A 57,671-nucleotide genomic window follows, 5' to 3' on the forward strand; every position below is an offset into this window, starting at 1 on the left:
TAGACCACCTGGAACAGCAGGTCGCCCAGCTCGCCCGGCAGGTGCTCGAAGTCGCCTTGCTCGATGGCATCGGCGACCTCATAGGCCTCCTCCAGGGTATAGGGCACGATGCTCGCGTAGGTCTGCTTGAGATCCCACGGACAGCCATGCTGCGGATCGCGCAAACGCGCCATCAAATGCAACAGATCGTCGAGTTGGTACATAAGAGCTCCTGGGCTGCAAGCGGCAAGCATCAAGCTGCAAGTTAAAAGCTCATGCACTTTCTTGCAGCTTGCGGCTTGAAGCTTGCCGCTCAATTGGCACGCTGGCGGCGCGCCTCGATGATGTTGGGGAGCTGACTGATCCGCGCGAGCAGCCGCCCAAGTGCATCCAGGCCTGGTATCTCCACGGTGATGGACATGCTCGCGGTGTTGTCGTTCTTGTCCGAACGGGTGTTGACCGCCAGCACGTTGAGCCGCTCGTTGAGCAACACCTGGGTGACATCGCGCAGCAGACCGGAGCGGTCGTAGGCCTTGATGGCGATTTCCACCGGGTAGGTCTGTACCGGCACCGGCCCCCAGCTCACTTGAATCATCCGTTCCGGCTCGCGACCGGCCTGCTGCAGCACCGTCGGGCAATCCTGACGGTGAATGGTGACGCCACGTCCCAGGGTGATGTAACCGACGATGGGATCGCCCGGCAGCGGCTGGCAGCAGCCAGCCATCTGCGTCAACAGATTGCCCACGCCCTGGATCTGAATATCGCCACGCTTGCCCGGTCGATAACCCTGAGCTTTACGCGGAATCAGCTCCATTTGCTCGTTGCTGCGATCCGGCTCGCTCAACTGCTGCGCCAGGTTGACCGCATGGGCCAGGCGCACGTCGCCAGCGCCGAGCGCGGCGAATAGATCTTCAGCAGTCTTCAGGTTGGCCTTCTCAGCCAGCTTGTCGAAGTCCACGCTGGGCAGGGCCAGGCGCGCCAGCTCGCGTTCAAGCAACTGCTTGCCAGCGGCGACGTTCTGGTCGCGATCCTGCAGCTTGAACCAGTGGACGATCTTCGCCCGCGCACGGCTGGTGGTGACGTAACCCAGGTTGGGGTTGAGCCAGTCGCGGCTCGGCGAGCCCTGCTTGTTGGTGATGATCTCGACCTGCTCGCCGGTCTGCAGGCTGTAGGTCAGCGGCACGATGCGCCCGTTGATCTTGGCGCCGCGGCAGCCGTGACCGATCTCGGTGTGCACACGGTAGGCGAAGTCCAGCGGCGTCGCGCCCTTGGGCAGGTCGATGGCATGACCGTCCGGGGTGAACACGTAAACCCGGTCGGGCTCGATGTCGACACGCAGTTGCTCGGCCAGGCCGCCGATGTCCCCCAGCTCCTCGTGCCACTCGATGACCTGACGCAGCCAGGAAATCTTCTCTTCGTAGTGGTTGGAGCCGGATTTGACGTCAGTGCCCTTGTAGCGCCAGTGCGCGCAAACGCCCAGCTCGGCCTCTTCGTGCATGGCGGTGGTGCGGATCTGCACCTCCAGCACCTTGCCTTCCGGGCCGAGCACGGCGGTATGCAGCGAGCGGTAGCCGTTCTCCTTGGGGTTGGCGATGTAGTCGTCGAACTCCTTGGGAATGTGCCGCCACAGGGTGTGCACGATACCCAGCGTGGTGTAGCAGTCGCGCACTTCCGGCACCAGCACGCGCACCGCACGCACGTCGTAGATCTGGCTGAACTGCAGGCCCTTGCGCTGCATCTTGCGCCAAATCGAATAGATATGTTTGGCCCGGCCGCTGATGTCAGCCTTGATGCCGGTAGCTTCCAGCTCCTGACGCAAGTGCGCCATGGCGTCGTTGATGTACTGCTCGCGATCCAGACGGCGCTCATGCAGCAGCTTGGCAATCTGCTTGTACTGATCCGGCTCCAGATAGCGGAAGGACAGATCCTCCAGCTCCCACTTGATATGACCGATACCCAGGCGGTGAGCCAGCGGCGCATATATATCGAAGACTTCGCGCGCCACGCGCTGGCGCTTGTCCTCGTCGGCTTCCTTGACCGCGCGAATGGCACAGGTACGCTCGGCCAGTTTGATCAGCGCCACGCGCACGTCATCGACCATGGCCACCAGCATCTTGCGCAGGTTCTCTACCTGAGTCTGCGAGCCCAGCACCACCGACTCGCGCGGATTGATACTGGCACTGATCGCCGCCATGCGCAGCACACCTTCGATCAGCTTGGCCACCACCGTGCCAAAACGCTGCTGTACCACAGCCAACGGAATGCGCTCCTCACGCACGCCACGGTAGATGACCGCCGCGACCAGCGAATCCTGATCGAGTTTGAGGTCGGCGAGGATCTCCGCAATATCCAGGCCCGCTCCGAAGATCGACGCCCCCTCACTCCAATGATGCGAACCGGCATTGGCTTGCTGCTCGGCCTCGCGGACAAATTCGCAAGCCTCCTTCAGCGCCTGGGCATCGAGCGCCGGGTCGATACGAACCACATTCGCCACCCAGGCATCGAGGTTGATACTGCCGTCATCGTTGATCGGCTGGTGCGCTCTGACCTGAACCATCTTTCTACCTTCCCTACGGTGCGCCTACACAACACCGAATAATCGCCAGCCTTCTCCGAGCGGGTCGTTTTGACTGAAAGAATGCGCCTCCTGCGCACTCCCCCGAGGCAGCAGCGCTGCCCCTATAGCTTTTCGAACAACGCCATGGCTTCGACATGCGCCGTCTGCGCAAACATGTCGAGAATGCCGGCGCGACGCAGGCCATACCCCTGCCTAACCAACTCCGCAGCGTCACGCGCCAAAGTGGTCGGGTTACAGGATACATAGACCAGGCGTCTGGCCGCCAAAGCCGAAATACCTCGCACCACTTCAAACGCACCATCTCGTGGCGGGTCAAGCAGGATGGCGTCGAACCCGCCACGCGCCCAAATAGCCTCATCCAAAGGACGGGCCAGATCGGCACGAAAAAAACGCACCTGCTCAAGACCTTGCCGCACGGCATTGGTTGCAGCGCGTTCGACCATTGCATCGACACCTTCCACAGCCACCACCTGCGCACCCTCGCGGGCCAGCGGTAGAGCGAAGTTACCCAAACCGCAGAACAGATCCAGCACCCGCTCGCCAGGCTGCACACTCAACCAGTCTAGCGCCTGCGCCACCATCGCCTCGTTGACTGCGGCATTGACCTGCACGAAATCGCCCGGTCGGTAGGCCAACTCCAGATTCCAGCGCGGCAGTGCGAACCCCAGGCCGGGCACATCACCATCGGCCTGTGGCTCACCCTCGCCCTGCAGCCAGAGCTGAGCCTGATGGGCCGCGCAAAATTCGCGCAGCAACGCCAGGTCGCCCTCGCCCAGTGCAGCCGTATGGCGCAAAAGCAACGCCACAGCCGTGCCACTGAACAGCTCGACGTGGCCCAACGCCTGGGGCTTGCTCAGGCGCCGCAACAGCGCAGGCAACGCCTGCAACACAGGTTGCAAGGGCTGTACCAGCACCGGGCAATGCTCGATGGCAACGATGTCCTGGCTGGCCTCGGCACGAAACCCCACATGCAGGTGACGCGCCTTGGCATCCCAGCGCACAGCGATACGCGCGCGGCGACGGTATGCCAGCTCCGGCCCGACCAGCGGCGCCATCCACTCGTCGGGCTCTAGATTGCCCAGTCGGCTCAGTTGCTCAGCCAACGTACGCTGCTTCAGCGCGAGCTGATCGGCATGCGTCATATGCTGCAGATTGCAGCCGCCACAGCGCTCGGCATGCGCGCAAGGCGGCGTGCGGCGCTCACTGCTGGCAGCGATGATGTGCTCGACGCGCGCCTCGACGGTCTGACTCCGGGCGCTGAGCACGCGCGCCTCGACCTGCTCGCCCGCCAGCGCGCCGCTGACGAACCAGGTGCGCCCCGCCTCGAAAGCAATACCACGACCGTCACCGGCCTGGCGCTCGATGGTCAATCGCTGCTTCTTGCCAACCGGTACGGCCTGCGCACGACTGCCGCCGCTGGGCTGAAAGCGTAGGCTTGGGGTACGTCTGGCCATCAGTGCGCCGGATCTTCGTAAACGCCGGTGGACAGGTAGCGGTCGCCGCGATCACAGATGATCGCCACCATCACCGCATTTTCCACCTGCTGCGACAAACGCAGCATGGCTGCCACCGAACCACCGGAAGACACTCCGCAGAAGATGCCCTCCTCGCGTGCCAGACGACGCATGACGTGCTCGGCCTCGGCCTGGCTCATGTCCACCACCTGATCGACACGCTCGGCCTGGTAGATCCTGGGCAGGTACTCCTGCGGCCAGCGACGGATACCGGGAATGGCCGAGCCTTCCTGCGGTTGCAGACCGACAATCTGGATCGCCGGATTCTGCTCCTTGAGGTAGCGCGAAGTGCCCATGATGGTGCCGGTGGTGCCCATCGAGCTGATGAAGTGAGTGACGGTGCCGCCAGTCTGCTGCCAGATTTCCGGGCCGGTGCCGCTATAGTGCGCCTCGGGGTTGTCGCCATTGGCGAACTGATCCAGCACCTTGCCACGGCCTTCGGCCTGCAGGCGCTCGGCCAGATCACGCGCCCCTTCCATGCCCTCTTCCTTGCTGACCAGAATCAGCTCGGCACCATAGGCGGTCATCGCCCACTTGCGCTCAGCGGTGGAGTTGTCCGGCATAATCAGGATCATCTTGTAACCCTTGATCGCCGCCGCCATGGCCAGGGCGATACCGGTATTGCCGCTGGTGGCCTCGATCAGGGTGTCACCAGGCTGGATATCACCGCGCATTTCGGCGCGGTTGATCATCGACAGCGCCGGACGATCCTTGACCGAGCCGGCCGGGTTGTTGCCCTCCAGCTTGACCAGCAGGGTATTGCTGGTTTCACCGGCAAGGCGTTGCAGGCGCACCAGAGGCGTGTTGCCGATGCACTCGGCGATGGTGGGAAATTGCAGGCTCATGAGGTGTGCGAATCCAGACTAACGCAAAGGGGCGCAATGATACGCCGAACCCGCTACGGCATCACGTCATGATCGAACTCATGGGGCGATGTCTGCATGCCCGAAAACGACAAGGCCACCGCAGCAAACGCTGAGGTGGCCTAGGTGCTTGGTCTGACCTTAGAAACTCTGTGTCAGGCCCAGCACGTAACGCCGACCATCGAGGTTGTAGGCATAGTCATCCTCTGTGGTGACCTCTTTGTTGGTGACGTTGTAAACACCGAATTTCAGACTCAGATCGCGGCTTGGCTTGTACACCAGGCCGACATCGGCAAAGGTGTAGGACGGATAGGTCACGCCATTGCTGGCCGCACCACTGGTACCGGTCTGCCAGCGCCCGGAGGTCTCGCCACGGTAGTTGAGCTGCGTCCACAGATTCAGTTTCTCCATCACCTGCCAGTCCAGTGACAGGTTGAACATGTGCTTGGCCATGTCGTTGAGCGGCTCGCCCTTGTACTGACCGGACTTCTGCTCAGTGTTGGTGTAGGTGTAGCTGTGGCGGTACATCAGGTTGTCGAGAATCTGATAATCCAGCGTGAACTCGACACCGCGTAGCTGCGCCTCATCCACATTCTCATAGGCGGTGTAACCGAACTGGTGCGCCGGGTAGCTGACACCGTTGTATTCGCAGGGCACGTTCTGCGCACAGATGCGTCCGGTGCGGTTGATCTTGTCCTTGAAGTCGGTCTGGTAGAGGGTCAGGGTACTGTTGATGCCCAGATCGAAGTTCTCGTAGCCAATGCCGATCTCGCGATTGAGGCTGGTCTCCGGCGTCAGCTCGGGGTTACCGATGACCACGCCGCCCCTGGAGGTGGCACCGAAGTCGGTGGCAGCCTGGCGCAGGCTCGGCGCCTTGTAGCCGGAGGTCACTCCGCCCTTGACAGTGAAACTCTCGTTCAGGTGATAAACCGCATAGACCTTGGGACTGACCTGACTGCCAAACGCCTCGTTATCGTCATAACGGGCACTGAAAGTCAGCGCCAGGTCGTCGGTCAGGCTCCAGTTATCTTCGAGAAAGAGCGAGTTCTGGTAACGCTCCATCTCCACAACTGCATCGGCAACCGGCACCACCGGCGGACGCAGGCCGCTGCTGGCGCCATCCGTCAGCTCTTCATACTTGTGGGTCAGGCCAGCGGTCAGCGCATGGGCGCCAAGGAAGTAGGTCGCCTGCGTATTGACGGTCAGCACCTTGAACTCAATGCCATTACCGGTATTGGCGTTCACCCGAGTGGGGTTTTCCGAAGTGTCATAGTTGACGTAGCTGTCCAGCAGCACGTCGTCATAACGCCCTTCATGGGTGATGGCGTAAGTCTTGAGGATCGACTCGTTGAAGCTGGGCTCTTCGCTAATGGCGAGGCTCTTGCCTGGATGGGCCCAACGACGCTGCTGCGCTTCGTTGTAGTTAAAGGAGATCAGATTCTGTTCGTCGAGGCTCCAACCCAGCTTGCCGCCCAAGTTGCTTCTTCTATAGCGCGGATCGGAGGCGGCACTGTCGTCATTGCCCTGAAAGTGGCTTTCATCCTGATGCAAAAACGAGCCATTGAGTTGCAAGGCCAGCACGTCATCGATCAGCGGAGCATTCAGATAGGCGCTGGTCTGGTAACCGTCTTCGTTCACCTTGTTAGCGCTATCGGCCATGCTGTATTCGGTGGTCATGCTGCCCGCAAATTCATTGCGAATCTTCTTGGTGATGATATTGACCACACCGCCCATGGCATCAGAGCCGTAGAGGGATGAAGCCGGGCCACGAATAACCTCGATCCGCTCGATCGCCTCGATCGGCGGCAGGAAATTGATCGGTGTGCCTTCCTGCGTGCCATTGAGGCCGAAGGCATCGTTGCCCTGCAGCGGCCGCCCGTCGACCAGGAACAAGGTGTACCCCGAAGTCATGCCACGAATCTGTACCGAGCGCTCCACACCGCCACCTGCAACCTGAACCCCGGCCACGTTCTTCAGCGCATCGGTAACATCGGTGTACGAACGCTTCTGCAACTCCTCGGCGGAGATGACGGTAATAGTCGCCGGCGCATCCTTGACGCTCTGTTCGAAACCCGTGGCGCTGACCACCACCGTGCCAAGCTCCAACTGCTCAGCGCTCTCGCTGGCCCCCGCCGAGCAGACCAAAGATGCCAGTGCGACAGCCAATGCGCTTTGCTTGAATCGAGGCCCTGACGCTACAGCTAAGCTTCGCGTGGTGAGTGACATGTATGGCTCCCTGTGATCGAGATAGATGGTCGGCTTGTATCCAGCGACCGTCCTGCACAGGCACCGCTGCACTCCACAAGACCTTGATTACGCTGGCTGACCCATCTCGCACCTTTCACGCGCCGCGCTACACCGCGCGCACATTGCAATGGCTCGCAGACGAGGGCTAATGCCGCCATGGTCAGAAGCACCACCGACAGCGAACGCACCGGCAATCAAAGGAGCACCAGAACTCGGCAGCCCTGCTGGGTCAGGGCGCAAATAGTATTTATTGTCATTTGAGAGTAAATCGAATTTACGATTTATACACTTTGCAAACGCAGCACGAGCCGCAATCCGGGCAAGGCGTTTTCCGCCCAGAGTTCCCCGCCCTGATTGGCGATCATGCTGCGAGCAATAGCCAGCCCCAGGCCGAAGCCATCCCCCCCCGGACGCGCCGCGCTGAGTCGAGTAAAGGGACGGAAGATAGTTTCCAACTCGCCCTCCGCAACCCCCGGCCCCTGATCCTCAATCCACAACAGCCAGTACCCGCCCTCACGGCGCCCACCCAAGCGTACGACAGCCTCACGCGGCGAATGACGAATGGCATTACGCAAGATGTTCTCCAGCGCCTGCGCCAGACCGTTGAGATTACCTAGCACCCGACAGTCGTTCGGCAGCTCGCAGGGCATGCGCTCGACAGGCCAGCCAGTCTCGAAACCGGCATTTTCCCGCAGCACGTCCCAGAGCCTTACGACATCAACATCCTCCAGCGGCAGACTAGGCCTTTCGGTGTCCAGCCAAACCAGTTCCAGGGCATCGCCCACCAACTTTTCCATTTCCTGTACTTCACGCGCCAGGCGCTGGCGCAGAGCAGGAACATCCCGCTCACTCTCCCCTGCCACACGTAAACGGGCCAACGGTGTGCGCAGTTCATGGGAGAGATCGCGCAACAACTGGCGCTGGAACGCCACCGTCCCCTCCAGGCGTTCGGCCATGTGGTCGAAGGTACGTGCCAGCTCGCCTAACTCGTCACGTCGCTGCGTCATCGTCGTCCCCAGGCGCGCCGAAAGATCGCCCGCACTTAGCGCCGCTGCCTGCCGACGCAAAGCGGCCAGCGGGGCGATCAGCGCGCGATACAAAACCACGCCGAACAATACGGCCAGCAGCGCAGGCACCACACGCTGCAGCAGTAGATTCCACAGATCGCTATAGCGCCGCGGATTGAGCTGCCAAGGCAGCTCCATCACCAGTCGTCCTTGGCCGTCACTAAACGGGATGAAGAAGATGGGCGTTCCACCGGGACGCCCCACAGGGAAGTCCAGACGGCGCACGAAGTCCAGGCGTTGCTTCTCATCCTGGGTGAGCGACAGAGAGGAAAGCGAGGTTTCACCGGCATCGACGACCACGGCCCACACTGACTCACGCACCGTTAGCCGCTGCAGGAAGGTATCGACACCGACTGTGCCGTCCTGACGCCAGGCCGTTTCGGCTTCCTGGGCATAGCCTCGGAGTATCTGCCGACTCGCAGGCGACAGATAGGACGAAGCCTCCAGCAGAATACGTCCGAGATCGACATACAGGCTGGCCAGCAACAGACAGAACAGCGCCAGCGCTCCCGTCAGGCGCCAGAGCAGCGAGTGCCAGCCCGGTAATCTCATGGGCTCACCTGCACCAGGGTGTAACCCTTGCCCCAAACCGTTTCCACACGCGCCGCGCCATAACCGGCCGCCTGTAATTTGCGCCGGATGTGGCTGACGTGCATGTCCAGACTGCGATCGTGCTGCGAATAGGCTCGACGAAGCGCCTGCTGATACAAGAAGGGTTTGCTCAGGGCCTCGTCACGATGTCGCCAAAGCAACTCCAGCACACGGAACTCGCAGGGCGTCAGGCCGATCCAGCGGCCAGCATGGGCAACATCGCTGCGCGCCTCATCAAAGTGCAAACCAGCATCGTCGCTGCCAGGCAATTGCTCACGGCGCTCATAGGCGACGCGGCGCAGGATGGCCTCCACGCGCACGCTCAGTTCACCTAGGCTGAAGGGTTTGGGCAGGTAATCGTCGGCGCCCTGACTGAAGCCGGCAATACGGTTCTGCTCGTCACCCAATGCCGACATCAGCAGTACCGGCACGCTGCGATAACGACGCAGCCGCTGCAACACCTCAAGACCATTGATGCCAGGCAGCAGAATGTCCATCAGGATCAGGTCAAAATCCTCACTTTCAGCCAATCGCAGGCCTTCATCGCCATCCTGACTGAGCACAACGTCGAAGCCACTGCCACACAGATGTGCCTGCAGGTGGCTGGCCAATAGAGGGTCATCCTCGACGGCAAGAATCCGAGCGGCAGCGGGGGCACAGGTCATCATGAATTGAGTTCGATCCAAGGGTAAATGCGAACAATTCTACATCCCGTGTGCGAATCACTCATCTACAGATTCCACCGCGCCAAGCCGCTACACTGGCGCCCATTCACCAAGGGAGGTCAAGCGTGTTCAAGGAATTAGGCATCAAGGGCCGCGTGCTGCTGCTCACTCTTCTACCCACGACACTGCTGGCCCTGGTGCTCGGCGGCTATTTCACCTGGGTGCAATTGTCAGGCTTGCAAGCCCAACTGCAGCAGCGTGGCGAGATGCTGGTCGAGCACCTGGCGCCGCTGGCCGCACCAGCACTGGAGCAAGGCGATGCGCAGAAGCTGGAGCGTATCGCCCAGCAGGCGCTGGAACACCAGGATGTGCGCGCCGTTAGTTTTCTCGCGCCAGAACGTACGCCATTGGCCTACGCAGGGCCCAGCATGCTCAACCCGGCCCCGGACAATCAAATCGGCCTCAGCCGCCTCAGCGGCCAGGACGCCACGCGCTTTCTGCTGCCGGTCTACAACTATCACCTGGCGCTGGGCGGCGATCTTAAAGAGGAACGCACCGCCCACCTATTAGGCTGGGTGGAACTGGAACTGTCGCACCAAGGCACCCTGCTCAGCGGTTATCGCAGCCTGTTCGCCAGCCTGCTGCTGATCATCGGCGGGTTGAGCGTCACCGCCCTGCTCGCCCTACGCATGGGCCGCAGCATCAACGAGCCGCTACGGGCCATCAAGGCAGGCGTGGCGCAGCTCAAGGACGGCAACCTGGAAACCCGCCTACCACCACTGGGCAGCCATGAGATGGACGAACTGGCCTCCGGCATCAACCGTATGGCTGAAGCTCTACAGAGCGCCCAGGAAGAACTGCAACACAACATCGAACAAGCCACCGAAGACGTGCGCCAAAACCTGGAAACCATCGAAATCCAAAACATCGAACTGGATTTCGCGCGCAAGGAAGCACTGGAAGCCAGCCGCATCAAATCCGAGTTTCTGGCCAATATGAGCCACGAGATCCGCACACCGCTCAACGGTATCGTCGGCTTTACTCACCTGCTGCAAAAGAGCGAACTCAGCCCGCGCCAGCAGGATTACCTGAGCACCATCGAAAAGTCCGCCGAGAGCCTGCTGGGCATCATTAACGAGGTACTCGACTTCTCCAAGATCGAGGCCGGCAAGCTGGTGCTTGAATCCATCCCCTTCAACCTACGCGATCTGCTGCAAGATACCCTGACCATCCTCGCCCCCGCCGCCCATGAAAAACACCTGGAGCTGGTCAGCCTGATTTACCGCGACACCCCGCTGGCGCTGCGTGGCGACCCATTGCGCCTCAAGCAGGTACTGACCAATCTGGTGAGCAATGCCATCAAGTTCACCCGCGAGGGCACGGTAGTCATGCGCGCCATGGTCGAGGACGAGAGCAGCGACAGCGCACAACTGCGCATCAGCGTCATGGACACCGGCATCGGTCTGTCCGACGACGATCTGCACTCACTCTTCCAGTCCTTCAGCCAGGCCGACAACTCACTTAGCAGACAAGCCGGCGGAACAGGACTCGGACTGGTCATCTCCAAGCGCCTGATCGAACAGATGGGCGGCGAAATTGGCGTCGACAGCACTCCCGGCGAAGGCTCGGAATTCTGGATCAGCTTGACCCTGCCCAAAGCCCGCGACGACGCCGACGACCTGCCTCGCGCGCCCCTGCAGGGCCGCCATGCGATCGTACTGGAAAGCCACGAACTGGCACGCCAGGCACTGGTCCATCAACTGGAAGACTGCGGCCTGGAAGTAGAAAGCGTCGACAGCCTGCCCATACTGCTCGACACCGTAGCCAAGCGCCAACAGAGCGAGTCCCCCCTGAGCCTGGCCGTGCTCGGCCTGGCCACCCAACAAGTCACCCCCGAGCAGCTCGGCCAGCACATCTGGGAGCTTGAACGCCTGGGCTGCAAAACACTGGTGCTGTGCCCAACCACGGAGCTGGGCGCCTACCACGAGACGCTGCCGGACGCTTACCTCCAGCTTCAGGCCAAACCACCGTGCACACGCAAACTGCACAAGGCCATGGTCGAACTGGTCAGCCCGCAGCGCGCATCCATCAATGAGCCCACGCCCACCATCCACAGTGGGCGTCGCCCGCAGATCCTGTGCGTCGACGACAACCCGGCCAATCTGCTGCTGGTACAGACCTTGCTCAATGACCTTGGCGCACAAGTCTGCGCCGTCGACAGCGGACACGCGGCGCTGCACGCCTTCCAGCGCGACAGCTTCGACCTGATATTCATGGATGTGCAGATGCCCGGCATGGACGGTCGCCAAACCACCGAGGCGATTCGCAAATGGGAAAGCGAGCAAGGGCGCAGCGCCACCCCCATCGTCGCCCTGACCGCCCACGCCCTGGCCAGCGAAAAGCGCACCCTGCTGCAATGCGGCATGGACGACTACCTGACCAAACCCATCAGCGAGCGCCAGCTCTCGCAAGTCGTGCTGAAGTGGAGTGGCCTATCACTACAGGGCCATCGCCCGGCGCGAGCAAGCGAAAACACGCCGACAACCGCCGCCGCGAGCCAGGTGCTCGATGCCGAAGAAGGGCTGCGCCTGGCCGCCGGCAAGACCGACCTGGCCGCCGACATGCTGAGCATGTTACTGGCGGGCCTGCCCGGCGACCGCCAGGCCATTCGCCAAGCCCGCGACGCCGCAGAACGCACGGCACTCATCGAACGCGTGCACCGCCTGCATGGCGCCACTCGCTATTGTGGCGTACCGCAGTTGCGCGCCGCCTGCCAGCGCAGTGAAACCCTGCTCAAGCAGGATGATCCAGAAGCAAAGCGCGCCCTGGACGAGCTGGACGCTGCCATTGCGCGCCTGATCGAAGCTACGGCGCAAGACGTCTAAGGAGCACGCCAATGCGAATCTGTCTATTTAGCAGCAAGCGCTATGACCGCGACAGTTTTAGCGCAGCCGAACGCCCAGCAGGCTGGGAGCTGCACTTTCAGGAAGCCCGCCTGACCCTCGACAGCGCCGTGCTCGCGGCAGGCCACGAGGTGGTCTGCGCCTTCATCAATGACGACCTTTCGGCGCCCGTGCTGGAGCGCCTGGCAGCAGGCGGCACACGCCTGATCGCCCTGCGCTCGGCCGGCTACAACCATGTCGACCTGACTGCGGCCCAGCGCCTGGGGCTCCCCGTGGTAAGGGTGCCGGCCTACTCACCACACGCCGTGGCCGAACACGCCGTGGCCCTGGTCATGACACTCAACCGCCGCATTCACCGCGCCGTCAACCGCACCCGCGACGGTGACTTCAGCCTGCACGGACTGACCGGCTTTGACCTGCATGGCAAAACCGTTGGCGTCATCGGCGGCGGCAAGATCGGCCAGGTATTCGCGCGCATCATGCATGGTTTCGGCTGCCAGGTACTGATCTACGACCCCTTCCCGCTAGAAGGCCTCACAGCTCTCGGCGCACGCCAGGCAAACCTCGACCAGGTGATTGCCCAAAGCGACATCCTCAGCCTGCACTGCCCACTCACCGACAGCAGCTATCACCTGATCGACGCCGAGCGCCTGGGCCAGATGAAACGTGGCGCCATGTTGATCAACACCGGCCGCGGCGCACTGGTCGATACGCCCGCCCTGATCGACGCGCTGAAAAACGGCCAACTCGGCTACCTGGGACTGGATGTTTACGAAGAGGAATCGGAGCTGTTCTTCGAGGATCACTCCGACCTGCCACTGCAGGACGACACCCTGGCCAGGCTGCTGAGTTTTCCCAATGTCATCGTCACCGCACACCAGGCTTTCCTTACCCATGAGGCACTCGGCGCCATCGCCCAGACCACATTGGACAATGTCGCCGCCTGGGCCGCAGGCCGCCTGAGCAATGAGGTCAAGAGCGGCACGTGATAGCATGCCGACTGATCTGGAGGACCCATGGCCGAACACGATTTCCGTTACACCCTACTCAACCCGCAACACACCCTCACCGAATGCCGCGCCCTGGCGCCGGGCCGCTATCAAGTCACCGGCAATGGCGGCTCGATCCAGGCCAAGGACGTCCTGCTGGTCACCCTCAAAGGCAGCCGCGACCTGCACATGCGCTTGCAAGTGGAGAAGGTTCGTCACCTGATCAACCCACCCGGTCAATGGCTGGCGGTATGCCAGGGACCGCAGTTCAAGGAGTTGGCCATCCATAACTGGCAGGTCAATTGCGATGGCTGTGGCAAGCAACTGGATTTCGAATTCGCCGTCGACGCCGCGCTTGGCAAAGCGGCTCAAGCGCCTGCTGCCGAAGCCCGCATTACCGAACTGGGCTGGCGCAACGATGCTGGCCGCCACCTGTGCCGCACCTGCCAGGAGGCCTGAGCCAATGCGTCGCGCCCTTTACCTCGCGCTGTTCGGCGCCACGCTGAGCGGCTGCAGCAGCAATGCCCCACAGCTACAAACCGAGCACAGCTATGACGTGGAATGGATCGGCGAACGCCCGCTGATCGACAACAGCCACCTGTCCATCACCTTCGCCGCCGACGGTCGTGCTCACGGCAATACCGGCTGCAACCACTGGTTCGCCAACTACACCCTGGAAAAACAGACCATCCGCTTCGAGACGCCCGGCAGCACACGTAAACAGTGTGCGCCGGCGCTGATGGAGCAGGAGAAGCGCTTCCTCGACGCCATCACCCAAGTGCAACGCTGGGATGTCAATGTGCTGGGCCAACTGCAACTGTGGCCCGCCAAGGGCAAGCCGATTCGCCTGCAGGCTGAGTAAATTTCGTAGGGCGGAAACCCCGTCAGTTGTGATGACGGGTTCACCCGCCCTACGCGAACGACACGGATTAGGCAAATAACTCCAACTGTTCCTGCCGCCCGCGCAAATCAAGCAGCCTCACCCCCACCCCCAGCAAGCGCACCGGCTTGTTGCCGCGCGCATGAGCACCGGCCAAGAGTTGCCGGTAACTCTCCAGATCACGATTAGCCCCCGCTTGCTCCAAGGTGGTCTGCGTGAAGTCATGGAACTTGACCTTGACGAAGGGCTTGTCTGGCCGATAACTGCTGTCGAGGCGCTGCAACCGAGCGTTCATCTCCTCCAGCAAGGCAGGCAGTTTATCCAGACAGCTCTGCAAATCCGGCAAATCCTGCTCGAAGGTGTGCTCAACGCTGAGTGACTGCCTGCGGCTATCGACCTTTACCGCTCGCTCATCGATCCCCCAGGCCAGGCCCCATAAACGCTCACCGAAACTGCCGAACTCGCGCGCCAGCGCCAACTTGCTCCAATCACGCACATCCAGACAGGTGCGGATACCCAGGCGAGCCAGTTTGTCTGCCGTGACCTTGCCAACACCATGCAGCTTGCCCACCGGCAGCGCGGCAACGAAATCCTCGACCTGATCCGGGGTAATCACGAACAGGCCATCGGGCTTGCGCCAGTCACTGGCGATCTTGGCCAAAAACTTGTTCGGCGCCACCCCTGCCGATACGGTGATATGCAGCTCCTGTGCTACCCGCCGGCGAATCTCCTGGGCAATACGCGTGGCGCTGCCGGCAAAGTGTGGCGCCTCAGTGACATCCAGATAAGCCTCGTCCAGCGACAACGGCTCGATCAAATCGGTGAACTGGCGAAAGATGCCGTGAATCTCACGCGACACGCCGCGATACACCTCAAAGCGCGGCTTGACGATCAAAAGATCGGGGCACAGCTTTAACGCCTGGTAAGAAGACATGGCCGAACGCACACCGTATGCACGCGCTTCATAATTGCAGGTGGCGATCACCCCACGCCGCTCTGCCGCGCCACCAACCGCCAGTGGTCGATTGGCCAGGCTGGGGTCGTCACGCATTTCGATAGCGGCATAAAAGCAATCGCAGTCGATGTGAATGATCTTGCGCACGTAACCCTCGCAAAGCCTTGCCAATGCTGGTTCGGGGTGGCAAGTCTAACAGTTGTTTGAGCCTAAGCATCTGAACGCAAAACACTTTTCTTGAAGATAGCGGTTGACAGCCAGCGATTAAACCGTAGAATGCCGACCCACAGACGCGGGATGGAGCAGTCTGGTAGCTCGTCGGGCTCATAACCCGAAGGTCGTAGGTTCAAATCCTGCTCCCGCAACCAGCTTCACGAAAAGGCCACTCAAACGAGTGGCCTTTTTTATTGCTCACGAATTAATTATTTCGATTAAACACAAGAAATCGATTGACACCACTTTACTCCTGAGTAGAATGGCCGCCGCGGGATGGAGCAGTCTGGTAGCTCGTCGGGCTCATAACCCGAAGGTCGTAGGTTCAAATCCTGCTCCCGCAACCACCTTCAGAAAGAGGCCACTCAAACGAGTGGCCTTTTTCGTTTCCGGCCTACCGGCCTTGCGCGCCCCTTCTGCGATGACGAAGTCGAGGTAAAGGCAGCTCTGGTCAAGCGCCTGAAGCACCGCTAGAATTGCGCACTTTTTGATCAGAGGCGCCAACCAGGCGCCCTTAGAGGTTAGCCCGCATGTCCACCGCCACACCGAAAGTCGGCTTCGTTTCCCTCGGCTGCCCGAAGGCAACCGTCGACTCCGAACGCATCCTGACCCAACTGCGCATGGAAGGTTACGAGATCGTGCCGACCTACCAGGATGCCGATGTGGTGGTGGTCAACACCTGCGGCTTCATCGATAGCGCCAAGGCCGAGTCGCTGGACGCCATCGGCGAAGCCCTGGCCGAGAACGGCAAGGTCATCGTCACCGGCTGCATGGGCGTAGCCGAAGACAGCATCCGCGACGTGCACCCGAGCGTGCTGGCTGTCACTGGCCCACAACAGTACGAGCAGGTGGTCAGCGCCGTACACGAAGTCATCCCACCGAAGACCGAGCACAACCCGCTGATCGACCTGGTGCCGCCGCAGGGCATCAAGCTGACCCCGCGCCACTACGCCTACCTGAAGATTTCCGAAGGCTGCAACCATAGCTGCAGCTTCTGCATCATCCCGTCGATGCGCGGCAAGCTGGTCAGCCGCCCGGTGGGCGATGTGCTCAGCGAGGCCGAGCGCCTGGTCAAGGCCGGCGTCAAGGAGCTGCTGGTGATCAGCCAGGACACCAGCGCTTACGGCGTCGACATGAAGTACAAGCTCGACTTCTGGAACGGTCAGCCGGTGAAAACGCGCATGCTCGAACTGTGCGAAGCGCTCTCTTCCATGGGCGTTTGGGTGCGCCTGCACTACGTCTACCCCTACCCCAACGTCGATGACGTGATCCCGCTGATGGCCGCCGGCAAGCTGCTGCCGTATCTGGACATCCCTTTCCAGCACGCCAGCCCGAAAGTGCTCAAGTCGATGAAGCGCCCCGCCTTCGAAGACAAGACCCTGGCGCGCATCAAGAAATGGCGCGAGATCTGCCCCGAACTGACCATCCGCTCCACCTTCATCGTCGGCTTCCCTGGCGAAACCGAGGAAGACTTCCAGTACCTGCTCAACTGGCTGACCGAAGCCCAGCTCGACCGCGTCGGCTGCTTCCAGTACTCGCCTGTAGAAGGCGCACCGGCCAACGACCTGGGCCTGGAGCCGGTGCCTGACGACGTCAAGCAGGAGCGCTGGGAGCGCTTCATGGCACACCAACAGGCCATCAGCTCCGCGCGCCTGCAAGCCAAGATCGGCCTGGAGATGGACGTGCTGGTCGACGAAGTGGACGGCGAAGGCGCCGTGGCGCGCTCCTGGGCCGATGCCCCGGAGATCGACGGCAGCGTGTTCATCGACTCCCCCCACGTCAAGCCGGGCGACAAGGTGCGCGTACGCATCGTCGATGCCGACGAGTACGATATGTGGGGCGAGTTGGTGTAAACCGCACGCGCTCGTTAGCAGATGTGAGGAGCGACCAATGACGATCAGCGAGTCCGACTGGAAAATATTCAAAGAGCTAAAAACTAAGGCCCTTGAACGCTTTTCCCAGCGAATCCTGGATGAAAGCCAGGCAATCTGCTGCAATTCGGCACTGAGCGCTCATGAGCGATATGGCGAGCTATACCGTCTGATTCATCAGCGCGACAAGGAAATGGCCAGGGCCTTCGATGGCCTGAGCCGCTCGAAGGCCCATCTGCAACTGTGCCTCATGCAAGATCTCGAACTGCTGACACAGGAGGAACTGGCCAGGTTCAGCAAAGACTTTTGCTAACGCATCGAGAGGCTGCCTGAAACGGCGATGGCACTATTCTCAACCGAGTCCATCGCCAGTTCAGGGAAACAGCTAGAATGCCCGCCCGTTTTCCAGTCAGAGCCAGCCCATGACCGAACCCACCCGCCTGTCCAAACGCGTCATCGAACTGTTCGGCTGCTCGCGCCGCGAGGCCGATCTGTACATCACCGGCGGCTGGGTGACAGTAGACGGTCAGGTGGTCGAGGCGCCGCAGTTCAAGGTCGAGGATCAGCGCGTCGAGCTGCACCCCGATGCCACGCTTGAAGCAGTAGAGCCCGTGACGCTGCTGGTGCACTGCCCGGCCGGTACCAGCGCCGCACAACTGCAGCATCTGCTGGCACGCGAGCACCACTGGGAAGAAGACCCGCACGCGCAGCGCATCCTGCATGGCCATTTCCTGCGCCAAGAGCAGAGCCTGCCGCTGCAGCAGGGTGCCAGCGGCCTGGTGATCCTCAGTCAGGACTGGCGCGCCCAGCGCAAGCTGCGCGAGGACGGCGCCAAGCTGGAACAGGAGTATCTGGTGGATGTCACGGGCGAATTGCCGGCCAGTACCTTCGAACGCCTGAAGAAGGGCCTGATCCACAAGGGCACGCAGTTTCCACCGTGCAAGGCCAGTTGGCAGAGCGAGCAACGCCTGCGCTTCGCCCTGAAGAACCCCGCTCCCGATCTGTTGCAACAGCTCTGCAAGGCCCTGGGCCTGCAGATCAAGGCGATGAGGCGCATCCGCGTTGGCGGCGTGCCGATGGCCAAACTGCCAGTCGGGCAGTGGCGCTACCTGGGTGAGAAGGAACGCTTCTAAAGCAGAGCTGTAGTAGGCTACACCTACAAATACCGTAGGGCGGGAGCAACCCGCCATGGCCCATGCGGCGGGTTGCTCCCGCCCTACGCGCTATCCGCACAGGAGCCTTCATGCGTACGCTGCTACTCACCGCCCTGCTCGCTCTCAGTCTGCCCGGCGTCGCCGCGCCCGCGCCCTTCTTTCTCTGGCAGAGCAAGACCGACAGCCACCTGACCTGCGCCCAGACCAGCCCCGGTGACGGCTGGATTCGCTTCACGGGCCCCTTCCGCGACGCTGGCTGCCGGGAAGCGTACAGCGCCCCGGTCAACCGTCGCTAATAAGCAGGTCAGCATGCAGCATCAGGTTTCCCCAGTCGGTATTGTCCGTTCCTGCTTCAAGGAAAAATTCGCCATCCCCCGCCAGCCCCACCTGGCTCCCGCCGCACGCGGCGTGCTGGAGCTGCTGTCGCCATACGATCAGGGCGACGCCGTGCAGGGGCTGGAGCAGGTCAGCCATGTCTGGCTGCTGTTTCTCTTTCATCAAGCGCTGGAAGACAAGCCACGCCTGAAGGTGCGCCCGCCGCGTCTGGGCGGCAACCAGTCGGTCGGTGTATTCAGCACCCGCGCCACGCACCGCCCCAATGGCATCGGCCAGTCGGTGGTACGTCTGGACAAGGTCGAGCCTGGGCGTCTGCATCTGTCCGGTATCGACCTGCTCGACGGCACCCCAGTGCTGGATATCAAACCCTACGTGCCTTACGCCGACAACGTGGCAGGCGCGCGCAACGATATGGCCGATGCACCACCACCACTGATTCCGGTGGACTGGCAGGACGCCGCCTTGTCGCAGGCGCAGCAACACAGCCTGCGCCTGGGTGAGCCACTGGTGGAAATGATCGAACAGTGCCTGGCGCAAGATCCACGCCCGGCCTATCAGCAGCCACAACCCGAGCGGCGCTATGGCGCGCGCTTCTGGGATCTCGACGTGCACTGGCACTACCCGATGCCTGGGCGTATTCGCGTGCTGGATGTGCAGATGGCGGGGCGCGGCTGAAAGGCGCCGGTTGCGCGGGAGAGGCTTTAGCCGCGACAAGACAAAACGCATGGCTCGTCATTTCGGCCGACAATGATGCCTGCTTTCCCAGCAGCCAGGTTCTAGGGTGAAGGCCTCATCACTCAGCGAGGCCCCTCCATGCACCCTTACTTTTCCCTTGCCGGGCGCACCGCCCTGGTCACCGGCGGCACCCGTGGCATCGGCCTGATGATCGCCAAGGCCTTCGTCGAAGCGGGTGCCCATGTCTATGTCTGCGCCCGTGACGGCGAAGCCTGCGCGCAGACTGCCGCCGAACTATCAGCCCTGGGCCAGTGCACCGGTATTGCCGCCAATCTGTCCAGCGAGCAAGGCGTGCAGGCGCTGGCTGCTGAGCTGAGTGGGCGTATCGATCAGTTAGACATTCTGGTCAACAACGCTGGCACCACCTGGGGAGCGCCACTGGAAAGCTACCCAGCCAAGGGTTGGGAAAAGGTCATGCAGCTCAATGTCACCTCGGTGTTCGGCTGCATCCAGCAATTGCTGCCGCTGCTGCGCAAGGCCGGTTCGGCGGATTGTCCAGCGCGGGTAATCAATATTGGTTCGGTGGCTGGGATCAGCGCCATGGGCGAACAGGCTTATGCCTACGGGCCGAGCAAGGCCGCGTTGCACCAACTGTCACGCATGCTGGCCAAGGAACTGGTGGGCGAGCACATCAACGTCAACGTGATTGCGCCGGGGCGCTTCCCGAGCAAGATGACCCGCTTCATCGCCGAGGACGAAGCCGCTCTGGCCGCCGACACCGCCTTGATCCCAATGAAACGCTGGGGCCGCGAAGAGGAAATGGCCGCACTGGCGCTGAGTCTGGCGGGCAGCGCTGGTGCTTATATGACCGGCGCCATCATCCCCATCGACGGTGGCTTTCACCTGGGCTGAGAATCAGGTGCGGAACTGCCGCACCAAGCCCTGCAATTCACCACCCAGCCGCGCCAGCTCGGCACTGGAAGCCGCCGTCTGTTGGCTGGCCGCAGCACTCTGCTCGCCGATGTCACGCACACGGGTCACGCTTTCGTTGATCGCCTCGGCCACCGAGCTCTGCTCCTCGGCGGCGGCGGCGATTTGCTGGTTCATCTGCTCGATGGTGCTGACCGCACGGGTGATGCGCGCCAGCGCGTCACCGGCCTGCCCGGCCAGCTCGACGGTACGCCGGGTCAGCTCGCGGCTGCTGTCCATCTGCTGCACAGCGCCTTTGGCCATGCGTTGCAGCCCGGCGATCAAGGTTTCGATCTCTTCGGTGCTGTCCTGGGCACGCTTGGCCAGCGCTCGCACTTCATCGGCAACCACGGCAAAGCCGCGCCCCTGCTCGCCAGCGCGCGCAGCCTCGATAGCAGCATTGAGTGCGAGCAGGTTGGTCTGCTCAGCGACACCACGAATCACTTCCAGCACACCGCTTATACGTCCGCTTTCACGGTCCAGCGCAGCAATGGCTTCAGCCGACTGCTCCACTTCAGTGGCCAGGCTGCCAACCTGCTCCACCGCTTGCTGCACCACCCGGTTTCCCTGCTGCGCCTCGCGGTCGGCCTCCTGCGCGGCACTCGACGCCATCTCGGCGTTTTGCGCCACCTCCTGCACGGTAGCCGCCATCTGGTGCATGGCGGTGGCGGTCTGCTCGGTTTCCAGTTTCTGCGTCTGTACCCCGGCACTGGTCTGTGCGGTGATAGACGACAATTGCTCAGCGGCGGCGGCAATCTGTCCGACACCACCACCGATGCGCCCCACCAGCGTACGCAGGCTGCTGGTCATGCCCTGCATGGCTGCGAGCAATTGCCCCAGTTCATCGCGGCGGTTCTGCGGGATGTCCTGACTGAGATCGCCGCTGGCAATACGCTCGGCAAACCCCACGGTCTGGCGTAAAGGCACGACGATCAGACGCGCGATCAACAGTGCCGCACATAGCCCTAGCACTACAGCGGCAGCGCCCATTACAGCCAGCATCAATTGCGAGCGCCGACTTTCAGCCAACATGCTTTCATCTGCACTGGCCTGTGCGGCCTGAGCCAGGCTGATGACCGAGCGCGAGCGTTCGATCATGGCCGCTTCCGTCGACACGTTCTGCTCACGCAACTGCTGGTAATAGAGGAAGGCGCGCTGGTAGATCGTCAATGCCTGCAGGGCCTTCTCGATCGAAGCTTTTTGCTCATCATCGAGCCAAACCATCAGGCTGCGCGCTACCGTCTGCAGATCCTCGCTGATGTAGTTCCACTCCTTCAGCGCCTCGGCGGAACCGTCGATGATGTATAGGCTTTCCTGGCTGCGCAGATCGAGCATGCGCTTACTCAGGCCGGATGCCGTCTCGGCCAGGGTCAGTGGATCGCTGCCGCGTAGGCGATCGCCCTGCAAACGCAGTTCACGCACGGCGTCGTACATATCCAGCTCGATCACCTCGATCTGATCACGCGCTTCACCCGCCGCATCACGCATGTCCTGACGCGCCGAACGCGCTTTGTCCTGCAGATCGACGTAGGTATCGAACTGCTTCATGTACTCACTGACGGCCTGCTGCATGGTCTGTATGCGCGCCTCGTCAGCCACAGCACTGTTCTGCAGCAGTTGCTGCAGAGACGCCAGCGCTGTGTTCAAGCTGTCACGCACGCGCGCAGCACTCTCGGGGGTTTGCTCGATAGCGAAGCTACGCTCCAGGCGACGTGCCTGCAGCACCTCCATGTTCACCTCAGACAGCTCACCGACATGCTTGTGACCCAATAGGACGGCTTGCACGGCGAGCAAACCGATGCCTGTCATGGCGGCTGTCAGCAGCAGCACCAGAGCAAAGCCACATATCAGTTTTTTGCCAACAGAAAGATTGGCCAGCAGGCGCCCGGCAGACTCGAACATAAAAGCACTCCACGGTTCTTCTTATACGAACGCGCTTCTGGGCGCGACTTGATCGGTAAACAACGCAACCCTTATGCCAGGCATCTACTTGATGCGAGTCGGCACAGCAGGTTTGTCTAGCGCGATCCGTGTCGCTTCGTCACCTGGGAAGGTTATCGGCAACGAAGGGCCCAACCTTGAATCCATGCTGAGAGCCAAACAGCTTGCATAACTATAGACCGCCACGAGAAACAACCAGCAAGACTCGGCAACAACCCGCCGTTTTCCATGATCACTCAGGCGGTTTACCGCCACCGCCAACGGCTGAAAATAAAAAGGCGCAGCCAACGCTGCGCCTTTTGCTTACCGGCCTGGCACTCAGCGCCCGATCAATACGCTGGTCACGCGGGGGCGTAGCAACTCTCCGGCAACAGCCAGCAGGCCAATGGCGCCCGCAATCCAGTACCACCGCTGCACCGGATCGAACAACAACCACCCCAGCGCATTCAGGAACACCACCAAAATCAGCACCGGACTGACGTAGCGCACCATGAACAGCCACAGGGCATAACCGGTCGGCGGCAGGTTCAGCTCTTCACGCAGGATGTCGCAGCGCAGCGCATAGCCGGCCAGCACCACCATGAAGATACCGCCCAGTGGCATCATCCAGCGCGAGGTCAGGTAGTCCAGCCAGTCGAAGAAATTCTTGCCCAAAGGCGTCCAACCCGCCAGCAGGTTGAACGACAGCATCGCCAGCAGGCTAATCACCAGCAGTACCGCGCCAGCACCGATCGCCGCGTGTAAACGGCTGATGCCGTGCTGCTCGTTCAGATAGGCCACGGTGGCTTCGATCATGGAGATCGCCGAGGTCAGCGCCGCAATCGACACCATGGCGAAGAACAGTACGCCGAACGCCGTGCCGAACGGCATCTGTTGAAAGGCCAGCGGCAGGCTCATGAAGATCAGCCCCGGCCCGGCACTCGGGCTCATGCCGTTGGCGAAGATGATCGGGAAGATCGCCAGACCGGCGAGCAGCGCCACCAGGGTGTCGCAGATGGCGACCATGAAGGTGGTGCGGGCGATGGACTGGCCATCCGGCACGTAGGAGCCATAAGTGAGAATGGCGCCGGAGGCCAAGCTGAGGGTGAAGAAGGCATGCCCCAGCGCCGCCAGCAGCGCCTCGCCGGTGATCTTCGAGGCGTCGAAATGAAAGAGGAAGGCGAAACCAGCATCGAAGCTACCGCTGGTGAAGGCATAGCCGACCAGCGCGACGAGCATCAGGGCCAGGCCCGGCATCATCCAGCGCACCGCATTCTCGATGCCCTGCTGCACGCCCTTGGCCACGATCCACAGGGTCAGCAGCGCCACCAGCACGCTCCAGCCGCCGAGCTGCCAGGGATTAGCGTTGTGCGCCTCGAACACCCCACCCAGCGCCTCGACGCTGGTGGCCGCCAGCGAGCCATCGAGCATCTTCCAGGTGTAGGCAAAGGCCCAACCGGCGACGACCACGTAGAAACACAGAATCAGGAAACCGGAGAGCATGGCCATGCCACCCACCGCTTTCCACAGTGGGTTGCCATTGTTCTCGTGCACCACGCGGCCGATGGCATCGATGGGGCTGCCACGGCCACGGCGGCCGACGGCGATCTCGGTCATCATCACCGGAATACCGATGGCCAGAATGCACGCCAGGTACATCAGCACAAAGGCACCGCCGCCGTACTCGCCAGTGATATAGGGGAATTTCCAGATATTGCCCAGACCAACAGCCGAGCCGGTTGCAGCGAGGATGAAGCCCCAGCGCGAGAGCCAGAGGTTCTTCGGTTTTTCACGAGTCATGCATCACCTGCTTTGTTTTTATCTGTGACGGAATCGAACCCGCCGCGCTCGTGGCGCGGCGGAATGCAGGGCTTGGATAAGAGCCGGAGGTGTCACAGAGCGTCGGCTTGCACCTCTGGAGCGGCCAGTTGGAAGGCCTCCAGTGGTTCACAGCGCGCCGCCATGGCGACAATGCGTGGGTACGCGGTTAGGTCACAGTTAAAACGGCGCGCATTATACAGTTGCGGCATCACACAGGCTTCCAGATATCCAGGGCGCTCACCGAGCGACAGGCGCCCATCGAATGCTGACAAGCCCTCCTCCACCGCTGCCAGACCCAGCGCGACCCAATGCTGGTACCAGGCGCTCTTCGCCTCGTCGCTGACGCCCAGTTCGCCACTGAGGTACTGCAGCACGCGCAGGTTGTTCAGCGGGTGCACGTCGCAGGCGATATGCAGCGCCAGCGCCCGCACCTGAGCACGCTCGGCTGGATCAGTCGGCAGCAGCGCCGACAGTGGGAAAATTTCTTCGAGGTATTCGATAATTGCCAAGGACTGGGCGATGCGTACGCCACCGTTTTCTGCGTCCACCAGCAGCGGCAACAGGCCCTGCGGGTTCAGCGCGCGGTAGTCGATGCTGTGCTGCTGGCCGCCATCCTTGACCAAATGAACCGGCACTTGCTGGTAAGCCAGGCCCTTGAGGTTAAGGGCGATACGCACGCGGTAAGCGGCACTGGAGCGCCAGTAGCCGTAGAGCTTCAGCATCGATCATCCCCCGTAGCCCGGTTGCAATCCGGGGCTGGCCTTGGAATTTCCCGGATTTCATCCGGGCTACTCATATTTCTCCACCAACTGGTCGATGGCGCCGAAAATGCTCTGCCCGGCGGCGTCGAACATCTCGATTCGCACCCGGTCGCCGAACGTGAGGAACGGCGTCTGCGCCTCGCCCTGCTCGACGATCTCCAGCATGCGTTTCTCTGCCAGGCAGCTCGAGCCGGCGCTGCGGTCGTAATTGGACACCGTGCCCGAACCGATGATAGTGCCAGCTCCCAGCGGGCGAGTCCTGGCCGCGTGCGCCACAAGAGTGGGGAAGTTGAAGGTCATGTCCACACCGGCATCCGGCTGGCCAAACAGCACATCGTTGATATGCGAGACCAGTGGCCGATACACCTTGCCATCCTTCCAGCTCTCGCCCAGTTCGTCCGGGGTGATGGCCACCGGGGAGAAGCTCGACGACGGCTTGCTCTGGTAGAAACCAAAGCCCTTGGCCAGCTCACCGGGAATCAGGTTACGCAGCGACACGTCGTTGACCAGCATCAGCAGGCGGATATACCCAGCCGCTTCGGCTGGCGTGGCGCCCATCGGCACGTCGTCGGTGATCACTGCCAGCTCGGCCTCCAGATCGATGCCCCAAGCCTCGTCGGCCAGGCGGATCGGTGCGTGCGGCGGGATAAAGGTATCGGCGCCGCCCTGGTACATCAGCGGGTCGTGCCAGAACGACTCCGGCATCTCGGCGCCACGCGCCTTGCGCACCAGCTCGACGTGATTGACGTAAGCACTGCCGTCGGCCCAGTGATAGGCACGCGGCAAGGGGCTATGGCAGGCCGCCTGGTCAAAAGCGAAGGCGTCATCAATCAATCCGTCGTTGAGGCGTTGGTAAACCGCTTCGAGCTTGGGCCGGGTAGCGTTCCAGTCGTCCAGCGCTGCCTGCAGAGTGACGGCAATCTGCGGCACGCGCACAGCGCGGGCCAGGTCGCGGGAGACCACGACGAGTACACCGTCGCGGCCTTGATTCAGTGATGCGAGTTTCATCGGTAATCCTTTGCATGCTGAGGGAGGAGCGAGCCCTGAACGAAGAAAGAGCTTCGCGAGCAGAGCGCGCTCCTACGGGTTCTTTTGAGCCTAGAGTCCCGGCGCGCGCCAGGAGTTGACGTACTCGGTCACGTCCACCGCAGCAGCGGCATCACTCACCTCCAGGGCGCGGCGGGCGTCGATCATCACCGCCACCTCGTCGATAAAGGTGGCCGGATCGACCTGACTCTTCTTCAGCGCCTTGGGGTGCGGCCCATGGGGGAAGCCGCATGGGTGCAGGGTGACCATGCCCTGCTCGATGTTGTCGCGGCTGAAGAAGTTGCCCCGGTGGTAGAACAGCACTTCGTCGTAGTCATCGTTGTTGTGGAAGAACGGCACCTTGAGCGCGCCAGGGTCGGATTCCACCGGGCGCGGGGTAAAGGTGCAGACCACGAAACCGCTGGCGACGAAGGTGGTGTGCACCGACGGCGGCAGGTGGTAGCGATGGCTGACCAGCGGGCGAATGTCGCGCCAGTTCAGGCGCACCACGGTGTTGTCGCCATGCCAGCCGACCACGTCCAGCGGGTTGTAGGGGTAGGTCACGGTGCTGATCTGGCCGCGCCGTTTGATGCGGACTTGCCAGGTGTTCTCGTCCTGCTGCGCCTTGAAGGCGTCGTCGATATGCGGGTGCTCCAGCACCGCCGCATCGAAGATCGCCTGCGGCCCGAGTAGGCCCTTGTCCGGCAACTGGTAGGCGCCGTCGCTGTTCTCGATTAGCAGGAAGTAGCTCAGCGTGCTGGCCTCGATACGCCAGGCGGTACCACGCGGGATCAACAGGTAGTCGCCGTCGCGGTACTGCAGATGGCCGAAGTCGCAATAGAAATGCCCACTGCCCTCATGCACGAACAGCAGCTCGTCACCGTCTGCGTTGCGCACCAGATGGCGCATGGCGCCGTGGGTGCGCCACACGCGCAGCTTCACATCGGCGTTGTGCAACGTCAGCGGTGCCGCCAGCGGGCAATCGCGCTCGCTGGGGATGTCGTTGAAGTTGAAGGCATGCGGGCGCAACGGGCCTTGCCAGTCGATCCAGCCGGTGGGCGGATGCTTGTGATGCAGGTGCGCGGTGGGGCCGAAGAAACCCTCGCGGCCCATTTCGCGTTCGTAGGTGCCCTGCGGCAGGTCGCAATGGGCCTGGCGTGAGCACTCGCCTTCACGTAGGGGAAAGCGGATCCATTGACGGCTCATGGCATCACTCCTCGGCGAGCACACCGCGACGCAGTTGGTCTTCCTCGATGGATTCGAACAGGGCCTTGAAGTTGCCCTCGCCAAACCCCTGATTGCCCTTGCGCTGGATGATCTCGAAGAAGATCGGGCCAATCACCGTGTTGGTGAAGATCTGCAGCAGGATGCCGTCATCACTCGGCGCTCCGTCGATCAGGATGTTCAGCTCGCGCAATACGTCGGTCGGCTCACCATGGCCCGCGACGCGGCTGTCGACCTTCTCGTAATAGGTGTCCGGGGTGGTCATGAAGTCCACGCCATTGGCGCGCAACTGGCGCACGGTGGCGTAGATGTCGTCGGTGGACAGGGCGATATGCTGGATGCCTTCGCCGTGGTATTCGCGGATGAATTCCTCGATCTGCGACTTGTCATCGGCCGACTCATTGATCGGAATGCGGATCTTGCCGCAAGGCGCGGTCATGGCGCGGGAGAACAGGCCGGTGAGCTTGCCTTCGATGTCGAAGTAGCGGATCTCGCGGAAACCCGCGATGCGTTCGTAAAAACCGGACCATACGTCCATCTGCCCACGGCGCACGTTGTGGGTCAGGTGGTCGATGCACTGCAGGCCGACGGCGTTGTCGTTGGGACTACGGCCTTCGATATATTCGAAGTCGACGTCGTAGATGCTCTTGTCGCCGTAACGGTCGACCAGATACAGCAGAGAGCCGCCGATGCCTTCGACGCAGGGGATGTTCAGTTCGCCGAAGTTGGCATGGCTGCCCACCAGCGTGGCGCCCTGCTGCTCGACGTAGGCGGCGGCCTGGGCCGCGTTCTTGACCCGAAAGGCCATGGCACAGGCGCTGGGGCCGTGTTTTTCGCCGAAGGCGCGCACATGGCCGCTGGGGCTGCCGTTGAGCACGATGTTGATGTCGTTCTGCTGGAACAGCCACACCTCTTTGGAGCGGTGCTTGGCGGTTTCGGTAAAGCCCATGACGGTGAACAACTGGCGCAGTTGCTCAATACCTTCGGCACTCGGCGCGGTAAATTCGACGAACTCGAAGCCATCGGTGCCGATGGGGTTGTGCTGCTCAATCTTGACCACGGCGCTCATCTCGCCTCCTGATTGTCATGTGATGGCAGCGCACGAATGCGTTGCGGACAACCTCATGACAACCGAGCGCAGAAGCACGCTCAAGATCGCTTGCAACACCTCGCCACAGCGGTCGAGCCCGTTATCGGCAATTTTTATTTACACAGACCTATAAGCCACTGGTAAAAGATGGCCAATTCGGCCATTCGTAAAATTTATCTTACATAGCGATTGACCGACTTGCCATAAGTCCTCAGACCGGACGCTCGAAACCGTAGGCCCGCTCGACCTTGGCCACACGGGTGGTGCAGGCGGCATACCACTCCGCCCTACCGCGCTCACGAACGGCACTGTGCTCGGCGTGCTCGCGCCAGGCGCGGATGGCCTCCTCGTTCTGCCAATAGGACAAGGTGATACCCAGGCCATCGCTGCGCGCCGACTCCACACCGAGAAAGCCTGGCTGCTGCGCGGCCAGCTCCAGCATGCGCTGCGCCGCCTCGGCGTAGCCGTCATCGACATCCGTACGCACCGAGGTGAACATCACCACGTAGTAAGGCGGCTTTGGCGTCTTGGCGATCAAGCCACCGCCTCCTGCTGCGCTTCATGCACCGATTGCACCGCGCAGGCACCGACCAGACCGGCGACCACCGGCGGCAGGCGACCTTGCAGCGCAGCGCGCTCGGGCTGGAACAGAGTGGCGATGAAGAAGGGATGGTCGTCCAGCTCGATGGCACGCACGGCACCCGCCTCGTCATGCCCGGAAGCCTTCAGCGCCTGCGCCATCAGTGGCTCGATGAAGGCATCGTCGAGGCCATAGCGGCACAGGTACTGCTCGCTGATCTCGCGCACCCCGTACAGCTCGGCGATACGCGAACCCGATACCAGGTGCACACGCTCGCTGACATCCTGCAGAGCGCAGGCCAGTGGCGCGATTAGCGGCGCCTGTGTTTGCGGCGAAAGCTCGGCATGTTCGGCATCTGCCCAACCCAGGTGATTACGCGCGTATTCCAGCAACGCGTGCTGAAAGCCGCCGCAGGTGCCGAGAAAAGGCACGCCCTGCTCGCGGGCGAAACGGATCGCGCGCAGCGCACCCTCGGTGACGGCATAGGGGCTGCCCGGCACACACCAGATGCCGTCATAGGCCAATAAGGTCGCGTCATCAAGAATGCGCTGCGTGGCCAACCAGTCGTACTCGACCGCCACACCCAGGGCTTCACCAGCCAGGCGCAGCGCCTCGGGAATAGCTCGGTGCGCGGTAATCGCTGCACTGTATTCGCCCACCAGGGCGACCTTGACTCGACACTTGCTGGACATGACGGTGGCCTCTCTTGCTTGGCGGTTTGCCTGGCACTATAAGATGGCGCCCGCGCAATAATAATTGGCGCACCGACAAGGAGAGATTGCAGCCGTGCAATATCAAATTGACCACACCGACCTCTCCCTGGTACTCGCCCTGGTGCGTGGCCGCTCTCTGGCACGCGCCGCCGAGCTGCTGCAGGTAGATGTTTCCACCGTATTTCGCGCCGTACGCCGCCTTGAGGCCGCTCTGGGCGTGGCGCTATTCGAGAAAAGCCGACGTGGCTACGAGCCCAGCGAGACCGCCCGCGCCCTGGCCGAACAAGCCGAGCGCGCCGAACAGGCGCTGGATGCCGCACGCGTGGCGCTGGAACAAGGCAAACAGGTGGTCAGCGGCACAGTGCGCCTGACCTGCACCGACGCCGTGCTGAGCAGCCTGCTGCTACCGGCGCTGGCGCGCTTCATGCCCAACTATCCAGCGCTATCACTGGAACTGGTGACCTCCAACGACTTCGCCAATCTCAGCCGCCGCGACGCCGACCTGGCCCTGCGCCTGACCAACCAGCCGCCAGAGCATCTGGTCGGCCGCCGCCTGGCCAAGGTGTCCTACGTGGTCTGCGCACGCGACGACGGCCAGGATCGCAGCGACCTGGCGCGGCAAAGCTGGATCGCCCCGGACGAGTCGATGCCGGATCACGCCACGGTACTCTGGCGCCAGCACGAGCTTCCGGGGGTCATGCCCAGCTACCGCTGCAGTAGCATGTACGCCGTGGCGCAACTGACCCGCGCTGGGCTCGGCGTCGCCGCCCTGCCCGACTTCATCCTGCGCAGCCAACCGGATCTGCTTGCACTGAGCGCCCCGTTGCCAGGCTGCGACACCGAGCTGTGGCTGCTGACCCGCCCCGACTGTCGCGCCCTGCGCTCGGTGCAGACCCTGTTCGAGGAACTGAGCGAAGCGCTGATGAGCAACGCTTGAAGCAAAGCGTTGCCCACGGATTCGTAGAGCGGGTGAAACCCGCCACTCATTTATGGCGGGTTGCACCCGCCCTACCAATGAAGCAAAGCATCGCCGCTAAAGCGCTCCCACAAAAGCAGTGCAATCGACAGCACTGCGTGGGGGCTTCAGCCGCGACAGGTCAGAAGGCTCTATAGCCCGAATGCAAACCGGAAACATTGGTTGCGCCAAAGAGCATCGCGGCTGAAGCGGAATGCCGCCCAGCCGCGCCTACCGGACAAGGGACGTAGATCCGTAGGGCGGGTGAAACCCGCCAGCCATTCATGGCGGGTTGCACCCGCCCTACAACACTGGACAGCATTCGGTTTCAGACTCGCAGAATAGACGTCTCACACCTGCTGCAAATGCCCGTACAACTTGGCGTACAGCCCACCCTCGGCGATCAGTTGCTGGTGGTCGCCATCCTCGGCCACGCTACCGCCATCAAACACCAGCACACGGTCAGCCTGTTTCACCGCGCTCAGGCGGTGGGCGATGATCAGCGTGGTGCGTCCTTCGAGGAACTGCGCCAGCGCCTGGTGCAGGGCGTACTCGGTGGCGGCATCCAGCGCCGAAGTCGCTTCGTCGAGGATCACAACTTTCGGCTCGGCCAGCACCATGCGGGCGATGGCCAGGCGCTGACGCTGACCGCCAGACAGGCGCACGCCGCTACGCCCGACCACGTTGTCCAACCCCTGCGGCAACAGCGCGATGGTGTCGTAAAGCTGGGCGATACGCAGCGCCTGCCAGCAGGCCTCGTCGCTGCACTCGCGGCCCATGGTCAGGTTGGCGCGTACCGTGTCGTTGAACAGCGCCGGATGCTGCAACACCACCGCGACGTTGTCGCGCACGCCATTGAGGCCGATTTCCTCAAGGCTGCTGCCACCGAAGCGGATGCTGCCGGCCTGCGCCGTGTACAGCCCCAGCAGCAACTGCACCAGAGTGCTCTTACCGCCACCCGACGCCCCGACGATGGCCACCTTCTCACCCGGCGCGATAGACAGGTCGAGGCGGTCGAGCACCGGCTCGTCGCCATAGCCGAAGGTCAGCCCCTGGATCTCGATGCCAACCGTAGCGCGACTCTTGAACGGATCAACACGGCCGTCGTACTGCGGCTCGTCACGCCGCGCCAGCAGTTCGTTGATGCGCGTCAGCGCGCCACCGGCGGCATAGAAGGCGTACTGCAGATTGAGCAACTGCTCCACCGGGCCGATCATGAACCACAGGTAGCTGAACACCGCGAGCATCTGGCCGATGGACAGGTCGGAGAACAGCACCGTGAGCATGGCCGCAGCGCGGAATACGTCGATGCCGAACTGGAACAACAGAGCACTGGCACGGTTGGAGGCATCGCTCTTCCACTGCGACGCCACAGCGTAGTCGCGCACCTCCTGCGCACGCGCACCAAGGCGCCCGAGGAAGTAGCCCTGGCGGTTGCTGGCACGCACCTCCTGAATGGCGTCGAGGGTTTCCGTCAGTGCCTGGGTGAAGCGCCCGGTGCTGTCGTTCTCCAGCTTCTTCAGATGCTTGACGCGCTTGCCCAGTTGCACCGTGGCGTAGATCACCAGCGGGTTGAACAAGAGGATCAGCAGCGCCAGCTTCCAGTGCATCCAGATGAGGATGGCCGAAGTACCCAGCAGCGTCAGCATGGCCACCAGAAAGCGGCTCAGCGTATCGCCGATGAATTTGTCCAGGGTGTCCAGGTCGGTGACCAAATGAGTGGCCACCGTGCCGCCACCAAGGCTTTCGTACTCGCCGAGGGCAATGCGCTTGAGCCGCTCGATCAGGCGCAAGCGAACGCGATAGACGATGTCTTTCGATAACCCGGCGAACAGACGTGCCTGCAGCACGTTGAAGATCAGCGCCGAGCCACGCAGCAACAAAGTCAGCAGCAGCATCAGGCCGATATAGCCTGCCGCCGACTGCCAGGCGTCAGGCAGGAAATGATCCATCACCTTGAGCGCCGAGTCGCCATCACGCAGCAGCACCTCGTCCACCAGCAACGGCAACAACAGCGGAATCGGCACACTACACAGGGTGGCCAGTACAGCGACCAGATTGGCCAGAATCAGAGCTTGCTTGTGACGCAGGGCCAGGCGGCGGATTTCTGCCCAGCTCAACCGATCAGGCATGGGCAGCACGCTCCAGCCAGCGCCCCAGCAACGGTGAGAGCGCTTCGAGCGGCTGATAGCCATTGGTCAGCAGCGCCAGTTGGCCCTCGCGCTCAGCCAGCAGCGTGGGAAAGCCAGCGATGCCAAGATCCTGCACCCAGGTGAAATCGGCAGCAGTGGCATCTTGCATAGCCTGGCTATCGAAAGCCTCGGCAAACTCGATACGCGGAATGCCGGCCTGCTCGGCCAGTTGTACCAGCACGCTGGCCTGAGTGACGTCGGCACCCTCGGTGTAAAAAGCCTGCTGAATGCGCTTGAGCAGCGCCCATGCGCTCGGCGCATCAAGGCTGCGCGCGGTCACCAGGGCGCGACAAGCCGGTTCGGTGTCGTACACCAACCCTTCCGGCAGCCCCCGCTCGAAGTCGAACAACTGCCCGGTACTGGCGTTGACCGCCTGCCAATAGCCCAGATAGCGCACCCGCGCGGCAGCATCCACCGCCACCTGATCGCGGCGCAGGCCGCCAACCACAATATGCAACGGCACATCGGCAGTCGCCGCCTGCTCCGCCAGTGCCTCGACCACCGGGAAAAATCCCCAGCACCAGGAACACATAGGGTCCATCACGTAGAGCAGACGGCTGGCCATGGTCATACCTCGTTGAGTTGGCGCGGATCGCGGCCGATCGGATGCGGTTGATTGCGTACACGCGCCAATTCGATCTGCTTCTGCCGCTCGCGAGCGCTCTCGCGGGTCTTCTCCGGCAGCGAATCCCAGCAGTGCGGGCAGCTCACGCCGGGGCTGTAGAACTCGGACTGGCGGTCTTGCACGGAAATCGGCGTGCGGCAGGCATGGCACTGATCGTAGTCGCCTTCGGTGAGGTCATGGCGCACGGTCACGCGGTTATCGAAGACGAAGCAGTCACCCTGCCACTTGGTCTGCTCCTGCGGCACTTCTTCCAGGTATTTGAGGATGCCGCCCTTGAGGTGGTAGACCTCCTCGAACCCCTCACCAAGCATGTAGCTGGAGGCCTTCTCGCAACGGATGCCGCCGGTGCAGAACATCGCCACCTTCTTGTGCTTGCTCGGGTCGAAGTGGGCCTTGATGTACTCGGGGAACTCGCGGAATGACTTGGTCTTGGGATCGATGGCGCCCTCGAAGGTACCGATGGCCACTTCATAGTCGTTGCGCGTATCGATCAGCAGCACTTCGGGATCGCTGATCAGCGCATTCCAGTCCTGCGGCTCGACGTAGGTGCCGACGCGCTGGTTGGGGTCGACGCCCGGCACGCCGAGGGTGACGATTTCTTTCTTCAGCTTGACCTTGGTGCGATAGAACGGCTGCTCATCGCAATAGGATTCCTTGTGGTCGATATCGGCCAAGCGCGCGTCCAGACGGAACCAGGCGAGCAGCGCATCGATGCCGGCGCGGGAGCCGGAAACGGTGCCATTGACGCCCTCTTCGGCGAGCAGCAGGGTGCCCTTGATGCCGTTATCGATGAGGGTTTGCAGCAGGGGCTCGCGCAGCGCCTGGTAATCCGGCAGGGAGACGAACTTGTACAGCGCCGCGACGACGATCTTGTCGGTCATGAAGACTCTCTCAGTGGTCGCCCACGTAAAGGGCGGACTGCTAACGACCCACCATCTATATGCAGGTCGCATTCAAATGAAAGCGCCGGCATGGGCCGGCGCGGGTGCGATTCTAGCGCAGAGAGCAGGCGCCTCGCATCATCACGGGCACCGTTCTCGGGCGACAAGACGTCGCGTCAATGATCGTGCAGGCTACCGCCGCGGCAGGTCGGCGAGGCCGGTGCCACGCCCTGCGCCACCCATTCATCCGGCGTGTAGGTGTGCAGCGCCAGGGCATGGATCTGCCCCATCAACTCACCCACGGTGGCGTAGACCTTCTGATGCCGTTTGACCGCATTCAGCCCGGCGAACAGCGGGCTGACGATCACCGCCTTGTAATGGGTTTCCAGGCCACGGCTGTGCATGTGGCTTTCATCCAGCACCTGCAGGTGTTCGGGTTGCAGGGCCGCCAGGGTCTGTTCGATCAGGGCTTGCTTAGACATCGCTTACTCCGCAGCTTGCTTGATACCGAGCTCTTTGCTCATGTCCGCCAACAGCTTGTTGACCTCAGGCACCGCTGCCTCCAGCTTGCCCTGAGTGATCTGCGCGGACTGCGCCGTAAGCGTCGGCATCTTCTGCAGCACTTTCTGGCCCAGCGGCGATTGATAGAAGGCGATCAGATCCTTGAGCTCCTGCTCGCTGAAATTGCTGGTGTACAGCTTGACCATGTCCGGTTTCAGCTTGTCCCAACCGACGGCTTTGTCCAGCGCGGCGTTGGCCTTGGCCTGATAGCTCTCCAGCACCGCCTGCTTGCCATTAGGCGCCTGAGCAAAACGCTGAGCGAACATCTGTTGCACCTGGCCGTAAACCGGCACGGTCAGCTTGTCGGCATGCGCCAGCTTGAGAAAGCGCTCGGCATCCGCGGCATGGCTGGCGGCATCGGCCATGGCGAAAGAAGCAGACGTACCGAGCAGGATCGCAGCGCAAAACTGGTGAAAACGGGGCATTGGGGATTCCGACTGTGATGAGTGAGTCTGGGTAGACTGCGGTGGCCGCATTTTGTGCCCAACTCGGTTTTCCCTCAAGCCGTACGCGTTGTGCATCAGCGCACAAGGCCTTTGCGCACGGGCGCACGCCATTGATCAGTTGCCAAACTGCCAGCACTTGCTCATGCTCAGTCACTCTCGGCATGCTGTGTGACATTGCAGTCACAGCAGCCTCCCGACACCGGCGCAACCTGCAGACCGGTACACACATGGACGTGTTAGATGAACAGTTTTACCTCCCCCCTGGCCTTAACACCGCAACCGCTGTGCGACAACAAAGGCCGCCTACAGCACGCTGCCATCGGCCTTTCACCCCGCCCGCAGGTGGATTGCGCCCTGCACGGCCATGCCGGACGGCGCAAACGCTGGAACCACTGGTGCATCACCAGCCCGCAATGGACGCTGTCGCTGACCCTCGCCGACCTTGACTACGCCAGCTACGGCGCCGCCTACTTTCTCGACATGGAAAGCGGCGAGGCCGCGGCCCATACATTGGTGCGCCCGCTGGGCATGAGCTGCCACTTGCCCGACAGCCCGCTGCATAGCCACGCCTTCCTTCATCCGCGCCTGCAGTTACGCGTCGATGAGCACCCTGGCCGCCTACGCCTGACCGCTGCAGTACCGGATATCGGCGGCCAGCCCTTGCAAGTCGCACTGGATATACAGCGCCCCGCGCACCTGGAGTCCCTCAATATCGTGGCGCCGCTTACCCATAAAGGGTTCCACGCCTGCAGCCGCCAGATCGGAATGCCTGCCGCTGGCAGCCTGCAACTGGGACGGCATCATTATGACTGCACCCTAGGGCAAAGCTTCGCGGCGCTCGACTTCGGCCGTGGCGTCTGGCCCTTTCACAGCTACTGGCAGCGCGCCGCGTTCGCTGCTCCCGGCGGCATCGCCGGCAACTTCGGTTCTGGCTGGCTGGAGCACAGCGGCCTGTCAGAGAACACCCTATGGTTTGGTGGCGCCCTGTCACCGCTCAATAGCCCCCTGCATATCGAGCCTGCGCCCCTCACGATGCTCGCCCCACGACGCCTGCGCAGCAACGACGAGCGTGTGGCGCTCACCTTCACCCCGCGCCAGTTACATCGCGCGCGCCCCAAGTTCGGCCCCTTCTATGCCGACACGCGGCAGTGGTTCGGGCGCTACGACGGCGTGCTGAGAGGCCCCAAGGGTGAACGGGTACCGGTCGATGGCGCTCTGGGCTGGTTGGGTGAAACGCATACGCGCTGGTAATCAGCATGGTTGCGGAACCTGTCCAGCCCGGCGTGACCTAAACAGCCATCCAGCTATTGCCCGGAGAACGCCATGAGCCGCACCGAAACTGACAGCATCGGCCCTATCGAAGTCCCCAACGATGCCTACTGGGGCGCACAGACCCAGCGCTCGCTGATCAACTTCGCCATTGGCGCCGAGCGCATGCCGCTAGCGGTGCTGCATGCCCTGGCACTGATCAAGAAAGCCGCCGCCAGGGTCAACAGTCGCAACGGCGAGTTACCAGCGGATATCGCCCGCTTGATCGAACAGGCTGCTGACGAAGTCATCAACGGCGAGCACGACTCGCAATTTCCCCTGGTGGTCTGGCAGACCGGTAGCGGCACGCAAAGCAACATGAACGTCAATGAGGTGATCGCCGGTCGCGCCAACGAACTGGCTGGAGGCCAACGCGGCGGTAAAAGCCCGGTACACCCCAACGACCACGTCAACCGCGCGCAAAGCTCCAACGATTGCTTCCCCACCGCCATGCACATCGCTGCCGTACAGGGCGTACGCCACTGCCTGCTGCCAACACTGGCAGAACTGCGCGACGGTTTGCGGGAACAGGCGCAGCGCCACAGCAAGCTCGTCAAGACCGGGCGCACGCACCTGATGGACGCCACGCCTATCACCTTCGGCCAAGAGTTATCGGCCTTCGTCGCCCAGCTCGGTCATGCCGAAGCGGCCATTCGCGCCGCCCTGCCAGCAGTTTGCGAGTTGGCTCAAGGTGGCACCGCCGTGGGTACAGGCCTCAATGCTCCCGCTGGTTTCGCCGAAGCCATTGCCGCCGAGCTGGCCGCCCTCACCGGCTTGCCGCTGACCAGCGCACCGAACAAGTTCGCCGCGCTGTCCGGTCATGAGCCGCTGGTGCAGCTTTCCGGCGCGCTGAAGACCCTGGCCGTGGCGCTGATGAAGCTGGCCAACGACCTGCGCCTGCTCGGTTCCGGCCCACGCGCCGGCTTCGCCGAAGTGCGCCTGCCGGCCAACGAGCCGGGCAGCTCAATCATGCCCGGCAAGGTCAACCCGACCCAGTGCGAAGCGTTGTCGATGCTCGCCTGCCAGGTGCTCGGCAACGACGCCACCATCAGCCTGGCCGCCAGCCAGGGACAATTGCAGCTCAACGTGTTCAAGCCGGTGATCATCCACAACCTGCTGCAATCGATCCGCCTGCTCGCCGATGGCTGCCGCAACTTCCAGCAGCATTGCATCGCCGATCTACAACCTGATGCGGCGCAAATGGCCGCACACCTGGAGAACGGTCTGATGCTGGTTACTGCGCTTAACCCACACATCGGCTATGACAAAGCAGCCGAAATCGCCAAGAAAGCCTACGCAGAAGGCAGCACACTGCGCCAGGCAGCCCTGCAACTCGGCTACCTGACCGACGAGCAGTTCGACCAGTGGGTGCGCCCGCAAGACATGCTCGGAGCCGGGCGTAATGAGTGAGGGCAAGAGCGGCGCCACGCCGCTGGAGGGTGACGGCAAGCGAATCCTGCTGATCTTAGGCACGCCGAAGAAAGACAGTCTGTGCCACGCCCTGGCCGACGCATACAGCCATGGAGCCCGCGACAAGGGCCATATCGTACGCCTGCTCAAGCTGGGTGAACTGCAGTTCGACCCTGTGCTGCGTGACGGCTACGACCAAAGCCAGCCTCTGGAGGCCGATCTGCTTGAGGCGCAGCGCCTGATCCACTGGGCCGAACATCTGGTATTCGTCTACCCAGTGTGGTGGGGCGGCGTACCGGCATTGCTCAAGGGATTCTTCGACCGCGTCTTTCTGCCCGGTTTCGCCTTCAAGTACCAAGGCCGCGCACACCGCTGGGACAAACTGCTCAGTGGTCGCAGCGCAGATTTGCTGGTAACCCTGGATACCCCGTCCTGGTACTTTCGCTGGATCTATGGCGCGCCAGCTCATAGGCAGATGATACGCACCCTGCTTGGTTTCTGCGGCATACGAACCCGCCGCTTGAGTGAGTTCTCGCCTGTACGCACATCCAGCGAAGAACAGCGCCAGAGCTGGCTGCGCAAGGCGCAAAGCCTGGGCAGTCGAGCCTAGCAAAGCCCTGAAAAGCACCTGGCTTTTCAACCCTCGGTTAGACGCGCCAACTTACTGCACTGACGACTCGCAAAGCACTTGGCGTCGGCGTAAACGGCGAGCCTTCAGGCTCGCCAGCAGCGAGGGGCCCAACGCTGTCAGTGCCGACCCCAGCGCCACCAACAGTGCACCACCGTAGGCGATCCAATTGACCTGCTCGGACTGCACATGCTCCGGCCACCAACTTGCAGCCAAGGCCACTGACCCGAAGGTCACCAGCGGCGTCAACGCCAGGGTGGCACTGACCCGCGACGCCTCCCAGTGCGCCAGCGCCTCGGCAAAGGCGCCATAGGCCACCAGGGTATTGAGACAGCAGGCCAGCAGTAGCCAGCCTTGTACCGGATTGAGTTGCAACACCTGCAACGGCTGCGCCCAGGGCGTCAGCAGCAACGCACAAGCGAGGTAAATCACCATCATCACCTGGACCGAACTCCAAACAGTTAGCAATTGCTTCTGTGCCAAGCCGTAAAACGTCCAGACGAAGGCCGCCGCCAATACGGTCAGCACTCCCGCCGTGTATACACTCAGGGAGGTAAGCAGTTCGCCCAGGCGCTGATTGAAGAACAGCCCAAACCCCAGCAGCATCACCGTCAGACCAAGGCCCTGGCCCAAAGTGAAACGCTCACGGAACACCCACACACTGCTGATCAACAGCAGAATGGGGGCGACCTGAATGACCAATTGCGTAGTGCCGGGACTAAGCAGATTGAGCCCCACCAGGTAAAGCACGTAATTAGCAGTCAGCCCGCCGATGGCCAGTGCCAGCAACCAGCACCCCCTACCACCAAGCACGCTAAAACGCGGCAGGCGGCGCGATGCGGCGAGATAGGCCAGCAACAACGAGCCAGCAACGGCCAGGCGATACCACGTGACGGTGATCGGATCCATCACCTGTAGAACTTCTTTGAGTTTGATCGGCAGAATGCCCCACAGCAGCGACGTCGTGAGGGCGAGCACCAGGCCGTACGTCCAACGGCCAGAGGAGATATGCATGGAAACCTCAAACGGGCGGTCGACCTGATGCCATGACCGCGAGGCACCATTCTAGGGCACCTCTAAAGGACACCCTAGGCACAGTTTGCCCTGGCACATGCGTCAAACTGTACTGCCAGCTAAATGGTAGCCAGTCTGCTGCAACTGTCAGCGCCTGCCGCCACCATGTTCTCTTGACCGTGCAGCAGCTTGTCCACCTGGGTGACATCCGCAACATTGGCCGCCGTGACATGGACGTGGTGCACCAAGCCCGACTCCACATCGACCCGATATGCGCCTTGGCACCGAAGTAATACTGGTTGCCTTTCTTGGTCTGGTGCATCTGCGGGTCACGTTCACGCTTCTTGTTCTTGGTTGATGTCGGCGCATGAATCAAGGTGGCATCGACGATAGTGCCCTGGCGCAGCGATAGGCCGCGACTCCCCAAATAGCCGTTGATGACACCGAGAATGCCGACAGCCAGGTCGTGCCTTTCCAGCAAGTGTCGGAAATTGAGGATGGTCGTTTCATCAGGGATGCGATCCAGGCTCAAACCTGCGAACTGGCGCAAGATCATTGTTTCGTACAGCGCTTCTTCCATCGCCGGATCGCTGTAACCAAACCAGTATTGCAGCAAATGCACGCGCAGTATGACCATCAACGGGTAGACCGGACGACCGCCTTCTTTCACCAGAATGGGGAAGTTAAATTCAGAGTTTCCCTTGGCAAGCTCGTTCACGACCACATCCGTAGCATATTGAATCGAGCGTTAAATCAGCCTCTCCGAGATAACCGAAAGTTATCGCTCAATCAGAAGCTCTCATTAGGCAGCACCGCCGTTTTTTTCTACTGTAGCCGTCATCAATTCCCCTCCACGCGCGATCACTGACACAACATGGAGCCCCCTAGTCATGCGATTGATTCAATTCGAGAACGAACAAGGCCTGCACCAAGTCGACGTGGTCATCGGTGAGCGCATCAAGATGGTTCGCGATGCGCGTCGCGAGCTGGCTTGATCTGCTAACGACGAGGCGTAAGCCGTAGTTCAGGGTTACCGGTGGTGTCTGGCTCAAGGCCGAGCTTCGCGTCTTGACAATCGATAGTGCGCACGGTGGGCACATAGGGGCTCAACCGCATTTTGCCTCGCCGATAGGCTGGGTAAAAAGCCGCCTTGCTCAGCGGCACCTCACGCCGCAGTGTGGTCGGGCATTCCTATATAGGGGTGAAACTCCCGGTGACTGTGGTCATCAACAATAATTAGAGAACAAAAATCGATGATTACTCATAGTTGCAGAAAAACCTGGTTGTTAAGCTGTGTCGCTTCCACACTGGCCGGAATGTCGCCCGTACTGGCCACTGCTGGTGACTTTGTCGATGGCGCCAAGGTCACCCTCGGCATGCGCAACTTCTACATCAACCGCAACTTCGTCGACCCGGCCTTTGGCCAGGGTAAGGCTGAGGAGTGGACCCAGAGCTTCATCCTCGACGCCCGCTCTGGCTTCAGCGAAGGCCCGGTCGGGTTCGGCATCGACGTACTGGGCATGAGCGCCTTCAAACTCAATGGCGGCCGGGGCACGCGTAACACCGGCCTGCTGCCGGTGCACGACGACGGTAGGACGGCCGACGACTTCGGTCGCCTAGCCGTGGCCGCCAAGGCCAAACTGTCTAACACCGAGCTCAAGATCGGCGAGTGGATGCCGGTGCTGCCGATCCTCCGCGCCGACGATGGTCGCTCGCTGCCGCAGACTTTCGAGGGCGCCCAGCTCACCTCCAGCGAAATCACCGGCCTGACCCTGTACGGCGGCCAGTTCCGTCAGAATAGCCCGCGCAACGATGCGAGCATGGAAGACATGAGCTCCACCGGCGCCACCACGGATCGCTTCAACTTTGTCGGTGGCGAATACAAGTTTAACCAGGATCGCACCCTGATCGGCCTGTGGAATGCCGAGCTGCAAGACGTCTACAGCCAGCAGTACCTGCAACTGCTGCACAACCAGCCGCTCGGCAACTGGATACTGGGCGCCAACCTCGGATACTTCGTCGGCAGCGAAGACGGCAGCGAACTCGCCGGCGAACTGGACAACAAGACCTACTCCGGCCTGTTTTCGCTCAAGACCGGCCACCATACCTTCTACGTCGGCTTACAGAAGGTCAGCGGCGACGCCTGGATGCGGGTCAACGGCACCAGCGGCGGCACCCTGGCCAACGACAGCTATAACGCCAGCTATGACAATGCCGGAGAACGCTCCTGGCAACTGCGCTATGACTATAACTTCGCCGGCCTGGGCATCCCCGGCCTGACCTTGATGAACCGCTACATCAGCGGCGACAACGTACACACCAGCAGCACCAACGACGGCAAGGAGTGGGGGCGCGAAACCGAGCTGGCCTACGTGGTGCAGAGCGGACCGCTGAAGAGCCTGTCGATGAAATGGCGCAACAACACCATACGTCGTGACTTCAGCAGCAACGAGTTCGACGAGAATCGCCTGATCTTCAATTACCCGTTGTCGATTCTCTGATCCCGAGCATCACCCGGGTCCGTTTGCTCCTGGTTTTACAGCACTTTCCGCCCGTCCTTGTGACGGGCTTTTTCGTTCCGATTTTCGGGGGTATCGCAGATCATCGGGGCCGCGCCGGGTGAACCACCTCGAGAATCCCGGAGCTCTTTGGTGTGAGTTATGTCACCCAGGCTGACTCGACATTAGAACGGACACTTTCAATCAAGCTCGCATCGAGCCAAAGGAGTGTTCATTGAACGCAAGGACTGCAGCCCCGAGTGCAAACGGCAAACCGTCGAGCTGATCCACCGCTCAGAAACCAACTGCCTGGCAGGATCACGATCCAAACCCGCTCGCTCAAAAGCATGCGCGCCTGGTGAGGCGCATCCGGAGACTCAGAAAGAAAGCCGTGGTGCGATTGGAGCGCCACGAAAGCACGAGGTTCTTGCTCAAGTAGGATGAAGCTGTCAGCGAGGCCGACACACTTCACTTGGTCGATGTACTGGATCGAGGGAACAGCAGCCGTGACTTCTGGGCTGATCGTGGCTATCACGACAAGCCACGCGAGCACTGGCTCAAGCTCAATGGATGGCGCCCGTATATGCAGCGCAAAGGACAAGCCGGCAAGCCCATCGGCGAGCGGGACAAGGCTCGCAACAAGCGTATCGCCAGCCCACGGGCTCGGGTTGAACACATATTTGTCAGTCTGGCGCAGATGGGCGGCAAGACGATCCGCAGCATCGGCTTGGCCCGCACGCAGTTTGGTCTGACGATCAAATCAGCGGTGTACAACCTGAAAAGGATGTCGAGCCTGCTGGAGATGGAGTGAGGATGACAGCAGGCCGGTTGCTCCGGCCTGCATTACCCCCATTGCGAGAGGTACTGACCGCATATTCTCTGTGCTGGTCGCCTCTTCACGTCTCGTGCTCAGGTCGGAGTCGAGTTTTTAGAGGCGCCCTTAAATCGCTCATGGAAATGGGGTAGACCCCAACTGCGCGGAGCAGTCACGCAGTGAGTCAGGGCATAGCACGTAAGTGCGTACCATGCCTGGATCAAGGATCCCTGTTTTTGCCTTCTACTCCGTCATGAGCTGAGCTTAAAACCCAAACCACCGGGGAAGCGCCAGGCTTAACCACGGCACGTAAGTGACCAACATCAGCACGCAGATCTCTACGCCAATGAAAGGCATGATGGCACGTGCACCGCGCTCGACCGGCAGCTTCGCGATATTGCAGGCGATAAACAGGCACAGACCAAGTGGAGGTGTTCCGCAACCAATGATCAGGTTGAGCACCATGATTGCGCCGAAATGGACCGGATCTATACCGTAGGAAATCGCAATCGGCGTCAGGATTGGGGCCATTACGATCACGCTTGCACCGCCATCCATGAAAGTGCCCAGAATCAATAGGAAAATGTTGACGAACAGCAGGAACATCAACGGCGATTGCGAAATCGACTGAAGCACCTCGCCTACAACCACTGGCAACTGATACACGGTCAACACATAGCTGAGGATCTTGGCACAGGCGATGATCAGCATGACTGCCGCGGTCTGGATCGCGGTTCGCTGCAGCATCTGGAACAGATCCCCGGCGGTCATGCTGCGCTTGACTATATATCCATAGATCAAGGCGTAAAGAACGGCCAATGCACCTGCTTCAGTGGGCGTGACCGCTCCGCCGAGGATGCCGCCAACAATGATGACCGGCACACCCAAGGGCCACAACGCTTCGCGCGTAATGGTCAGTTTTTCACGGTAGCTGAGCGCGCTGGTGCGGCGAGGGAACTTGTGCTTGCGATCCATGAACAGGATCAGCGCAATGAGCGAAAAACCGATCATCAGACCTGGCAACAGACCGGCCAGAAACAGTGCGCCCACGGAGGTGCCGACCGTTACGCCATAGATCACCATCATGATGCTCGGCGGAATGATTGGCCCAACGGTCGAGCTAGCGGCTGTCACAGCAACGGAGAACTCCTTGCTATAACCTTCTTTCTCCATGGCGGGGATCATGACGCCGCCGATGGCCGAAGTATCCGCCTGCGCAGAGCCGGTGATGCCGCCAAAGAACATGCTCGACACGACATTCGCATTGGCAAGACTGGCGGGCATGCGACCGATCAGCATGACGGAAAACCGCACCAGTTTTTCGGTGATGCCCGCCCGGTTCATGATTTCACCACCAAGGATGAACAGCGGAATTGCCAACAGCGGAAAGAATGCAATGCCTGAATACAATGATTGCGGAATGGCAATGAAAGGACTGCCGAAATGCGGCTCCAGGCTAATCAATAGCAGCCCGAACGCCGCCGAAGCCCCAAGCGCCACAAAAACTGGCGCGCCCAAAAAGATGATAAAAAACAGCAGGACAATAAGAAGCAGACCGGTGATCATGCGCGCGCCCTCCGCCCTTGGCTGAACAGGATGACGGGCACTTTTACGAATTCATAAAACATCAGCGCCCCACCCAGTGGCAAAATGCCGTACAGCAGCAGCATCGGAATCTCGAGCATGGTCGAGTGCAGCGTACGCGCCTGCAACGCATAAATAGCCGAGGTCACAATCAGCGTGGCCAGAAATACAAGCGTCACCAGCAGGGCAACTGCGCGAACAAGACGCGCCACACCCTTGGGTAGGCTGTCTGTCAACATTGTCATGTTGGTATGCTCGCTATGGCGTGCCGCCAGCGCCGAGCCAGCCATGACCATCAGAAGCATCAGGCTGGTAATCAACTCATTGATCCAGAGGATGCCACTTGACAGAACATATCTGTAAAAGACCTGAACAAGGACCAGAATGACAATAACCAGCAGAGAAGTAACACTGAGGGAGGTTTCGACCCACCCGATTGACCGGTCTAACGCAGTCATAGGTAAACAGCCTTTTGCATGAGTCATGATGAGGGCCCGATATTTCTGCCGGGCCATGAAGTTCATGTTGGTTTATTTCGCGACAAGCTCTTCACGAACTTTGACGATCACATCGTACAGGTCGCGCACCTCACTACCGGACTCGTCAAGGAAGCTCTTGACTAGTGGTGCAACAGCCTTTCGGAAGGCGTCCTTATCAACCTCATTAACATTAACGCCTTCAGTTTTCAGGGCCGCGATGCTTTGGTCAGACGATACCTGCCAACTTTCGTTGAACGCGGCTTGTGATTCGGCACCGGCCTCGGTGATGGCGGTCTGCAACTCCGGTGGCAGGGCGTTGTAGACCCGCAAGCTGATCAACTGAGGATCAGGAATGACGAACTGTTGCGTCAGCGAGTAATACTTCGCCACCTCATACAACTTGTTGGCCGCGACTACGGGCGCAGAGTTCTCCAGCCCATTAATGGTGCCTTGCTGAACGCCAGTGTAGACATCGCTCCATGGCATTGGCGTCCCAATAGCTCCCATCGCACTGATGGACTTTGCCAACAGCGGGCTGTCCATTACGCGAATCTTGATGCCCGACAAATCTTCGGGCGTTGAAATGGGACGCTTATTGTTCAGGATGTTACGCTCACCCATATTCCAATATCCGATGATCTTGAAGCCGTTCTTTTCAGCATCTGCGGACAGGATATCGGCAACGCGCGGATCGCTAAGAACCTGGATAGCTTGCGCGCCATTGTCGAACAGGTAGGGAATGGAAAAAACTGACCAGCGCTTGGAAAAGGTGCTGAGATCGGTAGCTGCGCCTTCGGCCATCTCGATCGAGCCTGTTCTAAGGCCTTCGAAAGCCTGCATTTTGTCGCCAAGCTGAGACCCGGGGTAGAACTGGAAGCCAATCGCGCCGTTTGATTTTTCTTCAATCAGCTTGCCGAGGTTTTTTGCCCCCTCAGCTTGCGTGCCAACTGCCGGGAAAACCGCAGCATATTTTAGGACATAATTTGCCGCTGTAGCATTCGAGACAGACAGGGTGCCCGTAAGTAACAGAGTGGCAAGCAGAGAAACCTTACGGCATAGTTGATTTTTCATTTTTCAGTACCTGCTTTTATGGATTTTATTCTTGTGATTGAAAATGGAATGCCATTCCATTCAAAAACAGCTATTGGTATTGCCTGACACTTGCGTGTCGAACGTCGTGGATCGCGACCCGCTTTCACTAACTGATGCACTCAAGAGTCGCAGCGTTGGCATAACGCGCTCTATTCGCCATCCGCATCTGGAAGTACTAAAACTGTTGAAGTGTTGTTAGCGGCACACTCGGTGCACATGCTGTAAATGAGTATTTTTTAGCTTGTAACAAAACAGCGGCACCACAGTTATTTTTTAACTGCCTGCTGGAACGTACGGGTCAGCCAGCACTTCCCTCCGTTTGGCAGCGCGTATACTCCAAATGGTAAAGCGTGGCTTCCGAAACCGCTGACTTACCACCCAAAAGCTGCTGCAGCTCGGCAGCAAATAATTCGCCCGCCGCACTGACATAGTCCGACGCACAGCCTTCGATCATGACAATCCAGGCCGGTATTTGTGTGCCTTCGGCGCGAGCCTTTTTCTCAGCGGTTTCAACCTTGCTGATAGCCTCATCGGCCACACACAGGTGCACGCCTGTAATACCCTGCTGATTAGCCATGGGCGCAAGTACGCGTTGACACAAAGCATCAGCCACAGATTGATGCTGCTCTTCGGCAACATCAAACCGAGCCGTCAAGAGATACGCTCCTTGCCCTACTCCGCTGCTGAACGCTACTTGGCAGATCGACCGTGCCACGTTGCGATAAGACTTGACCGACTGCTGAGTCCATGGGGTTGGGGCGTTGAGCCGAGCCAGATAATCCGGCCCGCCCAACACTTGCACGGTTTCTGCCTCATAGAGGTTGAAATAGGTCGGCCCTGCATTTAGAGCGATATATCGGCGTCCGCGCAGAAAACCCGGAATGGCGGCCCGCTCAGGCATGTGCTCACGGTTATGCCACTCATAGAACTCGTCCCGCGCCTCGGGCAAAAGGTCATGCCAGATCGCAACGACACCTGTTCCTGCAAAACTCATAAAGTTCTCCTTTAGCCAGAGTTAGTTCACGCCGGGATGACGACCGCCAACCCAGGCTGCACCCATTTCTGCAACGTAAGGCACCACGGTCTGTAGCTGTTCACCCAAGCCTTGGCCGCCTACGCGCATGATGTCGCCTGCCTTGAGAAATACCGGTGGTTTCTGCCCAAGACCCACGCCGGGCGGCGTACCAGTGATGACGACATCACCTGCCATTAGCGGCATGAAACGGCTGAGATACGCGACGATATGTGCAACGCTGAAAATCATCGTGCGGGTATTGCCGGTCTGAAGGCGCTTGCCATTCACGTCGAGCCAGAGATCAAGCGCCTGCGGATCAGCAATCTCGTCACGAGTGACCAGCCAAGGCCCCAGTGGCGCGAAAGAAAAACCGCTTTTCCCTTTTGTCCACTGACCTTCGTATTCAAGCTGATAAGCCCGTTCGGAAACGTCATTGGCGAGGCAATAACCGGCAATGTGATTCAGTGCCTGTGACTCTTCAATCTGCCAAGCAGGCGTGCCGATGACGATGGCCAGCTCTACTTCCCAGTCAAGTTTGTAAGCATCCGTTGGAAGAATGACCGGATCGTTGGGGCCGCTTATGGAAGCGGTGTGCTTGTTGAAGACCACCGGCTGGCTGGGGATTGGTGTATCCGTTTCCGCTGCGTGGTCAGAGTAGTTCAGGCCAATGCAGATCAGATTCGGCACATTCCCCACACAAGGTCCGAGGCGAGTGCCAGGTGCAACCATCGGGAGTGTTTCAACGTCAACCGCACGCAGTCTTTCCAGTACTGCAGGGGCCAGAGCCGACGCGTCGATGTCATCGACAATGCCGGAAAGATCCCGCACGGATCCTTTTGAATCCAAAATGCCTGGCTGTTCCTGCCCTGGCAAACCAAAACGTACTAAGCGCATGTATTACTCCTCCTGCGTTGAAAAATGGACAGCCAATGAGCCTATGTCACCAAATTGCACATGCAGTGGCTGGTTGACAGGCACATCGAGAACGCCTGCATAGGATCCGGTGATAACCACTTGTCCGGCCTGCAGCCCTATCCCGTTTGTCGATAAGAAATTGGCCAGCCATACAATCGGAGGTAATGGCCCTCCATCCGGATGATGGCCCTGGATGTTGAATAGCTCGGCTTTTACATCGCTCAGCCTGATGTGCAGCTGAGAGGGCATGCCTGCGTCACGCGGCAGATTGATGCGAGGCCCTAGAACAAGGCCATGATTGAACAGACCGTCTGCAAGCAATTGCTCGAAAGGCAGCGCCTTGGGATCGCCATAGCGGCAATCAATGACCTCCAAGGCAATATGTACGTGGCCGATCGCAGCAATGATTTGCTCAGCCGTATAAGCCTCGGCACGAGCGGGCAAGTCATGGGACAACACACATGCAAGCTCAGGCTCGATGCGAGCGTGCTCAGTGCCAGCAGGTAACTGGTAGCGTTCGCCCTGCACAATGCTGCGGCTATAGATTGGGGCAACGATCCACTTATCAGCCGGAGGGAGCGCGCACTTCCAGCCACCCACGGTTTCCCCGGCCAATGACCCTACTCGCTGTTGTACTGCAAAGCCTTGCGCAAGACTGGTGGGCATACTCGAAGCGGGCAGGGATGCCAGCCGAATACCCTCCTGGCGCGCTCGAACCAATGCCGCAGCAGCGTCCTCCAGTTCTGGCGTGATCTCGGCTCGAGGCGCGTATCGAGTCATACGCCCTCCGGATGCATGTTGTGCTGACGCGGCCAAACCGTACCCAGCTTGTCGGCCGCATCCGTCAACAGGGCGTAAAACTCGTCATAACGCTCGGGCTGCATCCGCAAGACCGGGCCAGCAATACTCATCGTACCGACCACAGTGCCGGACGGAATCATCCTGACCGGTACGGCGATGGCCCACACGCCAGCCTCAGCCTCTTCAACAACAAGGCCGTAACCGCGAGTTCTGGTCAGCGCAAGATCGGCCACCAGGCGCTCTATGCTGCTGATCGCTTTCGGCCCCTGCTCTACGCCGGAATTAGCCTTGCCGAGACCGCTACACAACGCGTACTCAACGGCCAACTCATCAGACATTGTCGCCAACCAGGCTTTGCCATTGGCGGTGGCGTAGAGATTGATGGGTTGATCCATGGCCGGCGAATACATGAGCCCCGGCGCAGCGCCTTGGGCCGAAGACAACCAGGACAAACCATCCCCATTGACCACCGTAAGCCGTACCAACTCCTGGCTCAGTGCAGCCACCTGTTCAATGATTGGCTGTACCAATTCAGGCAGACCGATGCCGTGCAAGTAGCTCTGCCCCAGCAGCGATAACTTCAGCGTCAGACGGTACTGCGAAGTCGCTTCATCCTGCTCGGCCCAACCCTGCTCGACCAATTGAGCCAGCACTCGGTGAGCAGGTCCCTTCTCCAACCCCAGTTCGGCAGCGATATCAGACATGCGCATCCAGCGTGCCTCGCGAGCGAGGAGCTCGATGGCCTCCAGACAGCGATCCACAGCGCCTTTGACGACTCTCATTTTTCTCAACTGACCTTTGACAATGATAAGAATTTGAGCAAAGTTCTTATTGGAACAGCGTTCCAATACTATGTGGCTGGCGACAAATTAGTCAAACCCGCTGATTTCCCTACGGCCATCACAGCAATCTGAGCTCACTTTCGATATGCCTGGCGAACCAGAGAAGCAGCCACAACCGGCCACATACCCGGCATCACCGCCAGGCGTGCACATTGTGGATATAGAAACCAAATCGGTCCTGGCTGGGCTGCGTCATCAAGGCTCGCCGGAAGGTGCTCAGTCGTTACGGGAGTGCCAGGCTGCAATCACCCAACTGCATCTACAGAAGTCCGCGAGCGGCAAGATTGCGCATCATGGCCCGGAGACCGAAGGTCCAGGGAGCCGCCTCATGACTGTAAGTAACCGTATTGTGCAGCGTGCCCAGCAACGAGCTGCCTATGCTCACTCTGTCACCTTGCTTATGGGTAAACCCGCTACCTGGTTCTCCACGATCCTGAGTGGGCGCAAACAAAGTTCCAAGAAAAAGCATGAAACCGTCGGGGTACTGATGATCCCCACCGACCGTCTGAGCAACCAGATCCAGCGGATCGCGACTGATCAGCGCCATCGAACTACTTCCCTGGAGTGTAAAGTCGTCATCACCCTGAACGTGCAGATCGACCACGCAGTTGCGCACGTCATCAATCGTGAAGGTCTCATCGAAAAGACGAATAAACGGGCCAATAGCGCAGGAAGCGTTGTTGTCCTTAGCCTTGCTCAGCAGCAGTGCGCTACGGCCTTCGAAATCTCGCAAATTGACGTCGTTACCCAGCGTCACTCCGTGCACATGACCACGGCTATTCACGGCAAGCACGACCTCTGGCTCAGGATTATTCCATTCGGACTTGCCGTGGATTCCTACTTGGCTACCACTACCGACAGCAGACAGCACCGGCGCCTTGGTGAAAATCTCTGCATCCGGACCGATCCCCACCTCCAGGTATTGCGACCACATCCCCTGCTTGATCAACACACCTTTGAGGCGCACCGACTCTGGCGAACCTGGCTTGATTGCGCGCAAGTTATCGCCGATTGCCTCATGCACCAACCGACGAACACTTTCGGCTTTGGCGGCATCCCCCTTGGCCTGCTCTTCAATTACCCGCTCGATCATGCTCGAAGCGAACGTCACCCCAGCGGCCTTGATCACCTGCAAGTCTACAGGCGGCAGCAGAACCGCCTTACCGGGATCGGCATGACTCCCCGTATTACCAAGCAGTTCTTCGACAGACCCGATGTACCTACCCTGAGCCTGACGCACTGCGAACAAAGGCGAATCCCGCTCAAGCAACTCGCTGAGGGTTGCAAAGTCATCGGAAAGGTCGAACACCCCATTCTCACGCAGCACCACCGGAGAAGGCCCGGAAAACTCCCCCGGAACCCAAGCTCGGCCAATGAGCGTACCTGCCAAACCATCCTCAGGCAGAGTGTTCTCGCACGTCAATCTCACAGGGGTCATAGGTATTCACATCCGCCAAGTCATCGATGCACACAAGTTAGTAGGCTCACTCCGAAAATCCCAATGACGAATTCTCACCACTCAATACCGTTTCGTTATCGATTTAACAGGCAGGCATTCAATGAATAATGATCAAGTCACATTCACCAGCGTCAGCAAATGGCTGAAGATAAAACACCTGCTGCTAGTCGATACACTGGTCAAAACTCGCAACATGCATATAACTGCCGAGCGCATGAATCTGACACAACCCGCCATCAGCAAAATGCTGCGCGACTTAGAATCACTCTTAGGATTCCCCCTGTTTGAGCGCCAAACACGCAACATGATGCCCACCGAACTCGGAGAGTTCGTGGCCCGCTATGCGCGTATCACCCTGGACGACACCCAATCATTCGTGGAACAGATCAACAAATTGCGAAGAGGCGGTCACGGTCATATAAAAGTTGGTGCCATATTTGCCGCGACCTCAATTGTATTGCCTGATGCTATCGCAAAAATAAAACTCGAACGCCCAATGCTGTCTATCGAAGTGATTGAGCAAACCAGCAATCAGCTACTGGAAATGCTTGAGCATAAGAAGCTCGATGTCATCATTGCTCGATTTACGGAAAACAGCCACTCACAACTTTTCGAATTTACCGCACTGGGACCAGAGCCTTTTTGCCTCGTCGCGAACAGCAGACACCCTCTTTGCCAACTAAGCCAAATTGACACCGAAACCCTTACTCACTGGCCTTGGGTCATGTACCCCCTCCACACGCCCATTCGACAACGCATGGAGAGTGCTTTCAAAAAATTCAATATCACGCCACCAAGCAACACGGTGGAGACAATCTCAATGCAAACATTTCTGCAACTGCTTCAGTCTGGACCGATGATCGCCATGCTTCCAGAATCCATGGTTCAGTCACAACTTCAAAGTGGTCAGTTCAAGATTTTAAATACGCCCTTCCAAGTCGCTCCCCAGGAGTACGGGGTTATCACCCGCCGGGATGAAAAACTTTCAGAGCCGACCCAAAGATTTATCGAGACCTTGCTGGAGTTCGCGCAAAACCGTCACGCACACTTAAAAAAAACAGGCCACAGCGAACTCGGCGAAGATTAATGAGGAAAAGTTATCGAGCAATCGAAAGGTCTCATTGGGCAGCTACTACGACCAATCCTATAGTGCCTGCACAAAAGCGCGGCGCTGATGGCAACCGCACACCACTTAGCAAGCAGCGAGTATGCAATGGAACTAATCGTGAAAACCGGCGCAGCGCCCGTACTGCGCCTAAACCCGCTGGACGATGTGCTGATTGCACGTCGGCCGCTGCTCGCAGGCGAAGTTCTTGAGCAAGTTGGCCTGACCATCGACCAAGCGATTGCCGAGGGCCACAAGGTCGCCTCGCGGCATATCGATGCGGGGCAACCGGTTAGGCGTTACGGCCAAATTATTGGCTTCGCCACTGCTGACATCGAAGCCGGTGAGCATGTCCATGTGCACAACTTAGGCATGGGTGAATTTACTCGTGACTATGCTTTTAGCCACGATGTGAAACCTGAATCCATTAAGAATGAAGCGCCCTCGTTCATGGGCATCATGCGCCCAGATGGTCGGATTGCGACTCGTAATTACATCGGAATCCTCACCTCGGTGAACTGCTCTGCCACTGTGGCCCGGGCCATTGCAGACCATTTTCGCCGAGACATAAACCCCGCAGCGCTGGAAGCTTATCCAAATGTCGACGGTGTGGTTGCCTTAACACACTCCGCCGGCTGCGCCGTCGATCCAGTCGGCGATGGTTTGAACCTGCTGCGCCGGACGCTAGCCGGCTACGCCACGCACGTCAATTTTGCCGCCGTGCTGGTCATTGGTCTCGGTTGCGAGACCAATCAAATAGACTCATTACTTAGCTCGCAGGGATTAGCCCGCAGCAACACCTTGCGAACATTCAGCATCCAGGACAGCGGCGGTACGTCCAAAGCTATCGCCAGCGGTATCGCCCACGTACAGGAGCTACTCGACGAAGCCAACCAGATTCAGCGTCAGCCGGTTAGCGCTCGTCATCTGACCGTAGGCCTTCAATGCGGCGGCTCAGATGGCTACTCGGGTATTACGGCCAACCCGGCGCTGGGCAACGCCGTAGATCGCCTGGTCGCCTGCGGCGGCACCGCGATTCTTTCCGAAACGCCAGAAATCTACGGTGCCGAACATCTGCTAACGCGGCGTGCTGTCAGCCGAGAGGTTGGAGAAAAACTCATTACTCGCATCCACTGGTGGGAACGCTACTGCGAGCGCATGGGGGCTGAGCTGAATAACAACCCCTCTGCCGGTAACAAGGCCGGTGGCCTGACCACTATTCTTGAAAAGTCGCTGGGAGCTGTAGCCAAGGCTGGCTCCAGCAACTTGGTGGATGTCTATGAATACGCCGAAACCGTGCGCGCCAATGGGCTTGTATTCATGGACACGCCTGGCTACGACCCCGTTTCGGCGACCGGCCAAGTTGCCGGTGGAGCCAACCTGATCGCATTCACCACCGGCCGCGGTTCAGCTTATGGCTGTGCGCCTGCACCGTCCATCAAGCTTGCAACCAATAGCGCCTTGTGGGCCAGACAACGAGAAGACATGGACATCAACTGCGGCGAAATCGCCGAAGACACCATGACCATTGAGGCATGTGGAGCGGCAATTTTTGAAATGATGTTACGCATCGCTTCGGGAGAACGCAGCATGAGCGAGCAGCATGGCTACGGGCAAAACGAGTTCGTACCCTGGCAAATCGGTGCGGTTACATGACTGCACACTTCAAATGCCCCGTACAACTGTTTATTGAACATTCAGCCTGGAGAAAACAATGTCCCTCATCACGGGCCAAAATTTTATTGGCGGCCAGCGCCGCGCCGACGGCAGCATCATCGTCAAGAGTGTAGATGCCAGCACGGGCGAAACCCTGCCCTACTCCTTCCACCAGGCAACCCCACAAGAGATCGACGACGCGGCCCGTGCTGCCGCCTGCGCGTTTCCAGCTTATCGAAGCTTGAGCGCGGTCAAGCGTGCTGATTTTCTGGACGCGGTTGCTGAAGAGCTGGACGCCCTGGATGCTGAATTCATTGAGCTGGTTTGTCGTGAAACAGCACTGCCAGCAGCCCGCATTCAGGGCGAACGCGCGCGCACCAGCGGCCAAATGCGTTTGTTGGCCAATGTACTGCGGCGCGGCGACTTTTATGGAGCCCGTATCGACCGAGCCCTCCCGCAGCGCAAACCTCTGCCTCGCTCAGACATTCGCCAATACCGCACTGCGGTCGGCCCGGTTGCCGTATTCGGCGCCAGCAATTTCCCGTTGGCCTTTTCAACTGCCGGCGGCGACACCGCCTCGGCGCTTGCGGCTGGTTGCCCGGTGGTTTTCAAAGCACACAGCGGCCATATGGCCACTGCCGAGCAAGTAGCTAACGCCATTCTCCGGGCGGCAGAGAGCTGCGGCATGCCTGCTGGTGTCTTCAACATGATTTATGGAACTGGCGTCGGTGAAGCCTTGGTAAAACACCCGCTCATTAAAGCCGTGGGGTTTACTGGCTCGCTCAAAGGAGGCCGTGCCCTCTGTGACATGGCGGCAGCTCGCCCTGAGCCGATCCCTGTTTTCGCCGAAATGTCGAGCATCAACCCAGTACTGATTTTGCCTGAGGCACTCGCGAATCGCGCTGAGATTATTGCCAAGGAACTCGTCGCATCAGTGGTTCAAGGTTGCGGCCAGTTTTGCACCAATCCAGGCCTAGTCATTGGGATTCGTTCTGAGGCCTTCAGCGCTTTCCAAGCTAGCGTGGCCACGCTTATAAACGACCAACCGGCGCAAACCATGCTCAACGTCGGCACTTTGCGCAGCTATAACGATGGCCTGCAACATCTGCACGCCCACCCCGACATCGTGCACCTGGCAGGTAGCAAGCAACAGGGGAATCAAGCCCAACCGCAGCTATTCAAAGCGGATATAAGCCTGCTGCTCGAAGGTGCCGAAATTCTTCAGGAAGAAATTTTCGGCCCCACCTCCATCTTTGTTGAGGTCGCTGACAGGGTTCAACTTAACGCCGCGCTCAATGCCCTTCACGGGCAGCTAACCGCAACTTTGATCGGAGAGCCGGATGAACTGCTGGAGTTTGCAGAGTTGACCGCCTTATTAGAACTGAAGGTAGGCCGTATCCTCATCAATGGTTATCCAACGGGTGTCGAAGTCTGTGATTCGATGGTACACGGCGGCCCATATCCTGCTACCTCAGACAGCCGCGGCACCTCGGTCGGCACACTTGCTATTGACCGGTTCTTGAGGCCGGTCTGCCTCCAAAACTACCCCGACTCCTTGCTACCAGATGCCCTGAAGGACGCCAATCCTCTAAACATCCTGAGGCTCGTCGACGGCTATCCCTCCCGTGACACGTTATGAGTTAACGTCCTTGCAGATTGCCCTTTCGGCCAACCTATAAAATCAGACTGCCATGTATTCATATATATCAGGAACAACGCAAATCTATGGGTTAGTCGGTAATCCTCTAACGACCGCAAAGTCTCCGAAACTGCTCAACCAAGTCTTTATGGAACAGCGAGCAGATGCGGTCTGCATTCCATTTGAGGTCAAAGCCAACGGGCTCTCCACCTTCGTGTCAGGAGCCAGAGCGCTTGGCAATCTCTCCGGCCTGCTGGTTACCATGCCTCACAAGCAGAACATGCTGGCTCTGGTTGATGAGCTCCATCCAACTGCGCGCCAGGTTGGCGCACTTAATGTTGTCCGCTGTGAAAAAGACGGGCGCTGGGTAGGTGCCATATTTGACGGTCTCGGTTGCGTGCTGGGAATGCAGTGGGAGGGTTATCACCCGAGCAACAAATCCGTTCTTCTCGTCGGCGCAGGAGGCGCTGGACGAGCCATCGCGTTTGCAGTTGCATCCGCGGGCGCCCGTTCTCTGACAATATCCGATGTCAACGAGCATTGTGCCAAGCAGCTCGCAGAATCAGTCACTGCGCAAACCGGATGCGCCGCCCTATCTGGGCCGCCGGACCCGCACGGTTTTGAAATTGTCATCAACGCAACACCGCTTGGAATGAACAAAACTGATGAGATGCCCGTTGATCCCGTACGGCTCGCGCCCGGTACCATTGTTGTAGACATTATCAATATACCCGATCAGACGCCGCTTTTACGCGCTGCGCAGGCGCGTGGCTGTCGTACACAAGACGGGGGGCCTATGCATGAAGGGCAGGCTGTGTACGCCCTAGCGTTCCTCGGGTTCGATTACTGTCCCGATGGCAAGTCAGCGCCAGAAGGACTGCAAGAGGAACTGCGGACACCCTTGTTCGAGTAAAGCCTGGACACCAGCAGACGCCATCAAGTTGTGAAGGGGTTTCGCTGCATTCTGCGCCGCTTGCTTAAGTGCGCGCTTCGCATCATTACATCGTCAGCTCATGGACTGTGCGAGAGGAGAACACATGAAAATCGCAGTGTTGGAGGCCAGCCACTGGCACGTCCCACTTTATCTTGATGCGCTTGAGGCGCCAGGGATCCAAGTAGTAGCCGTTTCAGATTCGGAGCAAATAAAGGGAGAAGCCATTGCTGCCCGATTTGGCAGCAGGCTGTACACATCAGCCTATGAGTTGCTAGATCGTGAAGAAGTCGATTTTGCGTTTGTGTTCGGGCGGCATTCGGACATGCCTGCGCTTGCCGAAGCCGTTATCGCACACAAAATCCCTTTTGCGATCGAGAAACCATGCGGCATCAATATGTCGCAAGTCACACGGCTGCGCACCCTGACCGAAGAAGCCAATCTGTACTGTGCAGTACCGTTGATCTTCCGCATGAGCGAATTACTTAGTGCCTTGAAAGACGCAGATGGCTGCGTTCCATCGGACTTCAACTCTCTGTCATTCCGCTTCATTGCAGGGCCACCCAGCCGTTACCAAGCGGCCGGTTCAGGATGGGCGATTGACCCCGAATTTTCCGGCGGTGGTTCTACAATCAATCTCGCGACACATTTCATAGATTTTTTCAGGTTGCTGACCGGCAAAGAGGTCGCAAAGGTCTCAGCGAGCATGAACTCCCGAACCCATAAAGGTATTGCTGAAGACTATTCATTGCTGACAATGCAAACCGAAGATGGTGTGATTGGGCTCGTAGAGACTGGATACTGCTTCCCAAGCAGTCCGGACGAGCAACGCGAATTCTCGTTTACCTTCTCGTCTGACCGTATGTATGCCAAGTCAGGTCCAGACAGAATCGAGATCCGGGATCGAAACAACCTTGCCGCCGGCACTCGAAGTCGCCGACTCCAACTGGAGACCGACATCTATTACCCACTATTCGTCAAGCGGGTCCTCGAAGAATGCCGTACAGGCGCGAAACCGCTCGCCTCTTTGCGCGATGCCGAAGCGATGATGCAGGTTATGGATGCGGCCTATGCCTCAGCTCGCCAGGGGGGGGCGCTTCAAACTCTTCCCCGCATAACAACGTGACCACAACCATTTGATCGCTTTCAAGGTAGCCCGCCTGGTTTTCAGAGCGGACGTATCAGCTCGCATTCATCGATGATAGCGCTCAATGATTTTCTTGAGCGACACATCCTC

50 protein-coding genes, 2 tRNA genes and 3 pseudogenes (1 of these 55 only partly in view) are annotated in these 57,671 nt (G+C 60.1%); 23 read left to right on the plus strand and 32 right to left on the minus strand.

All coding sequences use genetic code 11. The features are described 5' to 3' along the window. From mazG to AERO9A_RS12305, 7 genes are all read right to left on the minus strand, one after another. Positions 1 to 203, minus strand: the beginning of a protein-coding gene (gene mazG / locus AERO9A_RS12275) for a nucleoside triphosphate pyrophosphohydrolase (protein WP_159972221.1). The gene continues 628 nt to the left of window position 1, outside the view; only the first 203 of its 831 coding nucleotides appear in the window; its start codon is at positions 201 to 203; its stop codon lies beyond the left edge, outside the window. Between the two features lie 89 nt (positions 204 to 292). Then, entirely contained in the window at positions 293 to 2,536 is a 2,244-nt protein-coding gene (relA, locus tag AERO9A_RS12280) for a GTP diphosphokinase (RefSeq protein ID WP_159972222.1), read from the minus strand. A gap of 122 nt (positions 2,537 to 2,658) precedes the next feature. After that, positions 2,659 to 4,011: a 23S rRNA (uracil(1939)-C(5))-methyltransferase RlmD gene (gene rlmD, locus AERO9A_RS12285; RefSeq protein ID WP_159972223.1), complete on the minus strand. Its 1,353-nt coding sequence runs from the start codon at positions 4,009 to 4,011 to the stop codon at positions 2,659 to 2,661. After that, positions 4,011 to 4,916 carry a cysteine synthase CysM gene (cysM, locus tag AERO9A_RS12290; protein ID WP_159972224.1) on the minus strand — a complete coding sequence of 302 codons (906 nt, stop codon included), beginning with the start codon at positions 4,914 to 4,916 and terminating at the stop codon, positions 4,011 to 4,013. Before cysM ends, rlmD begins: the two co-directional genes overlap by 1 nt. 159 nt (positions 4,917 to 5,075) lie before the next feature. Next, a complete protein-coding gene (locus AERO9A_RS12295; protein ID WP_256665949.1) occupies positions 5,076 to 7,100 on the minus strand; it encodes a TonB-dependent receptor domain-containing protein in 2,025 nt (674 codons plus the stop codon). Between the two features lie 362 nt (positions 7,101 to 7,462). Beyond that, positions 7,463 to 8,800 (minus strand): histidine kinase sensor domain-containing protein, encoded by a 1,338-nt coding sequence (locus AERO9A_RS12300; RefSeq protein WP_159972226.1) that lies wholly within the window; start codon positions 8,798 to 8,800, stop codon positions 7,463 to 7,465. Next, a complete protein-coding gene (locus tag AERO9A_RS12305) occupies positions 8,797 to 9,507 on the minus strand; it encodes a response regulator transcription factor (protein WP_159972227.1) in 711 nt (236 codons plus the stop codon). Before AERO9A_RS12305 ends, AERO9A_RS12300 begins: the two co-directional genes overlap by 4 nt. A gap of 122 nt (positions 9,508 to 9,629) precedes the next feature. On the opposite strand from AERO9A_RS12305, the gene AERO9A_RS12310 reads away from it, so the two are divergent. The 4 genes from AERO9A_RS12310 to AERO9A_RS12325 are packed head-to-tail and all read left to right on the plus strand — an operon-like array spanning position 9,630 to position 14,258. After that, positions 9,630 to 12,389, plus strand: a complete 2,760-nt coding sequence (locus AERO9A_RS12310) for a response regulator (RefSeq protein ID WP_159972228.1) — start codon at positions 9,630 to 9,632, stop codon at positions 12,387 to 12,389. A gap of 11 nt (positions 12,390 to 12,400) precedes the next feature. Then, positions 12,401 to 13,396 (plus strand): 2-hydroxyacid dehydrogenase, encoded by a 996-nt coding sequence (locus tag AERO9A_RS12315; protein ID WP_159972229.1) that lies wholly within the window; start codon positions 12,401 to 12,403, stop codon positions 13,394 to 13,396. Between the two features lie 27 nt (positions 13,397 to 13,423). Beyond that, positions 13,424 to 13,855 (plus strand): hypothetical protein, encoded by a 432-nt coding sequence (locus AERO9A_RS12320; protein ID WP_159972230.1) that lies wholly within the window; start codon positions 13,424 to 13,426, stop codon positions 13,853 to 13,855. Between the two features lie 4 nt (positions 13,856 to 13,859). After that, a complete protein-coding gene (locus tag AERO9A_RS12325) occupies positions 13,860 to 14,258 on the plus strand; it encodes an META domain-containing protein (RefSeq protein WP_159972231.1) in 399 nt (132 codons plus the stop codon). Positions 14,259 to 14,325: 67 nt separating this feature from the next. Here AERO9A_RS12325 and dinB read toward each other — a convergent pair whose 3' ends face one another. Continuing rightward, complete coding sequence (dinB, locus tag AERO9A_RS12330) at positions 14,326 to 15,378, minus strand: DNA polymerase IV (protein ID WP_159972232.1); 1,053 nt, start codon at positions 15,376 to 15,378, stop codon at positions 14,326 to 14,328. 144 nt (positions 15,379 to 15,522) lie between these two features. On the opposite strand from dinB, the gene AERO9A_RS12335 reads away from it, so the two are divergent. The 8 genes from AERO9A_RS12335 (at position 15,523) to AERO9A_RS12370 (ending at position 20,392) form a co-directional block, all read left to right on the plus strand. Next, a tRNA-Met gene (locus AERO9A_RS12335) sits at positions 15,523 to 15,599 on the plus strand. A 115-nt stretch (positions 15,600 to 15,714) separates the two neighbouring features. Next, positions 15,715 to 15,791 (plus strand) — tRNA-Met (locus tag AERO9A_RS12340). 183 nt (positions 15,792 to 15,974) lie between these two features. Continuing rightward, positions 15,975 to 17,297 carry a 30S ribosomal protein S12 methylthiotransferase RimO gene (rimO, locus tag AERO9A_RS12345; protein ID WP_159972233.1) on the plus strand — a complete coding sequence of 441 codons (1,323 nt, stop codon included), beginning with the start codon at positions 15,975 to 15,977 and terminating at the stop codon, positions 17,295 to 17,297. Between the two features lie 37 nt (positions 17,298 to 17,334). After that, complete coding sequence (locus AERO9A_RS12350; RefSeq protein ID WP_159972234.1) at positions 17,335 to 17,628, plus strand: hypothetical protein; 294 nt, start codon at positions 17,335 to 17,337, stop codon at positions 17,626 to 17,628. 109 nt (positions 17,629 to 17,737) lie between these two features. Then, complete coding sequence (locus AERO9A_RS12355) at positions 17,738 to 18,448, plus strand: rRNA pseudouridine synthase (RefSeq protein ID WP_159972235.1); 711 nt, start codon at positions 17,738 to 17,740, stop codon at positions 18,446 to 18,448. A gap of 110 nt (positions 18,449 to 18,558) precedes the next feature. Continuing rightward, entirely contained in the window at positions 18,559 to 18,765 is a 207-nt protein-coding gene (locus AERO9A_RS12360) for a hypothetical protein (protein ID WP_159972236.1), read from the plus strand. Between the two features lie 13 nt (positions 18,766 to 18,778). Then, complete coding sequence (gene tsaA / locus AERO9A_RS12365) at positions 18,779 to 19,480, plus strand: tRNA (N6-threonylcarbamoyladenosine(37)-N6)-methyltransferase TrmO (protein ID WP_159972237.1); 702 nt, start codon at positions 18,779 to 18,781, stop codon at positions 19,478 to 19,480. Positions 19,481 to 19,618: 138 nt separating this feature from the next. Further along, positions 19,619 to 20,392: an SDR family oxidoreductase gene (locus tag AERO9A_RS12370; RefSeq protein WP_159972238.1), complete on the plus strand. Its 774-nt coding sequence runs from the start codon at positions 19,619 to 19,621 to the stop codon at positions 20,390 to 20,392. Positions 20,393 to 20,395: 3 nt separating this feature from the next. On the opposite strand, the gene AERO9A_RS22825 is transcribed toward AERO9A_RS12370, so the two are convergent. From AERO9A_RS22825 to AERO9A_RS12410, 9 genes and pseudogenes are all read right to left on the minus strand, one after another. Further along, entirely contained in the window at positions 20,396 to 21,268 is an 873-nt protein-coding gene (locus tag AERO9A_RS22825) for a methyl-accepting chemotaxis protein (protein ID WP_372239676.1), read from the minus strand. After that, a pseudogene (locus tag AERO9A_RS22830) lies at positions 21,254 to 22,351 on the minus strand (methyl-accepting chemotaxis protein); the annotation flags it as partial. The gene AERO9A_RS22825 and the pseudogene AERO9A_RS22830, both read right to left, overlap by 15 nt. Before the next feature lie 357 nt (positions 22,352 to 22,708). Next, entirely contained in the window at positions 22,709 to 24,169 is a 1,461-nt protein-coding gene (locus AERO9A_RS12380; RefSeq protein ID WP_159972240.1) for a sodium-dependent transporter, read from the minus strand. A gap of 92 nt (positions 24,170 to 24,261) precedes the next feature. Beyond that, positions 24,262 to 24,912: a maleylacetoacetate isomerase gene (gene maiA / locus AERO9A_RS12385; RefSeq protein ID WP_159972241.1), complete on the minus strand. Its 651-nt coding sequence runs from the start codon at positions 24,910 to 24,912 to the stop codon at positions 24,262 to 24,264. Between the two features lie 66 nt (positions 24,913 to 24,978). Next, positions 24,979 to 25,959, minus strand: coding sequence for a fumarylacetoacetate hydrolase family protein (locus tag AERO9A_RS12390; RefSeq protein WP_159972242.1), 981 nt, complete (start codon positions 25,957 to 25,959; stop codon positions 24,979 to 24,981). A gap of 90 nt (positions 25,960 to 26,049) precedes the next feature. Continuing rightward, the gene (locus tag AERO9A_RS12395) at positions 26,050 to 27,183 is read right to left on the minus strand and encodes a homogentisate 1,2-dioxygenase (RefSeq protein ID WP_159972243.1); all 1,134 of its coding nucleotides are present in this window, start codon (positions 27,181 to 27,183) and stop codon (positions 26,050 to 26,052) included. A 4-nt stretch (positions 27,184 to 27,187) separates the two neighbouring features. After that, positions 27,188 to 28,270, minus strand: a complete 1,083-nt coding sequence (gene hppD, locus AERO9A_RS12400; protein ID WP_159972244.1) for a 4-hydroxyphenylpyruvate dioxygenase — start codon at positions 28,268 to 28,270, stop codon at positions 27,188 to 27,190. Positions 28,271 to 28,502: 232 nt separating this feature from the next. Then, complete coding sequence (locus AERO9A_RS12405; RefSeq protein WP_159972245.1) at positions 28,503 to 28,829, minus strand: antibiotic biosynthesis monooxygenase; 327 nt, start codon at positions 28,827 to 28,829, stop codon at positions 28,503 to 28,505. Next, a complete protein-coding gene (locus AERO9A_RS12410; RefSeq protein ID WP_159972246.1) occupies positions 28,826 to 29,563 on the minus strand; it encodes a CTP synthase in 738 nt (245 codons plus the stop codon). Before AERO9A_RS12410 ends, AERO9A_RS12405 begins: the two co-directional genes overlap by 4 nt. 94 nt (positions 29,564 to 29,657) lie before the next feature. Here AERO9A_RS12410 and AERO9A_RS12415 point away from each other — a divergent pair, with 94 nt between their 5' ends. Then, positions 29,658 to 30,521 (plus strand): LysR family transcriptional regulator, encoded by an 864-nt coding sequence (locus AERO9A_RS12415; RefSeq protein ID WP_159972247.1) that lies wholly within the window; start codon positions 29,658 to 29,660, stop codon positions 30,519 to 30,521. A gap of 368 nt (positions 30,522 to 30,889) precedes the next feature. Here the strand turns inward: AERO9A_RS12415 and AERO9A_RS12420 are convergent, their stop codons facing one another. The 5 genes from AERO9A_RS12420 to AERO9A_RS12440 all read right to left on the minus strand — a co-directional run bounded on the left by AERO9A_RS12420 (position 30,890) and on the right by AERO9A_RS12440 (position 35,163). Continuing rightward, positions 30,890 to 32,671: an ABC transporter ATP-binding protein gene (locus tag AERO9A_RS12420; RefSeq protein WP_159972248.1), complete on the minus strand. Its 1,782-nt coding sequence runs from the start codon at positions 32,669 to 32,671 to the stop codon at positions 30,890 to 30,892. Then, complete coding sequence (locus tag AERO9A_RS12425) at positions 32,664 to 33,296, minus strand: DsbA family protein (protein WP_159972249.1); 633 nt, start codon at positions 33,294 to 33,296, stop codon at positions 32,664 to 32,666. The genes AERO9A_RS12420 and AERO9A_RS12425 overlap by 8 nt, the downstream gene beginning before the upstream one ends. 2 nt (positions 33,297 to 33,298) lie before the next feature. After that, positions 33,299 to 34,237: a rhodanese-related sulfurtransferase gene (locus AERO9A_RS12430; RefSeq protein ID WP_159972250.1), complete on the minus strand. Its 939-nt coding sequence runs from the start codon at positions 34,235 to 34,237 to the stop codon at positions 33,299 to 33,301. Between the two features lie 176 nt (positions 34,238 to 34,413). Further along, entirely contained in the window at positions 34,414 to 34,719 is a 306-nt protein-coding gene (locus tag AERO9A_RS12435) for a BolA family transcriptional regulator (protein ID WP_159972251.1), read from the minus strand. 3 nt (positions 34,720 to 34,722) lie between these two features. After that, complete coding sequence (locus AERO9A_RS12440; protein ID WP_372239677.1) at positions 34,723 to 35,163, minus strand: DUF2059 domain-containing protein; 441 nt, start codon at positions 35,161 to 35,163, stop codon at positions 34,723 to 34,725. A gap of 321 nt (positions 35,164 to 35,484) precedes the next feature. Between AERO9A_RS12440 and AERO9A_RS12445 the strand changes: the two genes are divergently transcribed. From AERO9A_RS12445 to AERO9A_RS12455, 3 genes are all read left to right on the plus strand, one after another. After that, on the plus strand, positions 35,485 to 36,495 hold the full coding sequence (locus AERO9A_RS12445) for a DUF2804 domain-containing protein (RefSeq protein ID WP_159972253.1): 1,011 nt from the start codon (positions 35,485 to 35,487) through the stop codon (positions 36,493 to 36,495). 72 nt (positions 36,496 to 36,567) lie between these two features. Further along, a complete protein-coding gene (locus tag AERO9A_RS12450; protein WP_159972254.1) occupies positions 36,568 to 37,962 on the plus strand; it encodes a class II fumarate hydratase in 1,395 nt (464 codons plus the stop codon). Further along, positions 37,955 to 38,572 (plus strand): NAD(P)H-dependent oxidoreductase, encoded by a 618-nt coding sequence (locus tag AERO9A_RS12455; RefSeq protein ID WP_159972255.1) that lies wholly within the window; start codon positions 37,955 to 37,957, stop codon positions 38,570 to 38,572. Before AERO9A_RS12450 ends, AERO9A_RS12455 begins: the two co-directional genes overlap by 8 nt. Before the next feature lie 51 nt (positions 38,573 to 38,623). On the opposite strand, the gene AERO9A_RS12460 is transcribed toward AERO9A_RS12455, so the two are convergent. Continuing rightward, a complete protein-coding gene (locus tag AERO9A_RS12460) occupies positions 38,624 to 39,604 on the minus strand; it encodes a DMT family transporter (protein WP_159972256.1) in 981 nt (326 codons plus the stop codon). A gap of 149 nt (positions 39,605 to 39,753) precedes the next feature. Continuing rightward, a pseudogene (locus tag AERO9A_RS12465) lies at positions 39,754 to 40,268 on the minus strand (IS5 family transposase); the annotation flags it as partial. Between the two features lie 652 nt (positions 40,269 to 40,920). Here AERO9A_RS12465 and AERO9A_RS12470 point away from each other — a divergent pair. Next, positions 40,921 to 42,105, plus strand: a complete 1,185-nt coding sequence (locus AERO9A_RS12470; protein WP_256665952.1) for an OprD family porin — start codon at positions 40,921 to 40,923, stop codon at positions 42,103 to 42,105. A 466-nt stretch (positions 42,106 to 42,571) separates the two neighbouring features. Next, positions 42,572 to 42,913 (plus strand): annotated as a pseudogene (locus AERO9A_RS12475) (transposase); the annotation flags it as partial. 267 nt (positions 42,914 to 43,180) lie between these two features. Here AERO9A_RS12475 and AERO9A_RS12480 read toward each other — a convergent pair. The 8 genes from AERO9A_RS12480 to AERO9A_RS12515 all read right to left on the minus strand — a co-directional run bounded on the left by AERO9A_RS12480 (position 43,181) and on the right by AERO9A_RS12515 (position 51,082). Then, a complete protein-coding gene (locus AERO9A_RS12480; RefSeq protein ID WP_159972258.1) occupies positions 43,181 to 44,482 on the minus strand; it encodes a TRAP transporter large permease in 1,302 nt (433 codons plus the stop codon). Continuing rightward, a complete protein-coding gene (locus tag AERO9A_RS12485) occupies positions 44,479 to 45,024 on the minus strand; it encodes a TRAP transporter small permease (RefSeq protein WP_159972259.1) in 546 nt (181 codons plus the stop codon). The genes AERO9A_RS12480 and AERO9A_RS12485 overlap by 4 nt, the downstream gene beginning before the upstream one ends. A 6-nt stretch (positions 45,025 to 45,030) precedes the next feature. Next, positions 45,031 to 46,050: a TRAP transporter substrate-binding protein gene (locus AERO9A_RS12490; protein WP_159972260.1), complete on the minus strand. Its 1,020-nt coding sequence runs from the start codon at positions 46,048 to 46,050 to the stop codon at positions 45,031 to 45,033. 319 nt (positions 46,051 to 46,369) lie between these two features. Beyond that, the gene (locus AERO9A_RS12495) at positions 46,370 to 47,065 is read right to left on the minus strand and encodes a DUF4286 family protein (RefSeq protein WP_159972261.1); all 696 of its coding nucleotides are present in this window, start codon (positions 47,063 to 47,065) and stop codon (positions 46,370 to 46,372) included. 21 nt (positions 47,066 to 47,086) lie between these two features. Continuing rightward, complete coding sequence (locus tag AERO9A_RS12500; protein ID WP_159972262.1) at positions 47,087 to 47,980, minus strand: fumarylacetoacetate hydrolase family protein; 894 nt, start codon at positions 47,978 to 47,980, stop codon at positions 47,087 to 47,089. A gap of 3 nt (positions 47,981 to 47,983) precedes the next feature. Continuing rightward, positions 47,984 to 48,781 carry a 2-keto-4-pentenoate hydratase gene (locus AERO9A_RS12505; protein ID WP_159972263.1) on the minus strand — a complete coding sequence of 266 codons (798 nt, stop codon included), beginning with the start codon at positions 48,779 to 48,781 and terminating at the stop codon, positions 47,984 to 47,986. Continuing rightward, positions 48,778 to 49,584, minus strand: coding sequence for an IclR family transcriptional regulator (locus AERO9A_RS12510; protein ID WP_159972264.1), 807 nt, complete (start codon positions 49,582 to 49,584; stop codon positions 48,778 to 48,780). The genes AERO9A_RS12505 and AERO9A_RS12510 overlap by 4 nt, the downstream gene beginning before the upstream one ends. A 319-nt stretch (positions 49,585 to 49,903) precedes the next feature. Next, positions 49,904 to 51,082, minus strand: a complete 1,179-nt coding sequence (locus AERO9A_RS12515; RefSeq protein WP_159972265.1) for a fumarylacetoacetate hydrolase family protein — start codon at positions 51,080 to 51,082, stop codon at positions 49,904 to 49,906. 121 nt (positions 51,083 to 51,203) lie between these two features. On the opposite strand from AERO9A_RS12515, the gene AERO9A_RS12520 reads away from it, so the two are divergent. From AERO9A_RS12520 to AERO9A_RS12540, 5 genes are all read left to right on the plus strand, one after another. Further along, positions 51,204 to 52,190, plus strand: a complete 987-nt coding sequence (locus tag AERO9A_RS12520; RefSeq protein ID WP_159972266.1) for a LysR family transcriptional regulator — start codon at positions 51,204 to 51,206, stop codon at positions 52,188 to 52,190. A gap of 126 nt (positions 52,191 to 52,316) precedes the next feature. Continuing rightward, positions 52,317 to 53,864: a UxaA family hydrolase gene (locus tag AERO9A_RS12525; RefSeq protein ID WP_159972267.1), complete on the plus strand. Its 1,548-nt coding sequence runs from the start codon at positions 52,317 to 52,319 to the stop codon at positions 53,862 to 53,864. A gap of 58 nt (positions 53,865 to 53,922) precedes the next feature. Beyond that, complete coding sequence (locus AERO9A_RS12530; protein ID WP_159972268.1) at positions 53,923 to 55,503, plus strand: aldehyde dehydrogenase (NADP(+)); 1,581 nt, start codon at positions 53,923 to 53,925, stop codon at positions 55,501 to 55,503. A 52-nt stretch (positions 55,504 to 55,555) separates the two neighbouring features. Then, complete coding sequence (locus tag AERO9A_RS12535) at positions 55,556 to 56,416, plus strand: shikimate dehydrogenase (RefSeq protein WP_159972269.1); 861 nt, start codon at positions 55,556 to 55,558, stop codon at positions 56,414 to 56,416. Between the two features lie 124 nt (positions 56,417 to 56,540). Next, the gene (locus tag AERO9A_RS12540) at positions 56,541 to 57,560 is read left to right on the plus strand and encodes a Gfo/Idh/MocA family protein (RefSeq protein ID WP_159972270.1); all 1,020 of its coding nucleotides are present in this window, start codon (positions 56,541 to 56,543) and stop codon (positions 57,558 to 57,560) included. The last annotated feature ends 111 nt before the right edge of the window (positions 57,561 to 57,671 follow it).

Origin of the sequence: Pseudomonas sp. 8Z, from assembly GCF_902506535.1 — a bacterium.
Classification (GTDB): domain Bacteria; phylum Pseudomonadota; class Gammaproteobacteria; order Pseudomonadales; family Pseudomonadaceae; genus Aquipseudomonas.

Bases quoted from the DNA above. Each gene is read 5' to 3' on its own strand.
- relA (WP_159972222.1), bottom strand. From the start codon at position 2,536: ATGGTTCAGGTCAGAGCGCACCAGCCGATCAACGATGACGGCAGTATC.
- rlmD (WP_159972223.1), bottom strand. From the start codon at position 4,011: ATGGCCAGACGTACCCCAAGCCTACGCTTTCAGCCCAGCGGCGGCAGT.
- cysM (WP_159972224.1), bottom strand. From the start codon at position 4,916: ATGAGCCTGCAATTTCCCACCATCGCCGAGTGCATCGGCAACACGCCT.
- AERO9A_RS12300 (WP_159972226.1), bottom strand. From the start codon at position 8,800: ATGAGATTACCGGGCTGGCACTCGCTGCTCTGGCGCCTGACGGGAGCG.
- AERO9A_RS12305 (WP_159972227.1), bottom strand. From the start codon at position 9,507: ATGATGACCTGTGCCCCCGCTGCCGCTCGGATTCTTGCCGTCGAGGAT.
- AERO9A_RS12315 (WP_159972229.1), top strand. From the start codon at position 12,401: ATGCGAATCTGTCTATTTAGCAGCAAGCGCTATGACCGCGACAGTTTT.
- AERO9A_RS12320 (WP_159972230.1), top strand. From the start codon at position 13,424: ATGGCCGAACACGATTTCCGTTACACCCTACTCAACCCGCAACACACC.
- AERO9A_RS12325 (WP_159972231.1), top strand. From the start codon at position 13,860: ATGCGTCGCGCCCTTTACCTCGCGCTGTTCGGCGCCACGCTGAGCGGC.
- rimO (WP_159972233.1), top strand. From the start codon at position 15,975: ATGTCCACCGCCACACCGAAAGTCGGCTTCGTTTCCCTCGGCTGCCCG.
- AERO9A_RS12350 (WP_159972234.1), top strand. From the start codon at position 17,335: ATGACGATCAGCGAGTCCGACTGGAAAATATTCAAAGAGCTAAAAACT.
- AERO9A_RS12355 (WP_159972235.1), top strand. From the start codon at position 17,738: ATGACCGAACCCACCCGCCTGTCCAAACGCGTCATCGAACTGTTCGGC.
- AERO9A_RS12360 (WP_159972236.1), top strand. From the start codon at position 18,559: ATGCGTACGCTGCTACTCACCGCCCTGCTCGCTCTCAGTCTGCCCGGC.
- tsaA (WP_159972237.1), top strand. From the start codon at position 18,779: ATGCAGCATCAGGTTTCCCCAGTCGGTATTGTCCGTTCCTGCTTCAAG.
- AERO9A_RS12370 (WP_159972238.1), top strand. From the start codon at position 19,619: ATGCACCCTTACTTTTCCCTTGCCGGGCGCACCGCCCTGGTCACCGGC.
- AERO9A_RS22825 (WP_372239676.1), bottom strand. From the start codon at position 21,268: ATGCAGGGCATGACCAGCAGCCTGCGTACGCTGGTGGGGCGCATCGGT.
- AERO9A_RS12380 (WP_159972240.1), bottom strand. From the start codon at position 24,169: ATGACTCGTGAAAAACCGAAGAACCTCTGGCTCTCGCGCTGGGGCTTC.
- maiA (WP_159972241.1), bottom strand. From the start codon at position 24,912: ATGCTGAAGCTCTACGGCTACTGGCGCTCCAGTGCCGCTTACCGCGTG.
- AERO9A_RS12390 (WP_159972242.1), bottom strand. From the start codon at position 25,959: ATGAAACTCGCATCACTGAATCAAGGCCGCGACGGTGTACTCGTCGTG.
- AERO9A_RS12395 (WP_159972243.1), bottom strand. From the start codon at position 27,183: ATGAGCCGTCAATGGATCCGCTTTCCCCTACGTGAAGGCGAGTGCTCA.
- hppD (WP_159972244.1), bottom strand. From the start codon at position 28,270: ATGAGCGCCGTGGTCAAGATTGAGCAGCACAACCCCATCGGCACCGAT.
- AERO9A_RS12410 (WP_159972246.1), bottom strand. From the start codon at position 29,563: ATGTCCAGCAAGTGTCGAGTCAAGGTCGCCCTGGTGGGCGAATACAGT.
- AERO9A_RS12420 (WP_159972248.1), bottom strand. From the start codon at position 32,671: ATGCCTGATCGGTTGAGCTGGGCAGAAATCCGCCGCCTGGCCCTGCGT.
- AERO9A_RS12425 (WP_159972249.1), bottom strand. From the start codon at position 33,296: ATGGCCAGCCGTCTGCTCTACGTGATGGACCCTATGTGTTCCTGGTGC.
- AERO9A_RS12430 (WP_159972250.1), bottom strand. From the start codon at position 34,237: ATGACCGACAAGATCGTCGTCGCGGCGCTGTACAAGTTCGTCTCCCTG.
- AERO9A_RS12435 (WP_159972251.1), bottom strand. From the start codon at position 34,719: ATGTCTAAGCAAGCCCTGATCGAACAGACCCTGGCGGCCCTGCAACCC.
- AERO9A_RS12440 (WP_372239677.1), bottom strand. From the start codon at position 35,163: ATGGCCGATGCCGCCAGCCATGCCGCGGATGCCGAGCGCTTTCTCAAG.
- AERO9A_RS12445 (WP_159972253.1), top strand. From the start codon at position 35,485: ATGAACAGTTTTACCTCCCCCCTGGCCTTAACACCGCAACCGCTGTGC.
- AERO9A_RS12450 (WP_159972254.1), top strand. From the start codon at position 36,568: ATGAGCCGCACCGAAACTGACAGCATCGGCCCTATCGAAGTCCCCAAC.
- AERO9A_RS12455 (WP_159972255.1), top strand. From the start codon at position 37,955: ATGAGTGAGGGCAAGAGCGGCGCCACGCCGCTGGAGGGTGACGGCAAG.
- AERO9A_RS12460 (WP_159972256.1), bottom strand. From the start codon at position 39,604: ATGCATATCTCCTCTGGCCGTTGGACGTACGGCCTGGTGCTCGCCCTC.
- AERO9A_RS12470 (WP_256665952.1), top strand. From the start codon at position 40,921: ATGTCGCCCGTACTGGCCACTGCTGGTGACTTTGTCGATGGCGCCAAG.
- AERO9A_RS12480 (WP_159972258.1), bottom strand. From the start codon at position 44,482: ATGATCACCGGTCTGCTTCTTATTGTCCTGCTGTTTTTTATCATCTTT.
- AERO9A_RS12485 (WP_159972259.1), bottom strand. From the start codon at position 45,024: ATGAACTTCATGGCCCGGCAGAAATATCGGGCCCTCATCATGACTCAT.
- AERO9A_RS12490 (WP_159972260.1), bottom strand. From the start codon at position 46,050: ATGAAAAATCAACTATGCCGTAAGGTTTCTCTGCTTGCCACTCTGTTA.
- AERO9A_RS12495 (WP_159972261.1), bottom strand. From the start codon at position 47,065: ATGAGTTTTGCAGGAACAGGTGTCGTTGCGATCTGGCATGACCTTTTG.
- AERO9A_RS12500 (WP_159972262.1), bottom strand. From the start codon at position 47,980: ATGCGCTTAGTACGTTTTGGTTTGCCAGGGCAGGAACAGCCAGGCATT.
- AERO9A_RS12505 (WP_159972263.1), bottom strand. From the start codon at position 48,781: ATGACTCGATACGCGCCTCGAGCCGAGATCACGCCAGAACTGGAGGAC.
- AERO9A_RS12510 (WP_159972264.1), bottom strand. From the start codon at position 49,584: ATGAGAGTCGTCAAAGGCGCTGTGGATCGCTGTCTGGAGGCCATCGAG.
- AERO9A_RS12515 (WP_159972265.1), bottom strand. From the start codon at position 51,082: ATGACCCCTGTGAGATTGACGTGCGAGAACACTCTGCCTGAGGATGGT.
- AERO9A_RS12520 (WP_159972266.1), top strand. From the start codon at position 51,204: ATGAATAATGATCAAGTCACATTCACCAGCGTCAGCAAATGGCTGAAG.
- AERO9A_RS12525 (WP_159972267.1), top strand. From the start codon at position 52,317: ATGGAACTAATCGTGAAAACCGGCGCAGCGCCCGTACTGCGCCTAAAC.
- AERO9A_RS12530 (WP_159972268.1), top strand. From the start codon at position 53,923: ATGTCCCTCATCACGGGCCAAAATTTTATTGGCGGCCAGCGCCGCGCC.
- AERO9A_RS12535 (WP_159972269.1), top strand. From the start codon at position 55,556: ATGTATTCATATATATCAGGAACAACGCAAATCTATGGGTTAGTCGGT.
- AERO9A_RS12540 (WP_159972270.1), top strand. From the start codon at position 56,541: ATGAAAATCGCAGTGTTGGAGGCCAGCCACTGGCACGTCCCACTTTAT.